Origin of the sequence: Stagnimonas aquatica, from assembly GCF_003730135.1 — a bacterium.
Lineage (GTDB): Bacteria > Pseudomonadota > Gammaproteobacteria > Nevskiales > Nevskiaceae > Stagnimonas > Stagnimonas aquatica.
Window position 1 is genome coordinate 800,070 of the sequence record NZ_RJVO01000001.1, and the last position, 57,671, is coordinate 857,740.

At 69.4% G+C, this 57,671-nt stretch carries 39 protein-coding genes (2 of these 39 cut by a window edge); 11 read left to right on the forward strand and 28 right to left on the reverse strand.

What is annotated here, in order from left to right:
• The 3 genes in view from rbbA to ED208_RS03540 are tightly spaced (at most 8 nt apart) and all read right to left on the reverse strand, a layout consistent with a single transcriptional unit that may run on beyond the window.
• A protein-coding gene (gene rbbA, locus ED208_RS03530) for a ribosome-associated ATPase/putative transporter RbbA (RefSeq protein WP_123210460.1) crosses the window boundary here: on the reverse strand, positions 1-2,254 show its 5' portion. It extends 518 nt beyond the left edge of the window; only the first 2,254 of its 2,772 coding nucleotides appear in the window; it begins with the start codon at positions 2,252-2,254; the stop codon falls past the left edge of the window.
• Positions 2,251-3,324 carry an HlyD family secretion protein gene (locus ED208_RS03535; RefSeq protein ID WP_123210461.1) on the reverse strand — a complete coding sequence of 358 codons (1,074 nt, stop codon included), beginning with the start codon at positions 3,322-3,324 and terminating at the stop codon, positions 2,251-2,253. The genes rbbA and ED208_RS03535 overlap by 4 nt, the downstream gene beginning before the upstream one ends.
• Positions 3,325-3,332: 8 nt before the next feature.
• On the reverse strand, positions 3,333-4,778 hold the full coding sequence (locus ED208_RS03540; protein WP_123210462.1) for an efflux transporter outer membrane subunit: 1,446 nt from the start codon (positions 4,776-4,778) through the stop codon (positions 3,333-3,335).
• Positions 4,779-4,994: 216 nt separating this feature from the next.
• Between ED208_RS03540 and ED208_RS03545 the strand changes: the two genes are divergently transcribed.
• The 4 genes from ED208_RS03545 to ED208_RS03560 all read left to right on the forward strand — a co-directional run bounded on the left by ED208_RS03545 (position 4,995) and on the right by ED208_RS03560 (position 11,515).
• Positions 4,995-7,367 carry a DUF349 domain-containing protein gene (locus tag ED208_RS03545; RefSeq protein WP_123210463.1) on the forward strand — a complete coding sequence of 791 codons (2,373 nt, stop codon included), beginning with the start codon at positions 4,995-4,997 and terminating at the stop codon, positions 7,365-7,367.
• 463 nt (positions 7,368-7,830) lie between these two features.
• The gene (locus tag ED208_RS16975; RefSeq protein ID WP_148044673.1) at positions 7,831-8,970 is read left to right on the forward strand and encodes a hypothetical protein; all 1,140 of its coding nucleotides are present in this window, start codon (positions 7,831-7,833) and stop codon (positions 8,968-8,970) included.
• A 347-nt stretch (positions 8,971-9,317) separates the two neighbouring features.
• Positions 9,318-9,848, forward strand: a complete 531-nt coding sequence (def, locus tag ED208_RS03555) for a peptide deformylase (RefSeq protein WP_123210465.1) — start codon at positions 9,318-9,320, stop codon at positions 9,846-9,848.
• 260 nt (positions 9,849-10,108) lie between these two features.
• Positions 10,109-11,515: a TolC family outer membrane protein gene (locus ED208_RS03560; RefSeq protein WP_158608412.1), complete on the forward strand. Its 1,407-nt coding sequence runs from the start codon at positions 10,109-10,111 to the stop codon at positions 11,513-11,515.
• 23 nt (positions 11,516-11,538) lie between these two features.
• Here ED208_RS03560 and ED208_RS03565 read toward each other — a convergent pair whose 3' ends face one another.
• Positions 11,539-11,976, reverse strand: coding sequence for a nuclear transport factor 2 family protein (locus ED208_RS03565; protein ID WP_123210467.1), 438 nt, complete (start codon positions 11,974-11,976; stop codon positions 11,539-11,541).
• Positions 11,977-12,343: 367 nt separating this feature from the next.
• Here ED208_RS03565 and ED208_RS03570 point away from each other — a divergent pair, with 367 nt between their 5' ends.
• The 3 genes from ED208_RS03570 to ED208_RS03580 all read left to right on the forward strand — a co-directional run bounded on the left by ED208_RS03570 (position 12,344) and on the right by ED208_RS03580 (position 13,385).
• Complete coding sequence (locus ED208_RS03570; protein ID WP_123210468.1) at positions 12,344-12,793, forward strand: hypothetical protein; 450 nt, start codon at positions 12,344-12,346, stop codon at positions 12,791-12,793.
• A gap of 63 nt (positions 12,794-12,856) precedes the next feature.
• Complete coding sequence (locus tag ED208_RS03575; RefSeq protein ID WP_123210469.1) at positions 12,857-13,141, forward strand: BrnT family toxin; 285 nt, start codon at positions 12,857-12,859, stop codon at positions 13,139-13,141.
• A complete protein-coding gene (locus ED208_RS03580; protein ID WP_123210470.1) occupies positions 13,110-13,385 on the forward strand; it encodes a BrnA antitoxin family protein in 276 nt (91 codons plus the stop codon). The genes ED208_RS03575 and ED208_RS03580 overlap by 32 nt, the downstream gene beginning before the upstream one ends.
• 26 nt (positions 13,386-13,411) lie before the next feature.
• Here ED208_RS03580 and ED208_RS03585 read toward each other — a convergent pair whose 3' ends face one another.
• The 13 genes from ED208_RS03585 to ED208_RS03640 form a co-directional block, all read right to left on the reverse strand.
• The gene (locus tag ED208_RS03585) at positions 13,412-14,647 is read right to left on the reverse strand and encodes a hypothetical protein (RefSeq protein WP_123210471.1); all 1,236 of its coding nucleotides are present in this window, start codon (positions 14,645-14,647) and stop codon (positions 13,412-13,414) included.
• A complete protein-coding gene (locus ED208_RS03590) occupies positions 14,628-15,812 on the reverse strand; it encodes an ABC transporter permease (RefSeq protein WP_123210472.1) in 1,185 nt (394 codons plus the stop codon). Before ED208_RS03590 ends, ED208_RS03585 begins: the two co-directional genes overlap by 20 nt.
• A gap of 217 nt (positions 15,813-16,029) precedes the next feature.
• Positions 16,030-17,157 (reverse strand): ABC transporter permease, encoded by a 1,128-nt coding sequence (locus tag ED208_RS03595; RefSeq protein WP_123210697.1) that lies wholly within the window; start codon positions 17,155-17,157, stop codon positions 16,030-16,032.
• A gap of 39 nt (positions 17,158-17,196) precedes the next feature.
• Positions 17,197-17,889, reverse strand: a complete 693-nt coding sequence (locus ED208_RS03600) for an ABC transporter ATP-binding protein (RefSeq protein ID WP_123210473.1) — start codon at positions 17,887-17,889, stop codon at positions 17,197-17,199.
• A complete protein-coding gene (locus ED208_RS03605; RefSeq protein ID WP_158608413.1) occupies positions 17,889-19,112 on the reverse strand; it encodes an efflux RND transporter periplasmic adaptor subunit in 1,224 nt (407 codons plus the stop codon). The genes ED208_RS03600 and ED208_RS03605 overlap by 1 nt, the downstream gene beginning before the upstream one ends.
• A complete protein-coding gene (locus tag ED208_RS17240) occupies positions 19,109-20,332 on the reverse strand; it encodes a hypothetical protein (protein WP_158608414.1) in 1,224 nt (407 codons plus the stop codon). The genes ED208_RS03605 and ED208_RS17240 overlap by 4 nt, the downstream gene beginning before the upstream one ends.
• Positions 20,329-21,162: an alpha/beta fold hydrolase gene (locus ED208_RS03610; protein WP_123210475.1), complete on the reverse strand. Its 834-nt coding sequence runs from the start codon at positions 21,160-21,162 to the stop codon at positions 20,329-20,331. The genes ED208_RS17240 and ED208_RS03610 overlap by 4 nt, the downstream gene beginning before the upstream one ends.
• Before the next feature lie 8 nt (positions 21,163-21,170).
• Positions 21,171-22,358 (reverse strand): nucleotide disphospho-sugar-binding domain-containing protein, encoded by a 1,188-nt coding sequence (locus ED208_RS03615; RefSeq protein ID WP_123210476.1) that lies wholly within the window; start codon positions 22,356-22,358, stop codon positions 21,171-21,173.
• Between the two features lie 14 nt (positions 22,359-22,372).
• Entirely contained in the window at positions 22,373-22,666 is a 294-nt protein-coding gene (locus tag ED208_RS03620; RefSeq protein ID WP_123210477.1) for an acyl carrier protein, read from the reverse strand.
• A 24-nt stretch (positions 22,667-22,690) separates the two neighbouring features.
• Positions 22,691-27,133 carry a type I polyketide synthase gene (locus tag ED208_RS03625; RefSeq protein WP_123210478.1) on the reverse strand — a complete coding sequence of 1,481 codons (4,443 nt, stop codon included), beginning with the start codon at positions 27,131-27,133 and terminating at the stop codon, positions 22,691-22,693.
• The gene (locus ED208_RS03630) at positions 27,130-34,695 is read right to left on the reverse strand and encodes a type I polyketide synthase (protein ID WP_123210479.1); all 7,566 of its coding nucleotides are present in this window, start codon (positions 34,693-34,695) and stop codon (positions 27,130-27,132) included. The genes ED208_RS03625 and ED208_RS03630 overlap by 4 nt, the downstream gene beginning before the upstream one ends.
• A gap of 54 nt (positions 34,696-34,749) precedes the next feature.
• A complete protein-coding gene (locus ED208_RS03635; protein WP_199720491.1) occupies positions 34,750-35,760 on the reverse strand; it encodes an ABC transporter permease in 1,011 nt (336 codons plus the stop codon).
• Positions 35,757-36,635, reverse strand: coding sequence for an ABC transporter ATP-binding protein (locus tag ED208_RS03640; protein ID WP_123210481.1), 879 nt, complete (start codon positions 36,633-36,635; stop codon positions 35,757-35,759). The genes ED208_RS03635 and ED208_RS03640 overlap by 4 nt, the downstream gene beginning before the upstream one ends.
• A gap of 177 nt (positions 36,636-36,812) precedes the next feature.
• On the opposite strand from ED208_RS03640, the gene ED208_RS16980 reads away from it, so the two are divergent.
• A complete protein-coding gene (locus ED208_RS16980; protein ID WP_148044674.1) occupies positions 36,813-37,031 on the forward strand; it encodes a hypothetical protein in 219 nt (72 codons plus the stop codon).
• A 432-nt stretch (positions 37,032-37,463) separates the two neighbouring features.
• Here the strand turns inward: ED208_RS16980 and ED208_RS03645 are convergent, their stop codons facing one another.
• Genes ED208_RS03645 through ED208_RS03665 form a run of 5 tightly spaced genes read right to left on the reverse strand, consistent with a single transcriptional unit; the run spans position 37,464 to position 42,693 of the window.
• The gene (locus ED208_RS03645; RefSeq protein ID WP_199720508.1) at positions 37,464-37,844 is read right to left on the reverse strand and encodes an aminotransferase class V-fold PLP-dependent enzyme; all 381 of its coding nucleotides are present in this window, start codon (positions 37,842-37,844) and stop codon (positions 37,464-37,466) included.
• A gap of 7 nt (positions 37,845-37,851) precedes the next feature.
• On the reverse strand, positions 37,852-38,424 hold the full coding sequence (locus ED208_RS03650; protein ID WP_123210482.1) for a hypothetical protein: 573 nt from the start codon (positions 38,422-38,424) through the stop codon (positions 37,852-37,854).
• Positions 38,425-38,437: 13 nt separating this feature from the next.
• Positions 38,438-39,301 carry a phytanoyl-CoA dioxygenase family protein gene (locus tag ED208_RS03655; protein ID WP_123210483.1) on the reverse strand — a complete coding sequence of 288 codons (864 nt, stop codon included), beginning with the start codon at positions 39,299-39,301 and terminating at the stop codon, positions 38,438-38,440.
• Between the two features lie 3 nt (positions 39,302-39,304).
• On the reverse strand, positions 39,305-41,773 hold the full coding sequence (locus ED208_RS03660) for a TonB-dependent receptor (protein ID WP_123210484.1): 2,469 nt from the start codon (positions 41,771-41,773) through the stop codon (positions 39,305-39,307).
• On the reverse strand, positions 41,770-42,693 hold the full coding sequence (locus ED208_RS03665; RefSeq protein ID WP_123210485.1) for a bile acid:sodium symporter: 924 nt from the start codon (positions 42,691-42,693) through the stop codon (positions 41,770-41,772). The genes ED208_RS03660 and ED208_RS03665 overlap by 4 nt, the downstream gene beginning before the upstream one ends.
• Positions 42,694-43,077: 384 nt before the next feature.
• Between ED208_RS03665 and cysB the strand changes: the two genes are divergently transcribed.
• Both cysB and ED208_RS03675 read left to right on the forward strand, forming a co-directional pair.
• Positions 43,078-44,058 (forward strand): HTH-type transcriptional regulator CysB, encoded by a 981-nt coding sequence (gene cysB / locus ED208_RS03670; RefSeq protein ID WP_123210486.1) that lies wholly within the window; start codon positions 43,078-43,080, stop codon positions 44,056-44,058.
• 113 nt (positions 44,059-44,171) lie between these two features.
• A complete protein-coding gene (locus ED208_RS03675) occupies positions 44,172-45,365 on the forward strand; it encodes an EAL domain-containing response regulator (RefSeq protein ID WP_123210487.1) in 1,194 nt (397 codons plus the stop codon).
• Between the two features lie 71 nt (positions 45,366-45,436).
• Here the strand turns inward: ED208_RS03675 and ED208_RS03680 are convergent, their stop codons facing one another.
• Genes ED208_RS03680 through ED208_RS03690 form a run of 3 tightly spaced genes read right to left on the reverse strand, consistent with a single transcriptional unit; the run spans position 45,437 to position 50,108 of the window.
• On the reverse strand, positions 45,437-48,409 hold the full coding sequence (locus tag ED208_RS03680) for a hybrid sensor histidine kinase/response regulator (RefSeq protein WP_123210488.1): 2,973 nt from the start codon (positions 48,407-48,409) through the stop codon (positions 45,437-45,439).
• 6 nt (positions 48,410-48,415) lie between these two features.
• Positions 48,416-49,627: a porin family protein gene (locus tag ED208_RS03685; RefSeq protein ID WP_123210489.1), complete on the reverse strand. Its 1,212-nt coding sequence runs from the start codon at positions 49,625-49,627 to the stop codon at positions 48,416-48,418.
• Positions 49,614-50,108: a substrate-binding domain-containing protein gene (locus ED208_RS03690; protein ID WP_199720492.1), complete on the reverse strand. Its 495-nt coding sequence runs from the start codon at positions 50,106-50,108 to the stop codon at positions 49,614-49,616. The genes ED208_RS03685 and ED208_RS03690 overlap by 14 nt, the downstream gene beginning before the upstream one ends.
• A 210-nt stretch (positions 50,109-50,318) precedes the next feature.
• On the opposite strand from ED208_RS03690, the gene ED208_RS03695 reads away from it, so the two are divergent.
• Positions 50,319-51,521: an alpha/beta hydrolase family protein gene (locus ED208_RS03695; protein WP_199720493.1), complete on the forward strand. Its 1,203-nt coding sequence runs from the start codon at positions 50,319-50,321 to the stop codon at positions 51,519-51,521.
• Positions 51,522-51,949: 428 nt separating this feature from the next.
• Here the strand turns inward: ED208_RS03695 and ED208_RS03700 are convergent, their stop codons facing one another.
• The 3 genes from ED208_RS03700 to ED208_RS03710 form a co-directional block, all read right to left on the reverse strand.
• Positions 51,950-53,422 (reverse strand): DUF5666 domain-containing protein, encoded by a 1,473-nt coding sequence (locus ED208_RS03700; protein ID WP_123210492.1) that lies wholly within the window; start codon positions 53,420-53,422, stop codon positions 51,950-51,952.
• A 99-nt stretch (positions 53,423-53,521) separates the two neighbouring features.
• Entirely contained in the window at positions 53,522-56,605 is a 3,084-nt protein-coding gene (locus ED208_RS03705) for an efflux RND transporter permease subunit (protein ID WP_123210493.1), read from the reverse strand.
• A gap of 2 nt (positions 56,606-56,607) precedes the next feature.
• A protein-coding gene (locus ED208_RS03710; RefSeq protein WP_199720494.1) for an efflux RND transporter periplasmic adaptor subunit crosses the window boundary here: on the reverse strand, positions 56,608-57,671 show its 3' portion. It continues 34 nt past the right edge of the window; 1,064 of the gene's 1,098 nt are visible here — the last part of the coding sequence; its start codon lies off the right edge, out of view; it ends in the stop codon at positions 56,608-56,610.

A 57,671-nucleotide genomic window follows, 5' to 3' on the forward strand; every position in this document is an offset into this window, starting at 1 on the left:
GCACCACCGACAGCGCCGCCAGCATCGCCGGGATCATCATCAGCAGCATCGGGATCACCGCCGGCACCATCGCTGGCAGGCTCTTCACATCCGGGTTGTAGCGGAAGCGGGTTTCGATGTCGGCGGCGGCCACCGCGCTCTGGCCCAGGCGCAGGCGCGACTGCTCGGCCAGCCAGGACTGGTGCATGCCCTGCACGTAGCCAGCGGCGGTCTCGCCGCGCATCGGCATTGCGCCGTCGATCCAGGCACCGACCTCCATCGCGCGGCCACGACCGGCCTCGCGGGCGAAGCCGGCAGGGATCTCCAAGGCCAGTGACAGCTCGCCGCTGCGCATGCGGCGGTCGAGGTCGGCGTAGTCGGTGATCGCCGGCTTCTCGATGAAATAGCGCGAGCCGGACAGGCTCAGCGCGTAGTCCTGGCTGAGCGTGGTCTGGTCGCGGTCGAGCACCGCGTAGTTGAGGTTCTCGACATCCATGCTGATGCCGAAGCCCATGATGAACATCAGCAGCAGGCTGCCGATCAGCGCCAGCGTGGCGCGCACCGGATCGCGTTGCAGCTCCAGTTGCTCGCGCAGGCTGTAGCTCCAGGCGCGCGCCAGGCTGAAGCCGCTCCGGCGGGTCCTGGCCGCGGCCGGTGTTGCCGGCGTCAGCGGCGCTGGGGCGCTGGCGGTTTCCAGTGCCGGCTCCAGTTGCTCGCCGCGCGCACCGGCTTCTTCCAGATAGCTGATGAAGGCCTGCTCCAGCGTCTCGGTGCCGCGCGCCTGGCACAGCGCGCGCGGGCGGTCGCTGACCAGCACCCGGCCGGCGTGCATCAGAGAGATGCGGTCGCAGCGCTCGGCCTCGTTCATGAAATGGGTGGAGATGAAGATGGTCACCCGGTCGCGGCGCGACAGCTCGATCAGCAGGCGCCAGAAGTTGTCGCGCGCCACCGGATCGACGCCGGAGGTGGGCTCGTCAAGGATCAAGAGCTCCGGCTCGTGCACCATCGCCACCGCCAGCGACAGCCGCTGGCGCATGCCCAGCGGCAGCGCGTTGGGCAGCGCGCCGAGAAAGTGTTCCAGACCAAAGCGCCGGCTCATCGCCTGCACCCGCCTGGGTATTTCCGCCTCCGGCACCTGGAACAGCCGCGCGTGCAGCACCAGGTTCTGCTCGACGCTCAGCTCGGAGTACAGCGAAAAGCCCTGCGACATGTAGCCGACCCGGCGGCGGGTGGCGAGATCCTTGGGGTCCACCACCTGGCCAAACAGCCAGGCCTGGCCCTCGCTGGCCGGCAACAGGCCGGTGAGCATCTTCATGGTGGTGGTCTTGCCGCAGCCATTGGAGCCGAGAAAGCCGAAGATCTCGCCACGGCGGATGCGGAAGCTGGCGTGGTCCACCGCCACGAAGTCGCCGAAGCGCATGGTCAGCTCGCGCGCCTCGATGGCCACCTGCTCGTCGGCGGTCTCCGCCAGCGGCGGAATCACCACTTTCTCGTGCCCCTGGCGCTTGACCTCGGGCAGCAGGGCGATGAAGGCGGCTTCCAGATCACGGCTGCCGGTGCGCGCCAGCAACTGCGCCGGCGTGCCGCTGGCCAGCACCCGGCCGGCATCCAGCGCCACCAGCCAGTCGAAGCGCTGCGCCTCGTCCATGTAGGCGGTGGCGGCGATCACGCTCATGCCCGGATGCAGCGCGCGGATGCGCCCGATCAGCGCCCAGAACTGGCTGCGCGCGAGCGGATCGACGCCCGTGGTGGGCTCGTCGAGGATCAGCAGCGCGGGGTCGTGGATCAGCGCGCAGCAGAGGCCCAGCTTCTGCTTCATGCCGCCGGAAAGCTTGCCGACCGGGCGGTCGAGAAAGGGATACAGCCCGGTGCTGCGGGTGAGTTCGTCGATGCGGCGACGACGCTCGCTGGCGCCGTGGCCGAACAGGCGCGCGAAGAACTGCAGGTTCTCCTCCACCGACAGCGTCGGGTAGAGGTTCCTGCCCAGGCCCTGCGGCATGTAGGCGATGTCCGGGCAGACCCGCTCGCGGTGACGGCGCTCGGCCATGTCGCCGCCCAGGGTGTGGACCTTGCCCACCTGCACCGCGCGCGCGCCGGCGGCGAGCGCCAGCAAGCTGGACTTGCCGACGCCGTCGGGGCCGATCAGGCCGACCATGCAGCCGGCCGGCAGCTCCAGGCTGACGCCATCCAGCGCCAGGGTCTTTCCGTAGCGCTGGCTGACCTGCTGGAAGCGCACCACCGCCGGTCCGGAAGCCGGCTCCGGCAAGCTATTCATTCGCTGGCCCGCAGCGCCAGTTCCGGCGGCCACTCGGCGGCGGCGTCGAGCTTGAGCCAGGCGACACCCGGCAGGCCGGTCTTGACCTGCTCCAGGTGCTTTTTCAACAGCGCGCGGTCGATGTTGGCCTTGACCCTAAACATCAGCTTCTGCCGCTCGCTGGCGGTCTCCACCGTCTTCGGCGTGAACTGCGCGGTGCTCGCCACATAGCTGACCCGCGCCGGGATCGGAAAATCGGGCGCGGCATCGAGCAGGATGCGCACCTCGCTGCCCAGCGCCACCCGGCCGGCGACGGTCTCGGGCAGGAAGAAGCTCATGTAGACGTCGGAGAGATCAACCAGGTTGAGCAGCTTGCCGCCGGCGCCCAGCACTTCGCCGGGCTGCGCGATGCGGTATTGCACGCGGGCATCGCGCGGCGCCTTCAGCGCGCTGTCGGCGATGTCGGCCTCGATGCGGGCGATGGTGGCGGCGCTGGCCGGCACCGCCGACCGGGCGCCCACCACCTGCGCCCGCGCGGCGGCGATGCCGGCCTTCGCCGCCGCCGCCTGCGCCTGCGCGGCGGTCAGCGCCGCCTCGGCGCCGCGCACCCGGGCACGGTCGTCGTCGAGTTCCTGGATCGAGGCGGCGCCTTCGGCGGATAGCGATTCCGAGCGCGCCAGCCGACGGCGCGCGGCGTCGAGTTCGGCGGCGCGCAGCGCCACCACCGCCTGCGCGGCCAGCGCGTCGCTCTCGCGCACCGCCACCTGCGCCTCGGCGCTCGCCACCGCGTCCAGCGCCTGCTGGCGATGCGCGAGCGCCTCGTCGCGCTGCGCTTCCAGCACATCCACCTGCATGCGCGCCAGCACCTGGCCGGCCTGCACGAAGTCGCCCTCGTTGACCAGCACCGCCTCCACCCGGCCACCGAGCTTGGTGGCGAGATCGACCTCGGTGGCCTCGATGCGGCCATTGCCGCTGATGAAGCCTTCGCCGGGACCTTGCTGACGCAGGCGGCTCCAGCCGTAGTAGGCGATGGCGGCGAGCACCACCAGGGCCACCAGGGCGAGCAGCTTCTTGTTGGAATAGGGCTTCATCGGCGGACTCAGGGCGTGGCGTTGGGGAGGGCATCACCGCCCAGCGCCGCGTACAACTGCACGCGGGCACTGAGCAGGGCGCGTCGGACCTGCACGCGCTGCTGCTCGGCGTTGAGCAGCTCGCGCTGGGCGTCGAGCACTTCCAGGAAGGTGGCGGCGCCAAAGTCGTAGCGCCGCTGCGCCAGCCGCGCCCGCTCGCTCTGCGCCGCCAGATTGCTCTCCTGGATGCGCAGTTGCTCGGCCTGCCAGCGCCCGGCGGCGAGGGCGTCGGCGACATCACGGAAGGCGCTCTGCACCGCGCCCTCGTACTGCGCCACCGCGATCTCGCGACGCACCTCGGCGAGATCGAGCCCGGCGCGGCGCCGGCCGCCGTCGAAGATCGGCAGCGACAGGCTGGGCAGAAAGCTCCAGGCGCCGCTGCCGGCATCGAACAGGCCGGCAAGTTCGGCGCTGGCGCTGCCGTAGCTGCCGGTGAGAGTGATGCGCGGAAAGAACGCCGCGCGGGCGGCGCCGATATTGGCCTGCGCGGCGCGCAGGGCGTGCTCGGCGGCGATCAGATCGGGGCGCCGGTTGAGCAGCTCCGAAGGCAGGCCGGCGCGTGGCGCCGGCACCGGCTCGCTGTCGTCGCCGGATGGCAACGGCGCGCTCAGATCGGTGTCGCTGCCGAGCAGGCGCACCAGGGCATGCGCCTGCTGCGCGCGCGCCTGCGCCAGTTGCGCGCCCAGGCCCTGCGCCTGCGCCAGCAGGCTCTGCACCTGGGTCAGCTCCAGCTTGCTGGTGGCACCGACTTCATTGCGGCGGCGGAAGATGCGCAGCGACTCCTCGCGGCTGGCGATGCTGCGCTGGGCCAGCACCAGCCGCTCGTCCAGCTCGCGCAGGCCCAGGTAGGCATACGCCACCTGGGCGATCAGCGACAGCCGCACCGCCTGCCGGGCCGATTCGCTGGCGAGCAGGTTTTCCCGCGCGGCGGTTTCCAGACTGGCGATGCGGCCCCAGAAGTCCAGCTCCCAGGTGCTGCTGACCAGCCCGACCTGGTACTGGCTGGCGGTCACCGGCCGGCCGCTGACATTGAGATCGCCCGGCACCCGCGCGCGGCTGTCCTGCGCAGCCATTCCGATCACCGGATAGCGCTCGGCGCCTTGCAGGCCCAGGGCGGCGCGCGCCTCCTCCACCCGCAGCGCGGCGACGCGCAGATCGCGGTTGTTGGCGAGCGCCTCGGCGATCAGCGCGCGCAGGCGCGGGTCGGCGAAGTAGGACTGCCAGCGCGGATCGGGCGTCGCGGTCTCGTCCGCGACTGCCGTTGCATCGGCCGGATACTGCGCCGCCACTGGCAGCGCCGGTGCGGTATACGGCGGCGCCAGCGAGGCACAGCCGGCGAGCAGCAGCGCGCCCAAGCCCGACCACCGGCGGACACGGCGTCCGGCAGTGCCGGCATCAAACTCGGTGGTGGTCATCGGAGCGGGCGGTAGCGCTGAAGGAAGGAGCGGGACAGCCTCCGCAGCGGGCGGAGACGCTGGTCACTTTCCTCCCGCCATGCCTGTCTGGCGTTGACCCAGGTCAGCGCCGCGACAGGGCCTCGGGGCGGGTTCACCAGCCTGCGAAGCCCAGGTGCGTCGCCGCCAGGTCGCTCTCCGTGGCTGGAATGAAGCGGGCCATCCAGCGCAGGTAGAATGCCCGCCGGCCCCGATGCGGTGCAGGTCAACATGTCGCTGTTCTCGCGCTGGTTTCGCAAAGCGCCTTCGCTTTCATCCGTTTCGCCCTCCGCGCCTGCCGTGGCGCCCTCAAAAAATGCCGATCCGGCGCTCGCGAAGCCGAACGCTGCCCAGCGCGCGCTGGCGGCGTTTGCCGAGGAGAAGGCCTTGCAGTCGGCCATTGATGCCCGGGACTTCCCGGCAGTGGCCCGGCTGGTAGTGGCCGGGTCATCGACCCGGATTCGCCAGGCGGCGGCCCAGGCCGTCGAAGATCCCGACCTGCTGCGGCAGCTCATCCGCGAGGTTCGCGGCGGCAATGACAAGAACGTCTACAAGATCCTGAGTTCCAAGCGCGAGGCTCTGCTCGAGCAGGCCCGCCAGCAGGAGTTGTCGCGGGCCGAGATCAGCGCGGCCTCGGAGGCGATCGAGCGCCACAGTCGGCAGCCGTACGAAGTCGCGTTTGGCCCGAGGCTGACCCAATTGGAGACGCGCTGGGAAGCCGTGGCGGCTCAGGCGGATGCCGAGTTGCAGGGCCGGGTCCAGCAATGGATCGCGCGCGCTCGGGAAACCATCGCCGAGCAGGCGCGCCAGGTGGCGGCCGAGGCCGCGCGTGCGCAGGCAGCCGCCGAGGCGGTGGCCGAGGCCAGGCGACAGCGGGAACAGGAGGCGCAGGCATCGGCGTCGGCGGCGGCCGAGCAAGCACGGCTGTTCGAGGATCAGACGCGCGCCCTCGCCGAACAGCAGCAGGCCGAGCAGCAGGCGCTACGCGAGATCGCAGAACTGATCCGCAAGGCACGCGCGGCGTTGAGCGACGGCGGCAGTGCCCGCGCTGCCAGTCTGCGACGGACCATCGAGGAGAAGCGGGCGGGAGCTCCGCCGCTGCCGGACAACCTGGCCAGCCAGTTGCAGCAGCTCGACAAGCAACTCGACGAGCTGAAGGACTGGAAGAGCTTCTCCGTGACGCCGAAGCGCGCCGAGCTGATCGAGGCGATGGAAGCGCTCATTGACGCGCCGCTAGAACCGCTGACCCTCGCCGACAGGATCAAGAACCTGCAGGACGAGTGGCGCACCCTGGGCAAGGGCGCCGGCGAGAGCGCCGACGCGGATTGGCAGCGCTTCCACGAAGCCGCTCAAAAAGCCTACCAGCCGTGCCGTGAGTACTTCGCGGCGCAGGCACTGGTCCGCGAGGAGAATCTGCGGCGTCGCGAAACCTTGCTCGCCGAGTTGACCGCGTTCGAGGCGGAAGCCGACTGGGAACGACCGGACTGGCAGGCCGTGATCAAGACCCTGCGTGAGACCAAGCAGGCCTGGCGCAACTGCTCGCCCGTGGACCCGCAGGCCGCCAAGCCGCAGCAGGCGCGATTCACCGCCCTCGTCGCGCGGCTGCAGGATCGGCTGGACGCCGAGTACGCCCGCAACCAGAAGCAGAAGGAGGCGCTGATCGAGCGCGCCCAGGCCCTGCTCGCGAGCGACGACGGGCGCAAGGCCATCGACGGAATCAAGGCGCTGCAACAGCAGTGGCGGACCGTGGGCCTGGTGCCGCGCGAGGTCGATCAACGCCTCTGGAGCGAATTCCGCCAGCACTGCGATGCCGTGTTCCAGAAGCGCGATCAGGAGTTCGCCGCCTACACCGCCGGACTCGAGGACAACAAGGCGCAGGCCATTGCCCTGTGCGAGCAACTGGAGCAGATCGCCGCGCTCGAAGGAGCCGAATTGCTGGCGCAGGCCGGGACGCTGGGCGAGATGCGGAACGCCTTCGAGGCGCTGGGCGAATTTCCGCGTGCCGATACCCGCGAGCTTCGCGGCCGTTTCGAACGAGGGCTGGAGCGCTGCCGGGAATCCGTGGCCCGTCAGCACGCGCGTGAGGCCGAGCGCGCCTGGAACGATCTGTTTGAAGCCGCCAACCAGATCCGTGCCTACCGGCTCGCCGGGGCGCGCGCCGTGGATAGCGAACAGGTCGACGCTTTGAAGAAAGCGGCCGAAACCTTCATGGCCTCCGTGCAACGTTGGCCCAGAGACGGCCTCGACGCGCTCCAGCAGGCACTCGCGGGCGAGCGCTCTGCTGACCCGTCGGCGAACGAGGCGGCCGCGCGGCTGCTCTGCATCCGCGCCGAAATACTGGCCGACCTGCCGACGCCGCCGGAGGACCAGGCCTTGCGTCGCGACTATCAGTTGCAACGACTGGTGCAGGGCATGGGTCAGCGTCTCGAGGCGGACGAGTCGCGACTGGACACGCTGGCAATCGAGTGGCTGCGCCTCGGCCCCGTCGACGAGTCGGTCTACGCGCCGCTACTGCAACGATTCCGGCGCTGTCGCGAACAGAGCCGCTCTCACGGTATTGGTCGCCTCTGACGGATCCGGGGCTTTGGCACGAAATGCCGACGCACACCGGAACCGAAGCACTGACTCCATTCTGGTCGCTTTCGGGGAGTTTCCGTCGGGTGCCTTTCAGCCGAGGCTGTGTGAAAACGTGATAGCGGATCGCTGATCCGCTGAGCTATGAAGACGTGGTTGAATTCTGCATCTCCAGCCAGCAGGCGCCTCTGTAGCTTGCGGCTACGCACGCGTGATCTGTGGATTTCCGATCCAAGTGCGCCAGTCCGACTTGTTTTCACACAGTCTCAGCCCAGAGCGGACGGTCGCTTGGACTCTTTGAGTCAAATGACGAATCGAACGCTGAGTGCAACTGGATCGGATGATCGCAAAGCCTACGCTCCAGGGCGGTTGGAAACCGCCCGCTTGGCCGGTCAACTTCCCGGGTATAGATTTGTCCCAATCCACAGATGGGACTGCGGCATATAACAGGGCCACGGCATTGAATGCCAAGCACGGGGATTTGCGAGACGAACAAGTCTTGACGATGGCTACGCACGAACAACTGTTGAGCACAGGAATGTGGTGGGATCCTCCGTGGTGGGATGACTCAGCGCTTGCGGTAAACGCTGGTTCGAACATTGAGGAGGTGCGCGAACTTATCGAGGTTCTCAAGAGATATTTCGACTCGGACTGGACGCGCAAAGCCGCACAAGACGGTCGTGCAAACGCAATCATTCGATTCCTTTGGAACGGCACCGGAATTTGGCCCTTGCAGGATCTACTGCGTCTGGCTCACGTAATGCGCAGACTCGATAACGCTGAAGGCCTAGGAAAGAAGCTCTCTGATCTCGTTGGCCACAAGTCTCATTCGACTTTTTTTGAGTTCTGCATTGCTAGTCGACTTGCTGAACCCGGTTGCTCCGTTGAGTTCCTACCCGAGTCAAATGACGCCAGGACGCCCGATCTCCGAGTGAGAGAAGGCACCTACAGTTTCGATGTCGAGTGCAAAAACCTGGAACGTGACCAGTGGGAACTTTGGGTCCAGAGGTTACAAGCCGATGTGATTCGCCCGATCGGCGTCGGGTCTGGTTGGAACGGCATCGAAGTCAATGTCGAACTGAGCTCTCGGCTTTCAGATCTCCATTTCATAGACAAGAAAGGAGACGATGGGCTCTCAAGTGCTATTCGTGACGAAATCGCCGCCCGTATCGAAAACCAGATTTCCGAAGTAGACATCAGCAAGCTGCCCCACGAGGTCAGCATGCCTGGGGTCGCTAGGATACGTGTACAAGAAAGAGTTGCCGACGGTGTTGGCGGTAGCGTCGGAGGCATCGAGATTTCGCCTGTCGCCAAGCTCAGGAAGATCATTGTGAATGGCGTACTTCCAGCCCTCGGCCAACTGGCCGCATCCGAATGCGGAATCGTAGCCGTGCGTTCAGAGCATCTACCGGACGCGCTGCTGTTCGAGATAGCTATGGATGCTCTAGCGAAGGCCAAGCCGGACGCCATGAGTCGAATTGCTGGCGTTGCTCTTTTCTCCCCAATCCAGCCTGAAATATTCTGGACCAGCAAGACCAAAGAGGCCGCCGCTGATTTCATGGCGTACTTCGGCAAGAACAACGCGCGTTTATCTAGTTAACACCCGATCCTTCGGGTTGATCACAAATTGAAACGTTCGCTCGGGTGCTCAACTGCATGGCGATGCGAGCGCCGTCGGCGGGTTCATCGAGTGCCCGGTGCCTGCTCAGGACGGATGTGCTTGAACGCATCGCTGCATATGCGCCGCGTAGGCCAGGTCGTCTTTGCTGACACCCGGACGTGCTGGCGTAAGGTTGCGGCTCCTTTCCAGGCAGGAGCCCAGGGCATCGGGCCGTCAATTAAGGCACCGGCACGGCGTCGTATGCTGCCTGCATCGCAAACCCACCTGCGGAGCACTTCCATGCCAGCACGCCCTGCCCCGAGTCAGCGCCCGGCCGGCGCGCAGCGATGATCCGCGAGGTATTGCGCATGGGCGATCCGCGCCTCTTGGGCGTCGCCGAACCGGTAACCGCCTTCGACACGCCGGAGCTGCACGCGCTGCTCGCTGACCTGCTCGAAACCATGGCCGCGCTCAACGGTGCCGGGCTCGCCGCCCCGCAGATCGGCGTGCCGCTGCGCGTGGTGGTTTTCGGCGTCGGCCGCAACCCACGCTATCCCGACGCCGAGGCGGTGCCCTACACGGTGCTCTGCAATCCGGTGCTGACACCACTCTCCGACGAGCAGGAGGAAGGCTGGGAAGCTTGCTTGAGCGTGCCCGGCCTGCGCGGTCTGGTGCCGCGCTATTCACGGCTGCGCTACGAGGGCTACACCGAACGCGGCGAGCCCTTGCGCCGCGAGGTGAGCGGCTTTCACGCGCGGGTGGTGCAGCACGAGTGCGACCACCTCGACGGCATCCTGTATCCGCAGCGGATTCGTGACCTGCGGCAGTTCGGTTTCAGCGAGGTGCTGTTCCCCGGACTCGCCGCTGGCGACGACTGAATGCCAGCCTGCCCGCGCCGACACGAGCGGGCCGTTGGCCGGTGCAAACTTTCAGGCGCGAAAGCTGACTGCCAGTTCATCGTCAGCACGATTCTTGATGCGATTCCCGAGGCCGACCTCGTCCTCGTTGCGCGCCTGCCATGAACCTCGCTACCGAGAAGCAAAACCGCATGCATCACACGCGGAAATCCACACTCGCCATGCAACAATGCATGGGCATCCTTTGTGAACCTTTGAACGCCGCGAGGCGCTGCGCATCCATGTCGCTGAAGACCACCCTGCGAGTCTCTTTCCTGGCCTCGCTGTTTGCCCTGCCGCTCTCCGTCCACGCCAAGGATCTGCTCCGCATCTACGAGCTGGCCAGCAAGAACGACGCGAACCTGCGCGCCGCCGCCTTTGCCCGCGATGCCGCGCTGGAAGCCGCGCCGCAGGCCAAGGCCCTGCTGCTGCCGCAGATCGCCGCCGGCTACGACTACGTGGTCAACGACTCCGAGATCGAGATAACCTACACCGAGCCGACCACCGGCACCGCGATCCCCTACTCGCGCAAGAACGACGGCAGCGACAAGAGCCTGAGCATCACGCTCAAGCAGCCCTTGTTCGACCTCGAAAGCTGGAACCGCCTCAAGCAGGCCAACGAGCAGGTCGCGCTCGCCGAGCTGAGCTACAAGACCGCGCAGCAGGCGCTGCTGCTCAAGGTCGCCGAGGCCTACTTCGGCGTGCTCGGCGCCCGAGATCTGCTGCGCTCGGCGCGCACCGAGAAGCAGGCTTTAAGCCAGCAACTGGAGCTCGCCAAGCAGAATCTGGAAGTGGGCATCTCCAGCGTCACCGACACCGAGGAAGTGCAGGCGCGCTACGACCTGAGTGTCGCCAGCGCGCTGGAGGCCGAGCAGGCGCTCGCCGCCGCCACCGAGGCGCTGGAAGAACTCAGCCGCGAGCCGCTGCTGAATCTCGAAGAGCGCGCGGTGCAGGTGGTGCCGCTCAGCGAGGCCGCCAAGCAGCCGCTGGCGGCGCTGCGCGAAGACCTGCCGCTGCCCAGCCCCAAGCCGGCCAGCGCCCAGGCCTGGGTGACGCAGGGCCTGCTCGGCAATCTCGACGTGCTCGCCGCCAAGCTCAACTTCAATGTCGCCAGCTACGCGGTGAAAGCCGCCCAGTCGCGTCACCTGCCGACGCTTTCCGGCAGCGTCAATTACGCCGACAGCACCAGCGAGTCCGGCACCCTGCCCTACACCCTGTCCGGCCCTTCCTACGGCCTGCGCCTGAGCCTGCCGCTGTTCGCCGGCGGCGCCACCCAGTCCGGCGTACGTCAGGCGGTGGCGACCCGCGAGCAGAAGCTGGCGGAAGTCGACGCCGCCCGCCGGCTGGCCGAGCGGCAGTTGCGCAGCACCTATCAGGGTGTGGTCACCGGCAGCGCCAAGGTGAAGGCCCTGAAGGCCGCCGCCACCTCCAGCGGCAGCGCCCTGGTGGCAGTGGAGACCGGCCTGGAGATCGGCACCCGCACCGCCATCGACGTGCTCAATTCCCGCCAGCAGCGCTACGCCGCCGAGCGCAACTACGCGCAGTCGCGCTACGACTACCTGCTGTCGCTGCTGCGCCTCAAGGCGCTGTCCGGGCAGCTGGTGCTGCGCGATCTGAAGGAAGTGGACGGCCTGCTGGTCGGCGACTGAGCCACCGGCGCGCTAGACCCCGCTCAAGCCGAGACGGCTGGTAGGTTGTGCATCCAACTGCGTTCCTGCACCCGCTCGCATAGGCGCCAGCCCTGGGCGGTCCGTCGCAGGCGGTCCTGATACCAGAGACCGACGAACAGCACCTGGTCCGGCCCGGCTTCCGGGCCGGAGATCATCATCACCTGCGCCGCCGAGCGCGCTCGCGCCTGATCGTCTCCATCGAACTCGATCAGCGTGGTGGAGACCGTGTGCTGGGTGCCACGCAGGCCGGCGGTGGCGGCGGCGAGATAGGCCGCCATCGCCTTCGCGTCCGCGCGCGGGCCGCCGAACGCCGTGTAGTCGAGATTCGCGTCCTCGGAGAAGAGCTGCTCGAACACAGGCCAGTCGCGGCGATCCAGCGCATGGCAGTAGCGCACCAGCAGATCCTGGATTTCGAAACGGTCCATCAGTTGTTGCTTCATTGGCAAGTTCTCCTTCGCTTGGCCTGCTCCACCAGCAGCACCGGCCGTACCGCATCTCTTCCCTCCCCTGCGTAGCGGGGGAGGGCCAGGGTGGGGGCGTTGTGCCCGGAGGGAAGCCCTCGCCACCAGCAACCGCCCCCATCCCAGCCTTCCCCCGCTACGCGGGGGAAGGAGCAAAGCCACCGGCCCTGAGCTGCGTGCTCCACCCTTTGCTCTCCGGGCAGTGCTGACAATGGCGGTGTTCGTCGGTAGCGACCTCCCACGAACGAAGGAGCCCGATCTTGTGCGGGGCTTGGTCGAGGCAGTACAACATCCTCGGGAACTAGCAGTTAAGAAACTCAGGGATTTACCAAAAGGGGAATACAGCATGCGCAAAACCACGGCGCTGCTCATCTGTGGCCTCGCCTGCACCGCCCAGGCCGATGACCGGCTGGCGACCTTGTTCACGGCACGCGTCGACTTTGGCCAGGGGCCTCTGCTGGACGGCATGGCGCTGTCGCTGAACACCGTGCAGTACCAGCGCGACGACAACCGCTTTCAGCCGCTCGCCGGCTACGGCTATCGCCGCAGCACCGGGGTCTATCCCAGCCTGTTGGGCCTGCCGCTGATGGCGGCGGCGGAACCGGCGCAGACCGCGACCGGAGACAAAGGCTCCAATGGCCGCTGGTGGATCGTCGGTGGCGGCCTCGCCGCCGGCGCGGCCTTGGCGCTGTCACTGGGCTCGGGCGGAAAGGACGAGACGCCACAAGGTTGCCAGCAGACCGACATCAGCCTCGTGCCTGTCGTGATTGACCGCGACAACACGCCCTGCAACTGAGTCACTGCCACAGACACCAAAGCGCCGCTTTAATTACCGTATATACGAATATAAGATACCCGCGTGGACTTCAGCTTTGATCCCGCGAAGAGCGCGAGGAACCTAGCCGAGCGCGGCCTCCGGTTCGAAGCGGCGGCGGACTTCGATTGGTCCCGTGCCCTGGTCGTTGAAGACCTGCGCAAGGACTACGGAGAACGGCGGTTTCAGGCGCTGGGATACATCGGCGAGCGCCTGCACATGCTGGTGTTCACACCGCGCGAGGGCCGGCTGCATGTCATCAGCCTTCGCAAAGCCAACCAACGCGAGGTACGCGGGTATGCATCGCAAACCCAAACCCGAGAAGGCTAACGAAGAGAACCCTAGCTGGACCGCCAGCACGTTCGCGCGGGCGCGGCCGGCGCGCGAGGTGCTGCCTGAACTCGTCGGCGCGGTAGCGGCAAAGAAGATGCTCAAGCCACGCGGCCGGCCGAAGTCGGGGAGCGCACGCATCCCCATCTCCATCAGCCTGCCGCCGGAAACGCTGGCACGCTGGAAAGCCACCGGACCCGGCTGGCAGTCGCGGATGGCGGCGGTGCTGGAAAAGACCTCGTAGGCCCGCTTCTAGATCGTCGCGCCGCTCTACTCCGCCAGGCGCTTCTTCATGAACTCGATCAGCGCATCGAAGCGCCCTTCGCTGGCGCGTTCCTTGGTGAGGCCGACGGTCATTTCCACCTGCTCGCCGATGCACACCAGGCCGACGCAGGCGCTGCCGCGGATCGGGATGCCGAGCAGGCTGGTGGGCGTGAAGCCGGGCGCCAGCAGCGGGCGCGGGTCGAACTTGCCGAGGTTGGACAGCGCCACCGTTTCCATCGGCTTGCGCTTGAGATAGTTCTTGGGCGTGCGGCCCATCATCTTGTCCAGCCAGGCGAGCGGAAAGATCTTGAAGATGCCGAGGATGCGCGGGTAGTACGCCTCCATCTTGCGGTCGAGCATCTCCTTCAGCCGCAGGCGGAACTGCTCGGCGCCCTCGCCCTTCCTGATCGGCACCAGCAGCATGTTGGCGAAGTTGGCGGTGCTGAGCAGGCCGGGCGCGTGCCGGCGCATGTCCACCGGAATACCGATCAGCGCCGGCAGCTCGGTCTTCTGCTGCATGAACTCGGCAATGGCCTCGGCGACGCGCGCCATCTGGTTCTTCAGCGGCTTGCCGAGCTGCACGCGGCGCCAGACATCGCCCACCTCCGGCCCGCTGGGCGCGCCGGTCACGGAGTCGGTCTTGATGTGGCGCGAGGTGGACTCGCTGACGCCGGTGCTGAGCATCAGCTCGACATCGGCGAAGCTGCCGTTGGTGCCGAGCAGCGGCTCGCCGCGCAGGGCGCGGAACATCTCCTGGTAGAAATGCACGCTGCCCATGCCGTCCATCACCGCGTGATGGCTGCGCAGCACCAGGGTGGTGCGGTTGTCGGGACGCGGGATCACCACCAGCTCCACCGTCGGGCCGGCGCGCAGATCGAGCTTGGTGGCGTAGAGCACCTCGACGCCACGGTCGGAGTGCGCGTCCCACTCGCAGTTCTCGATCAGGCGCAGGCCGGGCATCGGGCCGTCGCTGTCCCAGCGCGCCCACCAGCAGTCGCCGTGCAGGCGCAGGCGGGCACCGGGGTTGGCGGCGGCGGCGGCGTCCAGCGCGGCGCGCCACTGCTCCATGCTGAGCTGGCCCTCGCCTTCCAGCACAATTCCATTCTCGCGTGGGATCTCGACCGTCTGGCCACTGATGCCGACGCTAGCGTGGTAGTACTCGATCACCGACAGCTTGCGGGTGAAGCGGCTCACCGGCGCGAGCGGCGGCAGCGGCTTGGTTTTAAACAGAGCGAAGGGCATCGACGATCTCCAGTCTTGAGGCCCTGACCGCCGGCAGCACTCCACCGAGCACGCCCATCAGGACCGAGAACAACAGCACTTCCACGACGATGCCCGGCGTCAGGATCAGCCGGAACACCACCTCGGAAAAGGTCTGCACGTTGGTGGTGGAAATCTCGACGCGCTGCATGAAGGCGGCAGCGATCAGGCCGAACACGCCGGCCACCAGGCCGAGCAGCATCGCCTCCTGCAGGAAGGCCATCACGATGTTGCCGCGCCGAAAGCCCAAGGCCCGCAGCGTGCCGATCTCGCGGGTGCGGTTGGCCACGCTCGCGTACATGGTGATCATCGCGCCGATGATCGCGCCCAGCGAGAAGATGATGGTGATGGTCTGGCCGAGGATGCTGATGAAGTTGGCGAGGTTCTCCGACTGGTCGGCGTAGAACTGCACCTCGCGCTTGGTGTCGAGCTTGAGCTGCGGCTGGCGTTGCAGGGCCTCGTCGAACAGCGCATAGCTGCCGGCGTCGCGCAGGCCCACCACCAGCGAGGAATAGGCCTGGCGGCGGAAGGCCTGCATCATCTGCTCGCTGTCGCCCCAGATCTCGGAGTCGAAGCCGCTGCCGCCAGCATCGAAGACGCCGACCACGGTCCATTCACGCAGGCCGAAGCTCAGCCGGTCGCCGATCTTCAGGCCGACCTTGCCGCGCGCCATCGCCGAGCCGACCACCACTTCCGAAGAACCCGGACGGAACAGGCTGCCGGCGGTGATCTTCACCTGCGGGCGCATCTCGATGCCGACCGGCGTGGTGCCGCGCACCACGACGTTGGCGAGGCCCTTGCCGTCCTTGCGCGGCATGTTGACCAGCACCAGCACCTCGCGGGTGATGCGCGCCTGGCCGCCGGCGCCGCTGGCGAGCCCGGGCAGCGACTCCACCATGTTGGCCTGCTCGCGGGTGATGGTGCTCTGCACCTCGGTCTGCGAGCCCTGGCGGATGATGACCAGGTTGTTGTACGAGCCGGTGCCACCCAGGGTCTGGCGCAGGCCCTCGGCCATCATCAGCACGGTGGCGAACACGAACACCACCAGCGCCATGCCGGCAGCGGTGAGCAGGGTGGTGAGCTTGCGGGCGATGAGGTTGCGCGCCACGTAGGCGAGCGACAGCCCGCTGCCGAGCGGCGCGCTCATGGTGCGGCCTCCGATCCGTAGCGACCTGCCACGGGTGCGCGCTGTCGGGCGTTGGTGACACTCGCCTTACCGGCGATCCCGCTGCGCGGGTCCCTCGCCGGGTGGCTCATGTCACCGCCTCCGAACCCGCGCGCATCGGCTGCGGAGGCGCGGTGTCGGCCGTTGGTGACACTCGCCTTGCCGGCGATCCCGCTGCGCGGGTCCCTCGCCGGGTGGCTCATGTCACCGCCCTCAGCCCATCGACGATGCGTATCCGGCGGCTGTTGAGCGCCGGGGCCAGCGCCGCGCAGAGGCCGATCAGCACCGCCGAGCCGAGTTGCAGCAGCACCGTCTCCGGCCGCACCTCGAACACCACGAACAGATCGCGGGTGGCACGGAAGAACGAGGCCGCCGCCGGAAAGGTGAGCAGGATGCCGAGCAGCCCACCGGCCAGCGACAGCGCCAGCGACTCGCCGAAGATCAGCAGCGACACGAAGCCGTCGGAAAAGCCCAGGGCCTTGAGCGTGGCGTACTCGCGCATGCGTTCGCGCGCCGCCATCGCCATGGTGTTGGCCATCACCGCCATGATGATCAGCACCACCACGTAGGCGACGGTCTGGATCGCCAGCAGGATGGTATCGACCATGGCGATGAAGCCGAGCTGGAAGGCCTTCTGGGTCTCGGTGCGGGTTTCCGCCAGCGAGTTCTTGAAGCTGCTGTCGATGGCCGCCGACACCGCCGCCGCCTGCGCCGGGTCGCGGATGTCGACGATGAACACGCCGACCTTGTCGGCCAGCGAGGGCAGCAGCGCCTTGATGGTTTCGTTGACGTAGTGCCAGTGCATCAAAAACTGGTTCTCGTCGGTCTTGTCGTCGGCGCCCTGGTAGATGCCACGGATGGTGAAGCTCCAGTTGCCGGGGTAGATGGTGCCGCGCAGCGGCACCTGGTCGCCGACCTTCCAGCCGTATTTCTTCGCCAGCTTGCGGCCGACGATGGCGCCGCGACGGTCGCGCTTGAAGTCGGCCAGCTCGGCCGGCGCGACGCGGAATTCCGGGTAGAGGTCGAAGTAGCTCTGGGCGTCCACCGCGAACTGCGCGAAGAAGTTCTTCTCGTCGATGTAGATGCCGCCGAACCAGTTGGCGAAGGTGACGCTGCGCACCCCCGGCACCTTGCGGATGCGCTCGGAGTAGGTCGCCGGCAGCGGGAAGCTCAGCGAAGCCTCGCTGCGGGTGATCAGCCGGCCGGAGGAACCCAGCTCGGCGCCCGCGTACCAGGAGTCCACCACCGTGCGCAGCAGTCCGAAGCTGACGATGGCGATGGCGATGCCGGCCAGCGTCAGACCGGTGCGCAGGCGGTGGCGCAGCATGTTCTTGCGCGCCAGCTTGAGCACATAGCCGTAGAGCACCTAGTGGGCTCCCGAGCCGGACAGCAGCACGCCTTTCTCCAGATGCACCTGGCGCTTGGCGCGGTTGGCGCACTTGGGGTCGTGGGTGACCATGACGATGGTCTTGCCCAGCTCGCCGTTGAGGCGGTCGAGCAGGTTGAGCACGTCGTCAGCCGACTGCCGGTCGAGGTCGCCGGTGGGTTCGTCGGCGACGATCAGGGTCGGGTCGGTGATCAGCGCACGGGCAATCGCCACGCGCTGCTGCTGACCGCCGGAAAGCTCGTTGGGGTAGTGGTCCATGCGGTCGGCGAGACCCACCATCGCCAGCGCGGTCTCGACATGCTCGCGGCGCTCGGCGCGGTTGAGTCCGGTGAGCAGCAGCGGCAGCTCGACGTTCTCGAAGGCGTTGAGCACCGGCATCAGGTTGTAGAACTGGAACACGAAGCCGACGTTGGCGGCGCGCCAGGCGGCGAGGTCGTTTTCCGGCAGCGCGGCGATGTCGATGCCGTCGATCAGCAGGCTGCCGCTGGAGGGCTTGTCGATGCCGGCGATGAGGTTGAGCAGGGTGCTCTTGCCGGAGCCGGAAGGCCCCATCAGCGACACGTAGTCGCCGGCGGCGATCTCCAGGTCGATGCCGAGCAGCACCGGCACCGGCTGGTTGCCGCGCCGGTAGGTCTTGCTCAGCTCGCGGATGCTGATCAGCGAGGAAGCCATTACTTGCTCTCGGCGAGCTTGATCCGCGCCCCGTTCTTGAGCGCACCGGGCGCCGCCAGCAGCAGGCTGTCGCCCAGCTTCAGGCCGTCGCCCGCGATCTCGCGGACGCCGCCGAGCAGGCGCCCGGCGCTCACCGTCACCGCCTCGGCGCGGCCGTCGGCGCCAGTCTTGAACACCTGCGCCTTGCCCTCGGCTTCCAGCACCGCTTCCGGGCTCACCGCCAGCACCGGCTGCTGGTTGGCGGAGTCCACCGCCTGCGAGAGAAACGCCACCCGCGCGCTCATGTCGGGCAGGATCTCCGGGTCGGTGTCGAGAAAGCGCACCTTGGTGGTGACCGTGGCGCTGGAGCGGTTCACCGCCGGCACCACCACCGCCACCTCGCCGCGATAGCGGCGGTCGGGGAAGGCGTCGAGCACGATCTCGCAGGGCTGGCCGGCCTTGATCTGCGCCAGCGCCGATTCCGACACCTCGGCATCGACTTCCAGCGTGCTCATGTCGGCGATCACCACCGCCGCGCCCTTGGCGTCGGCCGCCGAGGACAGCGAGGTGACGATGTCGCCGACATTGGCGGCGCGGGCGATCACCACGCCGTCGAAGGGCGCGCGCATCACCGTGTAGTCCACTGCGCTGCGGGCGTGCGCCTCGTTGGCCTTGGCCGCTTCCAGCGAGGCCTGGGCGCTGGCGCGGGCGGCGCTGGCGCGGGCGTGGCGCGACTTGGCGTCCTGCAGATTCATCAGCGACACCAGCCGCTTCTTGAACAGGATGTTGATGCGGTCGAGATTGCGCTGGGCGTCGTCCAGCTCGTTCTGCGCGCTGGCGACGCCGGCCACCGCCACGGCGGTGTTGGCGACCGCCGCCTGGTAGGCGGCCTCCACATCAATGCCTTCCAGCCGCGCCACCACGGTGCCGGCCTTCACGAAGTCGCCCTCGCTGACGCCCAGCCACTCGATGCGGCCGGTGCCCTTGGGCGCCACCGCCGCCTTGCGGCGCGCCACCACATAGCCGGTGGAGTTGAGCATCACGAACTGCTGCGAGGGCCAGGCGCTGACCACCTGGGTGGTCTGCACCGGCACCGGGCCGGGAATCAGCGCCCAGGCGGCGAGCAGCAGGCCGCCGCCGGCCAGCAGCAGGTTGCGGCGGCTGAACAGGGTCTTCTTGGCGGGGGCGCCGCTCAGGCGGCCATCACGGCTGACGCGCAGCTTGCCGAGGTCTAGGTCTTTCAAGGGGAGGTTCCTGCGGGAGTCGCGGGCGGCGAGAAATGGTGTTGGAAGGCGGCCACCAGGGCGTCGAGCTGGCCCTGGTGGTTGTAGGCGGCGGGCGCGGCGAAGCTCACCGTCACATGGTCGGGGTAGTTCACGAAGATCAGGTTGAGCTTGCCCACCGCGCCCGGCACGCCGTAGCAGCGGCCGTTGGCGAAGCCGGGAAAGCTGTAGGTCTCGGTCTTCAGGCTGCCCATCGACACCACGCCGCCGGTGGGCAGCGCCGGCGTCACGGTGTAGAGCACCTTGTCGATGTTGGGCCGGAGCTGCCGCAGCATGAACCAGACCGGCACCCACAGGAGCTTGCGGATGCCCGGAAACTGCCGGCAGTCGGCATAGGCCTTGAGCCGCTGGCCAAGCTGCACCACCAGGCTGCGCGAGGTCGCGCCCTCGGGCACGGTCAGGCGCAGATAGCCGGTGAGATTGCCGATGCCCATTTCCTGGATGCGGAAGCCGCGATAGTCCACCGGCACGGTGAAGCCCACCTCGCCGGCCTCACGCTGGCGCGCCCATTCGGCGAGAAACACCGCCGCCTTGGTCAGCAGTTGCGGCACGTCGCGCGGAATCAGCACGCGGCGCCAGACGTAGCGCAGCGGCCCGCGCTCGCCCTCGGGCGCCACCGCCAGCACCGGGATGCACTGCGAAGGCGGCCGCTCCGGCTCCTCGGGAATCTTGTCGGCGTACTGCTGCTGCACGTCGTAGTCGGTGAGCCGCGAATCCGAACCCAGCGGCGCCTCGCCGCGCATCACCCGGCAGACTTCGGCCATCCAGTGGATGCAGCCGCGACCGTCGATGGCAGCGTGCAGGGTGCGGAAGACGAGGCGGGTGCGGCCGTCGCGGCAGGGCACCAGCAGGATGTCGGCCGCCGCCTTGCGCGGATTCAGCGGCTCGTCGAGAAAGGGCGCGCCGGCCTCGCTGTTGCCGTCCCAGTCCGACAGCGGCTGCGGACGCACCTTCGGCGCCACGCCGCTATCGACCCACTTGCACCAGCCGAGCACGCCACGCAGACGCACGCGGATCGCGGTGTTGGCGGCGGCGGCGATGTCCACCGCCTTCTGCAGCGCCACCGGGTCCACCGTGCCATCGCCCTCGACGATGCCATCGACGTGGTAGCGGTAGGCGCCGTGCAGCACCAGGGAATAGCGCTCCAGGCCGGACAGCGGGCGCTCGTAGCGGGCACTCATGGCAGGACTCCGGTGACCGGCGCCACCGTGAGGGTTTCAGTGGGAAGGCGCATGGAATGCGGATTCGAGTTCGGGTTCAGGAAGTTTTCCAGCAGCACCAGCAGTTCGGCCGGTGCTTCCTCGGGAATGTAATGGCCGCAGCTCAGCAGCTTGAGCTGCGCCTGTGGCAATAGCTTGGCAAGCCGCTCGCCAGCGGCCAGGCAGGGCGAGCGCAGGCCGTAGACCAGGAGCACCGGCAGCTCCAGCGCCGCAAGCGCCGCCTCGGGCTCGGCGTCCATCGCCAGCACGTCCTGGCGCAGCGTGGTGTCGAACAGCAGCGCGCCCAGGCGTTGCAGCAGGCGCTCGCGGCGACGGCCGCTCAGGCCGGCGGCGCTGGCCAGCTCGCCCAGCACCCATTCCGCCAGCGCCTCGCGGCTGGTTGCATTGAAGAGGCTAGGCGCCACGTAGTCGCGCGCCGGCATCGGCGCATCCACTAGCACCAGACGGCGCACCCGCTCCGGCTGGCGCAGCGCGTAATGCAGGGCGATCAGCGCGCCCATGCTGTGGCCGACCAGATCGACCGGGCCCTGGCCACAGCGGTAGTGGTCGAGCACCGTTTGCAGATCGTCGGCCTGCTGGTCGAGGTCGTAGCCGGAGGCCGCCAGGCTGCTGCCGCCGTGGCCGCGCTGGTCGTAGAGCAGCACCTGCCGGCTCGCCGACAGCGGCGAGGCGATGGCCGAAAACCAGCTCGCCATGTTGCCGTTGGCCAGGCCGTGCAGCATCAGCAGTGGCGCACCCTGGCCCAGGGCCAGGGATTGCAGCTCGGCACCGGCGACGGCGATGGTTTCCATGTGGGCGCTCAGGCCACCTTGCGCAGCGACGGCTCGCTGGCCTGCTGCGCCAGCTCCAGCACCGCCTCGGCGGCGCCGGCCGCTCCCGGCGCGGCGCGCAGGTCGGCGCCCAGGCGGCGCGCGTTGGCCACCAGCTCCGGCGTGGACAGCAGCTTTTCGATGGTGGCCTTGGCCACCGCCGGGCTGACCTTGCCGTGGCGGATGAACAGGCCCGCGCCGGCGTCGATCACCTGGCGCGCGATCACCGGCTGGTCGTCGCGGATCGGCGCCACCGCCAGCGGCAGGTCGCGGCTCAGCGCCTCGCAGACGGTGTTGTGGCCGGCGTGGCAGATCACCGCGTCGACGCGGTCCAGCAGTTCCAACTGCGGCACGTAGTCGCGCACCAGCACATTGGCCGGCGCCTGCGCGGCCAGCGACTCCGGCGCCACCATCACTGCCTGCACCTCGGGCAGCTCGGCGAGTGCGGCCATCATCACCTCGAAGAAGCGGGTGTCGCGGTCGCGGCTCACCGTGCCCAGCGAGATCAGCAGTTTCTTCTTGTCGGCCTGGAACCAGTCCCAGGGGAAGTCCACCTTGCGCCGGCCGTCGCCCTTGGCCGGGCCGACGAAGCGGTACGGCGCCTCGACGCGGGCATGGGCATCGCCCATCAGGGTCTCGGTGGAGAACACCAGCACGCGGTGCGGCGAGAAGTCCGGGCGCTCGACGATCAGCTCCGCCGGCAGGTAGCGGCCTTGCAGCGCACGGTACTGGTTGGCCACCCAGGCATCGACCATCGGCGACATCTTCAGGATCGAGGCGGTGGTGGTGACGAAGCTGGCCCAGGGCAGGCCCAGCTTGCGCGCCACCAGGGCGCCGCCGGGCAACTGGTGATCGACCACCATCACGTCGGGCTGGAAGCTGCGGGCGCTGGCTTCCAGCGGCTGCAACATGCGCTCGGCGATTGGCAGGGTGTAGTCCTCGAAGAACAGCCGCACGCTTTCCAGGCCGCGCACCTTGGGGTCGGCAATGCCCGGGCCGTCGGCGTCCTCGGCATCCAGCGGATACACCCAGGCGCGCGGCGGCAGCTTGTCGCGGATCTGCTTGGCGTGCACCGCCCAGGCCACCTGATGGCCCTGCTCGACTAGGCATTCGGCAACCGCCAGCGCCGGGTTGAGGTGGCCGGTGAGCGGCGGCACCGAAAACAGGATGCGTGCCATGACAGGGCTCCTTGCTAGGCCTGCGCCGGCGCCAGCGTGCCGGCGATGTAGTCCACCAGATCGCCGACCGAGAGGCCGATCAGCTCGTGGATGCTCTTGCCCGACAGCCAGGCGATGATCGCCAACTGGTTGCCGTAGTGCGCCTGGATGGCGTCGGCGATCTTCACGAACTCGATGCTTTCCAGCTCCAGGTCGTCGTTGAAGCGGGTTTCGAGGCCGATGTCGAAATCGGCGATCCAGTCCTCATTGACCGTCGCGCGGATCTTGTCGATCACCAGGGCGAGGACTTGTTCTTGATGGCTGCTCATGGGCGTTGAAGGGAGATTGGCAGTTCAGGCGGTTTTGCGGGACGCCACCGTCTGTGCGGCGGTCGTGAGGGGATGACTGGGCAACAGGCTCCAGCCGACGATGCAGTCGCGCAGCGGGTGGGTGACCACCCAGTGGCCGTTGACGCAGAAACAGTCGCCATCGCGGGCGCTAATCACGAAGTCGTGCAGCCGCCCCTGCAGGCCGGTGCCGGCGGCCTTGGCGGCGACCTCTTTGGCGACCCAGCCGCGAGTGTGCTCGGCCGGCACGTCGGGGCCGTTGAGCAGCGCCAGCTCGGCGGGATGGAAGGCCATTTCCAGAAAGCCCGGCTCGCGCGGCTCGATCTGTTCCAGATCAATGCCCACCGGCTGCTCGGCGACGATGGCCACTGCCAGATTGTTCTTGTGCGCCAGCGACAGGTGCAGGCCCTCGGGCAGGGTGTCGGTGACATTGGCCTTGAGTAGCGGCGCGCCGGCCTCGTTGTTGACCACCAGGATTTCCTGCGGCCAAACCGCCTCGACGCCGCGCTCGCGGTGCAGCCAGGCGCGCACCGCATCCTTGGCGGCGACCCGGCCGGCCAGCCACTGGCGGCGACGGCGCGGAGAGAGACCGTCGTAGACCGCCCGCTCGCTGGCGCTCAGGTAACGGCGGCTCAGGTAGTCGCGCAGGATAGCGGTGTCGTAGCGGTCCTCGAACAGCGCGACATTCGGCGGCACGAACTGCGAGGCCTGTAGCTCGGAAAGCTTGCGGCTCGCCACCCAGAAGGCCTTGTCCATCTGGTAGCGGCGGGTGCGCCAGCCCTCAATGCTGATGCGCAGGCGGCCCTGGGCATCGCGCAACTGGTGCTGGGTGACGCAGTTGAGCGCATCCAGCTCGCTCACCCGCACCTCGGCGCGCAGCTCCTCGCCGGGCAGCGGGTCGGGCGCGTGGAAGCGGATGGCATCGACGCCGATGGGCATGGCCAGACAGTCCTGCGGCTGCTCCATCACCCAGTAGCCGGCGAGCTGGCCCATGTTGTCGAGCAGGGCGCCCTTGCCGGCCGGCACCCGCAGGCGGCCGTTGATGCCGTTGTCGCCGATGGCTTCGAAGGCGGCGACGCCCTGGTAGGCGGGGCCGTGGAACATCCAGCCCTCGCGGTAGAGATCCTCGGCGGCGACGGCGGTGGCGCGCGGCGCGCGCAGCGGTTCCGGCGCCGGCAGAGTGGCCGCCGGGTAGTCGGCGGCGACCACCACCTGGGCGCGGAAGTAGCCGACGATCTCCGCCTCGATGCGGTTCTCGCCGCTCCACTTGAGGGTGATGTCGACGTTGAGCTGGCGCGACACCGCCAGCCAGTTGTAGGCCTGGATCTGCGCCACCTCGATGACCTTGAGGCCGGGCAGGGTTTCCTCCACCGCCTCGCGCACCAGCATCACCTCCATGGTCATCGGCACCACCGGATGACGGTCGGCGACGATCGGCCAGCCCGGACGCTGCGGGTACAGCTCGTGGTCCTTGACGTAGGGAATGTTGCGGTTGAGGTCGAGCAGGCGCTGCATGCGGTTGGGCAGCGCCGCCGTGTTCGGCGCGGCGGCGGCAACGACGGCGAGGGGCGCGGCGGGCGGCTGCGCGCGGTGCTGCTGCCACAGGCTCAGCACCTCGCGGCCGGCACGCTCGATGTCGGCCAGGGTGTCGCGCACCAACTGGCCGACCGCGTCATTGGCGGCGACCGGCGGCAGCGCCGCGCTGCTGCCGCTGGGCGCCAGCCGCACCGGCAACAGTTCCGGTTCCAGCGGCTGCGGCAGGCGCACCAGCGGCACGCCCAGGGCCAGGCGCCGGCTGCTGGCGCTGGGCGCGGCCTCGGCGGCTTCTTCCGCGTGTTCCGGGGTGGCGGCGACCAGCAGGCGGGTGTCGAAACTCGCGCCTTCCACCCACAGCGCGGCGCTGAGTTGCTGCAACTGCGCCAGCCCGCCGCGCGCCTCGTGATTGGCGCGCAGCGCCTGGTGCGGCCGGCCGCTCAGGGTGTCGGCGATGAAGCCGGTGAGCGAGCCGGTGCCGACCTCGATGAACACCCGGTAGCCCTGCTCGTACAGGCGCTCGGTCAGCTCGCGGAAGCGCACCGGCTGCAAGAGGTGGTCGAGCGCCAGTTGCCGCTTGCCGGCCATCTCCGGCGGGAACGGCGCGGCGATGGTCGCCGACCACACCGGCACGCGCGGCTCCAGCAACTGCGCGGCGCCGAAGAACTGGCGATACCAGTCCATGTGCTCGGCGAATAGCGGCGAGTGGAAGCCGGAGACGAAGGGCAGCACTTTGGCGAACACGCCGCCCTCGCGCAGCCGCTCGGCGGCGGTGGCGATGGATTCGCGGCTGCCGCAGGCGATCACCTGGTGCGGGCAGTTGTCGTGGGAGATGCCGATGCGCGGCAGGCCGGCCATCGCCGCTTCCAGCTTGCCCTGGTCGCAGGAGGCGGCGAGGAATTGCAGATCGGGGAACTTCACCGCGTCGAAGTCGAGCGCGGCATTGGTGCGGTCGGACAAACCCTGATCCATCATCCCGGCGCAGAGCATCGCGCTCCACTCGCCGACGCTGTGACCGGCGTAGGCGCTGGCGCGGATGCCCAGCTCGCCCAGGCGGTCGTACAGATAGCGGTTGAAGCCCAACAGGCCCACCACCATGCGGCTCAGGGACACACTCGGGTCCTGCGCTTCGCAGTGCGGCGGCAGCGGCACGCCGAAATAGGCGGCGAGGTCTGCCGCCTGCGGCTCGAAGCTGCTGTCCACGCCCGGGAACACGAAGGCGAGCTTGCCGCCCTCGCTGAGCAGGCCGGCCGGCGAGAACCAGATCTGCTGGCGACCCTGCCAGGGCTTGCCGCTGGCGATGGCCTTGCGCGCGGTGGCGAGCTTCTTGGCGTCCGGTGCGATGATCGCCAGCCGGCAGCGCGCCGACTGCGGCGTGGCGTCGCGCTCGCCGGCATCCAGGCGCGCCAGCAGCGCCTGCGGGGTGTCGGCCGCGAGCAACAACACCTCGGGAAGCGCGAGTTCGCCCGAGGGCAGTACGCCCGCCTCCCGACCTCCCCCCGCAAGCGAGGGGAGGGACGTAACCGCCGGCCACTGCGGCAGGCCACGCAGCACCACATGGGCATTGATGCCGCCGAAGCCGAAGGCGTTGAGCGCCGCGACGCGGTGCTCGCGCGCGGTGCTCCAGGGCTCGCTGCGACTAACAGTGCGGAAGCGCGTCGCCGCCAGCTTGGGATGTGGGGTTTCGCAATGCAGGGTCGGCGGCAGCACGCCGTGATAGATCGCAAGCGCGGTCTTGATCAGGCTGGCCATGCCGGAGGCGGGCATGGCGTGGCCGATCATCGACTTCACCGAACCGATCACCGGTTTCGGCGCGTCGCCGGCATGCGGGCCGAAGAACTCGCCCATGGTCTCCAGCTCGACGCCGTCGCCGGTGGGCGTGCCGGTGCCGTGCGCCTCGACCAGACCAATCGACTCGCGCTCGAAGGGCACTTCCGCCCAGGCTTTTTCCAGCGCGATGCGCTGGCCGCTGACCGAGGGCGCGACCAGGCTGGCGGCGCGGCCGTCGCTGGACGAGCCCACGCCCTCGATCACCGCGTAGACCCGATCACCGTCGGCGAGCGCGTCATCGAGGCGCTTCAACACCGCCATGCCGACGCCTTCACCGGCGAGGATGCCGTCGGCCTCGGCCGACAGCGGCTTGACCACGCCGCTGCGCGACAAGGCGCCGAGCTGGCAGAAGGTGGCCCAGAAGGTGAGGTCGTGGGTGAGATGGGCGCCGCCGACCAGCATCAGATCGGTCTCGCGCCGGCGCAGCGACTGGCAGCCCTGCTCCACCGCCAGCAGCGAGCTGGCGCAGGCGGCATCCACCGTGTAGGCGGGGCCGTGCAGGTCGAGGCGGTTGGCGAGCCGCGAGGCGAGCAGGTTGGGGATCATGCCCACCGCCACGTCCGGCCCGTAGTAAGCGAACTGCTGTTCCAGCCGGCGGCGCACGGCGGCCAGCGCCGGCTCGCCGAGGTCCGGGAACAGATCCTTGAGCGTGGTCAGGATCTGCGGCAGCAGACGCACATGCTGCTCCAGCCGCAGCACACCGGCGCCGATGTAGTTGCCGCGCCCGACGATCACGCCGGTGCGCTCGCGCGCGAACGGCTTGTGCTCGTAGCCGGCGTCGCGCAACGCCTGGTAGCCGACCTTCAGCGTCAGCAACTGGTCGGGCTCCACCGAGTCGGTGGCCTTGGGCATGACGCCGAACGGCAGCGGATCGAAGTCGGCGTGGTCGTCGACGAAGCCGCCGCGCTTGCAGTAGAAGCGGTCGATGGCCTTGGAGTTGGGATCGTAGAAGCTCGGGTCCCAGCGGCCGGCCGGCACCTCGCCGATGGCATCCACACCATCAACGATGTTGCGCCAGTAGCGGCCGAGATTGGGCGCGCCCGGAAACAGGCAGCCCAGACCGATGATCGCGATCCGCTCGGTCATCGGGCGCCGGCCTCCTGGTTGCTAGGGGTGCTGCGGCCGTCGAAGCTTTCCGGCTTGCCGCACATCAGCAGCACCTGCGAGTCGCCCTGGCCCTGCGAGAGTTCGCGCAGCAGGGCATCGACGCCTTCCTGCTGCGGGATCAGGCCGATGCCCTTGCGCTGGTACTCGTTCTTGAGCGACTCCGAGACCATGCCGGTGTCGGCCCAGGGGCCCCAGTTGACCGACAGCACGCGGCCGGAGATGCGCTGCTGCCAGCTATAGGCGAGCTTGTCGAGCACGTCGTTGGCGCTGGCGTAATCGACCTGGCCCTTGTTGCCGAAGGCGCTGGCGACGCTGGAGAAGAACACCACGAACTTGACGTCGTCGCGGATGCGCTTGCGCAGCGCCAGCGCGCCGCCGACCTTGGTGTCGAACACCCGGCCGAAGCTCTCGTCGGTCTTGTCGCGCACCAGCTTGTCTTCGACCACGCCGGCGCCGTGGATCACGCCGTCGATGCGGCCACGGCGCTTGTAAACCTCGTCGATGAAGCCGAGGAAGGCCTTGCCGTCGCGCACGTCGAGCTTGGTGTAGGCGAGGCTGCCGCCAGCGGCGATCACCTGTGCGTAAGTCTCGCGCGAGGCACGGTCGGCGAGGATGCGGCGCGCCTGCGCCTCGATCTCCGCCGGCTTCTGCTTGGGGTCGGCGGCGAGCAGCGCCTGGCGCAGCTTGCGCGGATCGTCGATGCCCCGGGTGAGCGCGCTTTCCTCGCCCACCGGCATCGCCGAGCGGCCGACCACTTCCAGGTGGCAGCGGTAGCGGCGCGCCAGCTCGATGGCGATCAGCGCGGTGATGCCACGCGCGCCACCGGTGATCAGCACCGTGCTTTCCGGCGTGAGCGGCAGGCCATCGAGCGAGCCGGCGGTCAGCTCGGTAGGCACGATCTCGCGGGCGTAGCGGCGGCCGCCCTGGTAGGCGACTTCCGGCAGCGGGTTGGCGGCCAACAGCTCCGCCTCGATGTGCCTGGCGATGGCGTCCAGCTTTTCCGAGAGATCGAAGTCGATCCAGTGCGCGCGCAGCTCCGGAAACTCCTTGACCACCGACTTCACCAGCCCGGCGAAGCCACCGCCGCGCCGGAAGTTGTTGGCGGCGCCGGCGGCGCCGAAGTCACCGCCGAGCGCGCTTGCCACCAGCAGATGCCGCGCCCGCTTCTGCAGCGACTCGCGCACCACCGCGAAGAAGCGCTTCACGTCGCGCAGGCGGCTGGCCGGGTTCAGGCTCCAGAGGTGGATCAGGCCGTCGATCTGGTCCAGCTCGCCGGGGATGCTGGTGGCGCTGGGGAAGTCGACGATCTCGGCGGTGGCGCCGCGCGCGTGCAGCAGGCTGGCGACCCGCTCGGCGAGACCGAGGCGGTCGTCGCTGATCAGGAACTTCTTGCCGCGCAGGCTGAAGCTCGCCGGCACCGCCGGCGGCGCGTCCTGCCGGCGCAGCACGTAGCGTTCCAGCGGAATGCCGGCCTCCTTGGGCGCCGCGACCGGCGCGGCCGGCGGCGGCGTTGCCGCCTGCGGGTGGCGCTGCTCCAGCCAGGCGATCATCGCGCGCAGGGTCTTGAGCCGCGACAACTGCTCCTGCATCGCGTCCTTGTCCTGGCCGCTGTCCACGCCCAGACGGGCGCCGAGCTGGCCGACGATCTCCAGGCGCTTGATCGAGTCGATGGAGAGATCGGCTTCCAGATCGAGGTCGAGGTCGAGCGCCTCCGGCGGATAGCCGGTGGACTGGCTGACGATGTCGAGCAGCAACTGCGACACCGAGGGCCTGGCTGCCACCGGCGCCGGGGTGGCGACGGTGACCGTGGTGCTGTCGGCACGGATCGCCACCGTGGTGGTGGTCGGCACGGCTGCCGGTGCCGGCAGCTTCTCGCTCAGCCAGGCCAGCACCGCGCGCAGGCTCTTCTGCGCGGCGAGCTGCTCCAGCAGCGCATCGGCATTGCTGCCGATGGCGCTGCGCAGCGACAGCCGCTGCGACAGCTCGCCGATGATTTCCAGGCGCTTGATCGAGTCGATGGAGAGATCGGCCTCCAGATCGAGGTCGAGGTCGAGTGCCTCCGGCGGATAGCCGGTGGACTGGCTGACGATGGCTAGCAGCACCTCGGCCACCGGCGGCGTCGCCGCCGCAGCCGGCACCGCCACCTGTACGGTGGTGCTGGCTTCGCTGACCGACACCGTGGTCTGGGTGACTGCCGGCGCCGGCAGCTTCTCGGCCAACCAGGCGATCACCGCGCGCAGGGTCTTCTGCGCGGCGAGCTGTTCCAGCAGCGCGTCGGCATTGCTGCCGATGGCATTGCGCAGCGACAGCCGCTGCGACAGCTCGCCGATGATTTCCAGACGCTTGATCGAGTCGATGGAGAGATCGGCTTCGAGATCGAGGTCGAGATCGAGCATCTCCGGCGGATAGCCGGTGCGCTCGCTGACGATGGCCAGCAGCACGGCCTGACTGTCCGGGGCGGCCGGCGCGCGGCTGACGGTTACCGTGGTCGCGGCGGGCGCCACGGCGACGACCGGGGCCGGCGCGCTGACGGCGGTCGCGGCGACAGGCGCGGTCGCTGGCGGATTGAGCAGGCGCTCGGCACGCGGCGCGGCGGGCGCGCCGAAGTAGCCGAGCAGCACGTCGCGCTGGGCGTTGACCAGCTCGCGCATATTGCCGAGGTAGCCGACCAGGGCCTGCTCGCCGGCACTGCTGGCCGCCGGCAGCGCCGGCGCGGCGGCGCCGTACTGCGGAGCCAGCACAGGCGGCGCGGCCAGGGCGGCGGCGACCTCGATCACCGGCGCGGTGACGGTGGCGCCGGCATAGGCCGGGGCGCGGCCCTTGAGCGGCCGGGCATGGCCACCGTTGACCAGCCAGGTGGTGGCGGCCAGCTTGCGCGGCTTGGCGAGGTCGAGCGTCTCGGCGCGGCCGGCGTAGAGCGCGGCGGCGTCGAAGCCGGGCAAGAGCACCGCCAGTTGCGCCAGGGTGTCGAGCAGGCCGGCGAGGCCACGCTCCTCGGCGTCCAGCGCGTACAACTGGTGCGGCTGGTCCTTGAGGATGCGGCCGACCAGACCGGTGAGCACCTTGCGCGGGCCGATCTCGATGAAGACGCGGGCGCCGTCGGCGTGCATGCGCTCGACCTCGGCGACGAAGCGCACCGGGCTGACGATGTGGCGGGCGAGCGCGCTGCGGATCGCCGCCGGCTCGGCGACATGCGGCTCGGCGCTGCTGTTGGAGTACACCGGCCAGGCCAGCGCGCCCACCGTCTGGCCCTTGAGGGCGGCGGCGTAATTGGCCTCGGCGGCGGCCATCAGCGGCGAATGGAAGGCGCAGTCGGTGGCGATGCGCTTGTAGCCGACGTTCGCCTGGCCGAGGAAGGCGCAGGCGGCCTCGACATCGGCGGTGGGGCCGGAGATCACCGTCTGGATCGGCGAGTTCTGGTTGGCCATCACCACGCTGGGGAAACCTTCCAGCAGCGGCGCCAGCGTCGCGGCGTCGAGCCGCACCGCCGCCATCGCACCGTTGTCGTCGCCCTGGATGGCGGAGACGATGGCCTCGGCGCGCGCGCGCGACAGCCGCAGCAGGGTTTCGGCATCGAAGGCGCCGGCGGCGGCCAGCGCCGCCAGCTCGCCATAGCTATGCCCGGCGGCCATGTCCGGACTGATGCCGAGACCGCGCAGCCACTCGAAGGCGGCGAGTTCCACCAGGCCCAGCGCCGGCTGGGCGCGGCGGGTGTCGGTGAGCGCCTGCTGCTGCTGGGCGCGGGTGGCGTCGTCGTAGGCGGTGGTCGGGTAGATGTAGGGCAGCTCGGCGCGGCCGGCGGCGAGCAGCTCGGCACGCGGCGGGAAGTACACCAGGAGATCGCGCAGCATCCCCGGGTACTGGCTGCCCTGGCCGGAGAACAGCAGGGCCAGCTTGCCGGGTGCGATGTCCTTGCGCAGCGCGATGCCGGCGGCGCTGGCACCGGACAGCGCCGCGACGATGCGCTGGCTTAAGTTGGCGACATCGCTGGCGACGAAGGCGATCTGCACCGGGCCCTCGCCCGCTTCCCAGACCGTGCGGGCGAGATCGCGCAGCGCCAGCGGTGCGTCGGAAGCGGCGAGGAAGTCGGCGAGCCGGCGCAGCGTCGCCTCGGCCTCGGCGCGGCTGCCGCCGCGCACGGCGAACAGCTCGGCCGGCAGCGCCGCCGCGCCGACCGCGCTCTGGTGCGCCGGGTAGGCGGAGAGCACGGCGTGGAAGTTGGTGCCGCCGAAGCCGAAGGCGCTCACCGCCGCCCGCGCGAAGCTCGCCCGTGGCAGCCAGGGTGCCGGCTGGCGATTGAGCTGGAACGGGCTGCTGTCGCGCTTCCAGGCGGCATTCGGGCTGGTCACCTGGCCGGTGGGCGGCAGCACGCGGTGGTGCAGGGCCTTGGCGACCTTGATGAAGCCGGCGATGCCGGCCGCGCACTTGGTGTGGCCGATCTGGCTCTTCACCGAGCCGAGATTGGCCTGGCCGGGTACCGCACCGCTGGCGAGGTAGACCTCGGTGAGCGTCTTCAGCTCGGTGCGGTCGCCGACCACGGTGCCGGTGCCGTGGGCCTCGACCAGACCGACTTCGCCGGGCAGCACGCCGGCCTGCCAGTAGGTGCGCTCCAGGGCGCGCTTCTGGCCCTCCTTGCGCGGGGCGGTCAGGCCAAGGCCCTTGCCGTCGCTGGAGCCGGCGACGCCGTCGATCACCGCGTAGATGCGGTCGCCGTCGCGCTCGGCATCGGCCAGGCGCTTCAAGACCACCACGCCGACGCCTTCACCGAGCGCGATGCCGTCGGCCTCGTTGTCGAAGGAGCGGCAGCGGCCCTTGGCCGACAGGGCACCCACCGAGGAGAACATCAGGAAGTCGGCGATGCCGTTGTGGAAGTCGGCACCGCCGGCGAGCACGGTGTCGCTGCTGCCGAAGCGCAGCTCCTTCACCGCCAGCTCGATGGCGGTCAGCGAGCTGCCGCAGGCCGAGGTCACCGCGTAGTTGACGCCGCCCAGGCCAAGCCGGTTGGCGATGCGGCCGGAGATGACGTTGACCAGCATGCCGGGGAAGGAGTCCTCGGTGAGGCTGGGCAGCGCCTCGGCGAGCGCCGACGGCAGCTCGCCGCAGTACTGCGGAAACAGGTTGCGGAAGGTGTACTGGTTGCCGAGATCCATGCCGGCCTCGGCGCCGAAGATCACCGAGGTCTTTTCGCGGTCGAACCACTTGCTGCCAGAAGTGAGGCTATAGCCGGCGTCCTTGAGGGCCTGCTTGGCGACTTCCAGCGACAGCAGTTGCACCGGCTCGATGGCCGCCAGCGAGGCCGGCGGGATGCCGTACTGCAAGGGGTCGAAGGGCGTCTCGGCGATGAAGCCGCCCCACTTGCTGACGCTCTTGTCGTTGGGCGCGTCGGCGCCCCGGTAGTACTGCGCCACGCTCCAGCGCTCGGCCGGCACCTCGGTGACCAGGTCGCGGCCTTCGAGGATGTTGGCCCAGTAGGTTTCCAGGTCCGGCGAGCCGGGGTAGATGCAGGCCATGCCGACCACCGCGATCGGCTCGGCATTGGCGGCGCGCTGCGGCTGCGGCGCCTGCACCTGCGCGAGGTAGGCGCTGGCGCCGCGCGTCACCTGCGCGTGCAGCGCGGCCACCGTGGTCGCCGCCCGCTTCATGGCGATCACCTGGCCGATCATGTACATGCCTTCCGCTTCCTGCACGGCGACATCGACCGGCGCAAGCACGCCATCGACGTAGTCCACACCCTTGGTGGCGATGCGCAGGCGGCCAACGGTGAGGCCTTCCAGCGCCTTCCAGGCTTCCTTGGTGTCGATGCCCTCGCCATGCAGGCGCGCCTTCTCGCGCGCGAACAGGTCCATGAAGCCGGAGGGCAGGCAGCGGATGGCGTGGCCGGGCGCGGTTTCCACCAGCGCGGTCTCGGCGCCGGACAGGGCCTTCTGCTGGAAGCCTTCCAGCACCGCGCCGTCGCGCACCGCCTCGACGGTGGCGATGTAGGCGGTGCCCATCAGCACGCCGATCTTGGCGCCGCGCGCCGCCAGCGGCGCCGCCAGGGTGGCGACCATCGCCGCCGAGCGCTCGTCGTGGATGCCGCCGGCGAACAGGATGTGCAGCGTCTCCGGCTGCTCGTGCTGGGCGAGCAGGGCGATGGCCTGCTCCCAGAGCACGAAGCTGTAGCGCGGGCCGACATGGCCGCCGCATTCGCGGCCTTCGAAGACGAAGTGCGTCGCGCCGTCCTTGAGGAACAGATCCAGCAGACCCGGCGAGGGCACGTGCAGATAGGTGGGGATGCCCATCTCGATGAACGGCCGCGCCTGCGAGGGCCGGCCGCCGGCGAGCAGCAGCACGCTGGGCTTGAACTCCTTCACCAGCGCCAGTTGCGGTTCGAGGATGGCGGCCTCGGCGAAGCCGAGCACGCCCACGCCCCAGGGCTTGTCGCCGACCTGCGCGACGGTCGCGCTCAGCAGCTCGCGGCAGGCCGCCTCGCGCATCAGCGACAGCGCCAGGAACGGCAGGCCGCCGTCCCTGGCGACGGCGGCGGTGAAGGCGGCGGTGTCGCTGACCCGGGTCATCGGACCCTGCGCCACCGGGTAACGGGTGCCGTGCGCGCGCGCCCAGGCATTGCCCTCGTCGAGCACGCGCAGGCTCTGCGCCTGCTGGATCTGGCCGGCGATGCGCAGGCGCAGGGTCTGCGCCAGGGCTTCGAGATTGGGGCATTCGCCCAGCAGCAGGCGCGCCAGCGCGGCGTCCTGGCCGATGGGCAGCAGCTCACCGGCGAAAAGCCGGGCGCGCACGGCGACGGCGTCCAGGCCTTCCAGCGCCGCGACTTCACGCTGACCACGCGCGTAGACGTGGTAGCCGGCGGCCTCGCGGGCCTCGCTGCCGTCCATGTTCAGCACCTGGGCCTTGAGCTCCTCCGGCAGGCTGCATTCCGGGAATACCGCCAGCACCGCGTCCAGCACCACGCCGGCGGCACCGCCGGTGAAGGCGGCGGCGGCGGTGTTGAGGCCGATGCCGCCCTGGCTGAAGACCGGCAGCGGCTCGCCCTCGCCCGCCTGCTCGTCGGCCAGCGCGACCAGGCGCTGCAACAGCACGAAGCTGCTCTCGGCGCCGATGCGGCCGCCGCTTTCCTGACCCTTGGCGATCAGGCCGGCGACGCCGGCCTTGAGCGCGACTTGCGCCTCTTCCACCGAGCAGACCTGCGCCAGCACCGGCAGCGCACGCCAGGCGGCGGGCAGGCTGGCCGGATCGCCGTCCAGCACCAGGAAGGAGATGCAGGCCGGTGGCGTTAGCGCGCCAACATCGACACCGTCGGCGAGGCGTAGACCGAAGTCGGCGCCGCGCTCGCGCGCGAGCTGCGCGAACAGTGCCGGCCAGGCGGCGGGATCGCGGCCCAGATCGAGCGCGGCAGCCACGCCCTGGCGCGCCAGGGCGCGCGCCAGCGGCAGGTCGGCGCGCTCGAAGGGCGTGATCGCCAGCAGGCGGTAGCGCTCGGCACCGCCGGCCAGCCGCGGCAGGGCGCTGGTCTCGGTCTTCTGCTCAGTTCGCTTGCGCATGGTGCAACTCCTTCAACAAAGTGCGGCGGGTCCCAAGGGGAGGGCCGGCCGGGTTCAGTCCTGGGTCCAGCGGAACAGCCACGCGCCCAGCGCCAGGAACAGCGCGGTCATCGCGCAGAGCGCCAGCAGGTCGGGAGCGATATCGAGCAGGCCGGCGCCATCGAGCATCACCGCGCGTCCGGCATCGAGCATGTGGGTGAGCGGCAGCAGCGCGGCCAGCGCCTGCACTACCGAAGGCGCGCCATCGAGCGAGAAGAACACGCCGGAGAGCACCAGCATCGGCCAGGCGATGAGGTTGAGAAGGCCGCCGGAAAGCTCCTCGCTGGCGACCCGCGCGGCGACCAGGAGGCTCATCGCGATCATGCTCATCGAGCCCAGCGTCGCCACCAGCAGCAGGTTCAGATAGTTGCCCTCCATGCGCAGGCCGAGCATTGCGTTGCAGGCGGTGAACATGGCGGCGGTGATGACCACCACCAGGATCAGGCAGGCGATCATCTGCGCGCCGACGAACTCCACCGCGCGCAGCGGCGTGCCCTTGAGGCGCTTGAGGTAGCCGGACTTGCGGTAGCGGACGATCACATGACCGACCGCGAACAGGCTGGACAGCATGATGTTGAGCGCCAACAGGCCCGGCACCAGCCAGTCGGCGTAGCGCAGCTTCTCGCCGCTCACCGGCTGCGCCTGGGCGCGGCTATCGCCGGCGACCAGCAGTTGCTGCAGCAGGCGGCCCTTGGCGGAATCGTCGTTGAGCCAGTAGCGCGCCGGCTGGCTGCGCAGGTCGAGCAGCAGGTCGATGCTCTGTCGCTCCACCTTGAGGATGCCCTCTTCCGGCGTGGTCTCGCGGTAGAACTGCACCGCCGGCGTGCCCAGGAAGGGATAGGTCTCGGCGCTGAGCGGCGCCTCGCCGAGCACGCCGACCTTGGCGACGGTCTGCGGGCTGGCGGAGAACACCAGCGCCATGCCCACCATCAGGAGCGGCGCGAACAGCAGGTTCCAGATCAGCACCAGACGGTCGCGCGCCACTTCCAGCATGCGCGCCTTGACCATTGCGAAGAGTCTTTTCACGCGCGCAACTCCTTGCCAGTGAGCTGGATGAACAGGTCTTCCAGCGTGCGGGGGCGGATCTTCAGTTGCGCCAGCGAGAGGCCGGCGTCGAGCAGCTTGCGCAGGGCGCCGTTGACGTCGGCGCTCAGGATCTCCACGCGGTCGTCCTTGCGCACCAGCGGCAGGTCGATCTGACGGCCTTCGATCTCGACGGCAGGCAGCTCCAGCACGCTGTCGTTGAAGTGCTCGGCGAGCAGGCTCTGCGGTGTGCCACGGGCGATGACCTGGCCGTGATCCATGATCGCGATGTCGTCGCTGAGCAGGTAGGCCTCTTCCATGTAATGCGTGGTCAGCACCACCGTGGTGCCGCGCGCCTTCACCGCCTGCACCAGCTCCCAGAAGTTGCGCCGCGCCTGCGGGTCGAGACCGGTGGTGGGCTCGTCGAGGAACACCAGATCGGGATCGTTGACCAGGGCGATGGCCAGCAGCAGACGCTGGCGCTGGCCGCCGGAGAGCTTGCGGTGGTCGCGGTCGAGGAAGTCCTCGAGGTGGCAGGCGCTGATCAGTTGCTCCAGCGGCAGCGTGCGCTCGTAGAGCGCGTGGAACAGCTCCAGGTTCTCGCGCACGGTGAGAAAGTCCTGCAAGGCGGTGGCCTGGAACTGCATGCCGACCCGCTGGCGGTAGCGCGCGTCCAGCGGCCGGCCGCGATACAGGATCTCGCCGGAGCTGGGCTCCACCAGGCCTTCGAGCATCTCGATGGTGGTGCTCTTGCCGGCGCCGTTGGGGCCGAGCAGGCCCAGGCAGCGGCCTTCTTCCAGCTCGAAGCTCACGCCGTCGACGGCCTTGACCTTCGGGTAGTGCTTGCGCAGGTCGCGCACGGAGAGAACGGTAGCCATCAGGGCGATCCGGATACGGAAACGGAGGTGGGCGCGGCGCCGATGCCGCGCACGCGAAGTTGGCCCACGGCGGCGGCGACCAGGCACGGCTCGCCATGGCCCGGGGGTCGTCGGCCGACTCGTCTGTCCGGCCACGCGGAAACCAAAGAAGGAGAAAGACGCGCGGAGGTAACGCGTTTGAAAGTTGGCGCCAGCGTCAGGTTTTTGCTTGAGTCCTTGGGTCTTGCCGGAAAGCCCTTGCTCAGGGCTCCGGTCGGTGCGTTAACGCCGTTTGCGCCGAACCCTTTCATCAAGGAAAACCGGGAAACCCGCAGCCCACAGACCGTCGCGGCGCGCTGCGTGGCGCCGTTGAGCCTGGATGTGTTCTGGCTGGAGCATGGGACAACAACCTACTAGGAGAAGCTGGCAATCCGGTGACACGCACTCTTCGCGCCAACTTTCCGTCACGGCGCGATTTGGCGCGCACAACTTCCAGCTTGGGACGAGGAGATCCGGGGTGGTTGCGAATCCGGCCGGCGAAAAACCGCAAGCGGGAAATTCAGCCTATAGGGGAGTCGCGGCGCGCAGGATGCCGGATCGGGCGCGTCTTGTGCAGGGTGTTTGTTTAGTTTTTTGCAAAGCGACAACAGAGTCAGAAAACAGCTTCGTCTCGGCGGCAATCCATGAACAAATCGTCAGGCGCCACCGTTGCGCGCCGAGGCCGCGCGGGACTGTCAAAGCCTGTCAGCTGCTGACATTCGCGGCGCCTGGCCTCGCGGCACTGGACCCTGCGCGCGGCCGCAAAAAAAGCGCCCTGAGGCCTGCCTCAGGGCGCCGGTCAGCGCGGCTTCAGACCGCGCGTCGTCGCGCCGCCAGGCGATGCAGGGCCGCCACCAGCAGGTCGATTTCCTCGCAGGTGTTGTAGAAGGCCAGCGAGGGCCGCACGGTGGCCTCGACGCCGAAGCGGCGCAGGATCGGCTGCGCGCAATGGTGGCCGGAGCGCACCGCGATGCCGTCCTGGTTGAGCGCCTTGCCGACCTCCTCGGTCTTGTAGCCGGCCAGCACGAAGGACATCACGCTGGTGCGCTCGGCGGCGGCGGCGGCGCCGAGTCGCAGTCCGGGTACGGTCTCGCGACCATTCAGGGCCTGGGTTGGCAGCGCGCGCTGCCGCGCGCGAGGCTGGGGAACCCGGCAACGACCCTTTAAATGGGAGTCGGAACGGACCCCAATCCAGCCGCTATTCCCGCACCAGCAGGAACCAGGCGTCGAGCGGCTTGCCGTGCCGGTAGCCGCGACCGATGCTGACGCCCTCGCTGACGCCGCGCATCACGTCGGTGAGCTGATGGAACACCAGCAGGCTGAGGCCGACGGCGTTGGAGCGCGGCGGCGGCCAGCTCGCCAGCGGCCGCGCTGCCGGCACCCGGCGGTAGTCCACCAGCACCTCGCCCTGGGCGGCACTGGCGGTGAAATAGCCGGGGCCGACGTAGCGACGGGCACTGCCCTCGTTGTAGCCGAGCAGCTCGGTGCCCGCCGCCGGGCGCAGGAAGCGCTTCTCGAAGCGGCTGTAGGCGGGCAGCGAGTTGCGGCCCTGGTGGATCACCTCCCGACCGTCGGCGACCGTGGCCGGCACCAGATCGTCCAGGCCCAGCGGCCGGAATCCGGCCGCCGCCTCGAACAACCGGGCCTGCTGGCGGCGGCCGAGGCTGAGCAACTCGTCGCGCCGCTGCGCTGGCGCCAGGCCATCCAGCCAGGCCGAGAGCGCCGGCAGGTCGAGCGGACCGGCGGTGAAATAGCGAAGGATCTGGCTCATGGGCGTGTCGCGCTCAGCGTGCTTGGGTGGCGGACAGAAGCTTGCCGGGTTTCGGGTTCCAGCCCAGGGCGTTGGCCAGCCGGTGGTAGAACGGCGTCGGGCTGGCGGCGGACTTCGGTTCGTAGGCGCCCGCCACCACCGGCACGTAGAACACCCGGCGGCGGCTGGCCTCGCCGCTGACGCTGGACTGCTGCACCCGGTGCCAGAGCCGGCCGTCGTGGACGGTGAGATCGCCGGCTTCGGGGATCACCGCCACTTCCCGGTGGTCCGGCGCGTGGTCGAGGAAGTAGCGCTTGCCGAACACCATCTTCAGCACCCCCTGCTTGTGGGTGCCCGGGATCAGCCGCAGGCCGCCGTGCTCGGGGCCGAGGTTGTTGAGATGGACGCCGACGTTGAGCATCGGATGCAGTTGCCGCTTGCCGAGGAACAGATCCCGCAGACCGTCGGTGTGCCAGCCCAGGCGGCTGTGGCCAGAGCCGGCGCTGTGTACGTAGTGGTTGAGCACCAGGCCGTCCTTCTCGTCGGCGCCCATGCGCGCGTCCGGCAGGCCGATCAGCGGGAACAGCACCGCGAAGCGCGGATCTTGGAGGAAGGCGGCCAGCCGCGGGTGGTATTGGTTGGCGAAGGCGAAGCGCTGGACGATGGGCCGGCCATCGACGTCACGGCCGTACTTGATCGGAATGCCGTTGACCTGCTCCACGCCGCGCGCCAGCCAGTCGCGCTCGACTTCCTGCGAGGCGGCGACCAGCTCGGCCACCGTCGCGGCGTCGATGAAGCGCTTGAAGTGCAGGAAGCCGTGCTCGTCGAAGAAGGCCTGCTGCTCGGCGGTCAGCTCGGGGCCGAGTTCGAAACGGGGATAGGGATGGCTCAGGCTCATGGGCTACTCGAAGTTGGCGCGCAGGCTGACGCCGACGGTGCGCGGATCGCCGGGGATGGCGCCGTACTCGCCGACGCCGTAGATGGGATTGATGGCGGCGAGGTAGTCCTCGTCGAACAGGTTGCGCACCCACACCGAGACATCCAGGCCGCGCGCATGGCGCAGCCCCAGACGCAGGTTGGTGAGACTGTAGGCCTCGGTCTTGGAGCCACGGCCGTGCTCGACCGTGCCGTAGTAGTCGCTGCGGTAGCTGTAGTCCAGGCCCGAATACAGCGCCAGCGCCGCGCTCAGCGGCAGCGCCTGCTCGATGCCGGCGGTGGCGGTGAGGATGGGCGCGTTGTACAGCCGCTGCCCGGAAAGATCCTTGGTGTTGGCGCGGTCGTCCTCATTCGGCGCATTGGTGAAGTCCAGGGTCACCGCGCGGCTGTAGGCGATGCCGGCGCGCAGACCCAGGCTGGACCATAGCCGCGCGCGGCCTTCCAGCTCGGCGCCCTGCAGGCGCACCTTGCCGACGTTGAGCACGTTCACCTGGCGCGGGTTGGGGATCAGCGTCTGCTCGTTGTCGAAGGTCAGCGCCTGATAGTCGCGCACGGCGGTGTGGTAGACGGCGGCGTTCAGGCCGAGGCGGCGACGCAGGAAGCTGCTCTTCACGCCCAGCTCGACGCTGGTGGCGGTTTCCGGCTCGAAGGTCTCGCCCACCGAGGGGCCGATCACCCCGAGGTTGATGCCGCCGCCCTTGTAGCCGCGCGCCAGGGTGAAGTAGCCGCGTACGTTCGGCCGCCACTGGTAGCCCAGCGCCAACTGGCCGGACAGCTCGCCTTCCGAGCGCTGGCTGGCACGCGCGTAGTCGCCGCCGGCGATCTGGTCGAGCACCACGTCGAGCAGGAGGTTGCGCGGGTCCTGCAGGCCGAGCACCCCGAGCAGCGCGCCCGGCAGCTCCAGCGGCTGACTGGGATCGCCGCCGGTGTTGAGCGCCGAGCGGCTGCGGCTCACCGTCGCTTCCTTGTTTTCGTGGGTGTAGCGCAGGCCCAGGCTGGCATCGAACTGCGGCGTCAGATGCCAGTCCACCGAGCCGAACAGTGCCGCGCTGTCGGTGGTCTGCTCGGCGGTGGAGCGGATGGTGGTGCCTTCGACATTGGCACCCGGCGCGATCAGGTCGATGAGAAAGCCGCTGTTGGAGCGGGTAGCGCCCGGCAGCAGGTTCTGGCGGATGATGCCGCCGAACACCCAGGGGATGAGGTCGCGGCCGAGCACGTTGCGCTCGCGGCTGTCCAGCTCCTGGCGCAGGTAGTAGAGCCCACCGAGAAAGTCGAAGTCGCCGGCCTTGAAGGTGGCGCGCAGTTCCTGCGAGAGCTGCTGGTGCTCGTTGATGACGCCGGTGAGCGGGATCAGCCGCATGGTGGTGGCGTCGTCGTTGTAGGGCGTGAAGCGCCAGTCGCGCCAGGCGCTGATGCTGGTCAGGGTCAGGCCGTTGTCCAGCGTCCAGTTGATCTCGTTGCTGACCGCCTTCTGGCGCACCACGCTGGCGATCTGGCTGTCGTCCTGCACCACCCGGGCGTAGGGGGCTATGGCCTCGCGCTGGTACTCCATGTAGGCATCGCGCTGGCGGGTGGCTTCGCGCAGCGAGGTGAGCGCAAAGGCGCAGCAGTCTTCATGCGCGTCGGCGTACTCGTAGATCAGCCGCGAGCTGAAGTTCTCGACCGGCGCCCACAGCAACTGGCCGCGCACACCGCCCTTGCGCTGGTCGTTGAAGTCGCGGCCGTCGTAGCGGTTCTCGATCAGACCGTCGCGGCGGGTCAAGTAGCCGGTGAGCCGGCCCGAGAGCGTCTCGCCGATCAGCCCGCCGTTGAGGCTGCCACGGTACTGGCGCGCGCCGTAGTTGCCTCGGGTCGCCTCGGCGCGGGCCTCGAACTCCGGCGTCGGCGCCTTGGTGACGATGTTGAAGGCGCCGGCGGTGGTGTTCTTGCCGAACAGCGTGCCCTGCGGGCCGCGCAGCACCTCGACACGGTCGAGATCGACCAGATCGAATACCGACAAGCCCTGGCGGCCCAGATAGACACCGTCGAGAAACAGGCCGACGCTGCTCTCCAGACCGTCGTTGGCCGACGACGAGCCGAGGCCACGGATGGTGTAGCTGGTCAGGCGCGGATTCGGCACCGAGACCACCAGGCCCGGCACCCGCTCCTGGATGTCCTGCGGCCGGAACAAGCCGGCCTCGGCGAGCTTGCCGCCGTCGAGCACGGTCATCGAGATCGGCACCACCTCGACCTTTTCCTTCTTGCGGCGGGCGGTGACCACCACGGTGTCGAGCGCGGCCGGGTTCTGCGCCGCCTCGGCGGCGGCGGCGGGGCGCTCGGGCTCCGGCAGCGCCTGGACCTCCAGGGTGGGCAGGGCTTCGCTAGTCGCGGCCTCCTGGGCAGACACTTCGAGGCTGGCGAACAGCAGACCAAGACAGAGTAATTGGCGGGTCATGGCAGGGCCTCGGTCAACGGCCGAGGCGCGGTGGGTCGGAACAAACGCCAGCCTAGAGACAAAAGGCCGGCGGCGAGTAGGCGCCACAGGCCCCAGAGGGCGACCGTGGCAAACGCCAGAGCATCGTCGGGCGCCAGCAGCAGCACCAGCGGCAGGGCCAGCGCCGAGTTCTGGACGCCCGCAGCCAACACCAGGGCCCGCCGTTGCGGCAGGCGCAGATCCAGGCTGCGGGCGACGATCTCGGCGACCAGCAGCACCAGGACATGGTGCAGGCCGACCAGCAGCAGCAGGCGACTCCAGCCGCCTGGCGGGTCGAGCCCCGACAGGCCCTGGGCCGCCTGGATCAGGGCCAGGGCCAGGGCGAGCGCGATCAGGGTCTGCACCAGCCGGTGCAGGAGCCGGCGCCAAGCGGGCCAGCGGCGCTGGATCCACAGCCCCAGACCCAGCGGCAGCAGGGTGGCGACCAGCAGCAGCAAACCGGTTTCCAGCAGGGCCGGCCAGGGCGGAGCCAGGGTCGCGGCGATGCCCAGGCTCAGCCAGGCCGGGGTCAGCAGCGCGCCTAGCAGCAGTGCGACCAAGGCGCCGGCCAGCACCAGCCCCAGGTCGGCGCGCGCGAACAGGGCGAAGGCCAGCGCGCCCTTGCCGCCCGGCGTCACCGCCACCAGCAGCAAACCCAAGGCCAGGCCCTGGCTGCGGGCCTCCGGCGGCAGCGCCAGAACCAGCGCCAGCAGGGTCAGCCCCGGCACCAGCAACCATTGCACCGACAGCAGCCCCAGCAAGGCCCGGCCGGGCAGCCAGCCGTGCAGGCCGGGGCGCGCCGACGGCGGCAGCGTCAGCCCCGCCGCCAGCAGCACCAGGGCGAGGAAGCCAGCAGCGACCAGCGGGTTGGGGAGCAGCGGAAGTTCGGGACTCGTGGACATCGTGACGCCGGCAACTTGGGGAGGGAAAAACCAGCTCCGGCTTTCCCCGGCGGCGGACGGCGACAGACCGGCCCGCCCCGGCCACGGTCGGTGGCCGGGGTGACGGCCCGGACGTCCTTGTCCAGCGGGGCGACACCAGAAGCGCGCAAGGCTAGGGACAGCCGCCCCCGCTGTAAAAGAATAAAAGGGGATGAAGTTATTCCCGCCAACCCAGGGCCGTGCTGGAGCAGGCCGCTGCAATCGGGGCAACTGCACAAATGCATATAGCCCAGAAGATTTCGTTCTATATGCCTATTTCGGACTTTCTGAAAACTACTATGCCGACTCTTGTTAATCCTCGATAGGGAATATGGAGCGGCTCCCGCCGGCTCTGCGGACCAGGCCATGAAGATCCGGCAACTGCGATACATCGACGAAGTGGTGCGCCGGGGTCTGAACGTGACCGCCGCCGCCGAGGCGCTCTACACCTCGCAGCCCGGGGTCAGCAAGCAGATCCGCCTGCTGGAGGAGGAGCTGGGGCTGGACATCTTCCAGCGCCACGGCAAGCACCTGGCGCAGGTGACGCCGGCCGGTCAGCGCATCCTCGACTACACCGCGCGCCTGCTGGCCGAGGCCGACAACATCACCAAGGTCGCTGGCGAGTTCCGCGACGCCAATCGCGGCGACCTCGCCATCGCCACCACCCACACCCAGGCGCGCTACGCGCTGCCGAAGGTGATCCAGGCCTTCAAGCAGCGCTACCCGCTGGTGTCGCTGTACATGCACCAGGGCGCGCCGCCGCAGGTGGCGCACATGGCCGCCGAGGGCCAGGCCGATTTCGCCATCGCCACCGAGGCGATCGAGCACCAGCACCGGCTGGTGATGCTGCCCTGCTACCGCTGGAACCGCTGCGCCCTGGTCAAGCGCGATCATCCGCTGGCCGCCAGTTCGCGGCTCGACCTGCGGGCGCTGGCGCAGCACCCGCTGATCACCTACACGCAGGGCTTCACCGGCCGCGCCAAGCTCGACCAGGCCTTCGCCAGCCAGGGGCTGCACCCCAATGTGCTGCTCACTGCCGTCGACGCCGACGTGATCAAGACCTATGTGCGGCTGGACCTCGGAGTCGGCATCGTCGCCAGCATCGCCTACGACGCCAGCGACGACGCCGACCTGGTGGCGCTACCGGTGGACCATCTGTTCGAGCCCAGCACCACCCACATCGGCTTCCGGCGCGGCATGTTCCTGCGCGGCTACATGACCGAGTTCATCGGCCTGTTCGCGCCGCACCTCGACCGCTCGCTGATCGAGGAGATCGACGCCATCGCCGACCCGGAGCTGCGCCGACTGCGTACCGCCACCCTGATCCCGAGCGTCCCGACCATCTGAGGGGGCGTGTAGTCTTTGCAGCCAGGCCTGCCCCGACCGGTCCGCTCCCGGACGGCGGGGGTCCCGGGTGCTCGCCCAGCCGGCACACCCGCAGGCCCAAGGGGGGATGAAAGATGGCTGCGCTGGATGCGGTGCTGGTGGTCGACGACGACGAGTTCGTGCTCTCGGTGGTATCGCGGATGCTGGCCAAGCAGGCGGCGCGGGTGCTCACCGCCAGCGACGGCCAGGCGGCGCGGCGGATGCTCGGCGAAACCCGCTTCGAGCTGGTGGTCTGCGACCTGAAAATGCCCGGCCTGGACGGCATCGAACTACTGCGCGACTTCGCCGAGTTGCAGGCCGGCGCCGCGCTGATCCTGATGAGCAGCGCCGACGCCAAGACCCTGCGCGCCGCCGAGCAACTGGCGCAGGCGCGGCAGCTGCGCATCCTCGGCAGCCTGCAAAAGCCGGTGACCAGCACCGCCCTCGAACAGCTGATTGCGCACATGGCCGAGCCGGCTCGGGCGCCGGCGGCAGCGGCGGCCGTCAGCGGCGAGGTTTCGCTGGCGGAACTGCGGGCCGGGCTGGCCGCCGACGAGATCGAGGTCTACATGCAGCCGAAGCTCGGCCTGCGCAGCGGCCGTCTGGCCGGCGCCGAGGCGCTGGCGCGCTGGCGCCGGCCCGATGGCCGCCTGCTGCTGCCGGGCGCCTTCGTACCACTCGCGGAGCGCTCCGGCCTGGCCGATGTGCTGACCCAGCAGGTGGTGCGGCGGGCGCTGGCGGCGCAACAGGCCTGGCGCGCGGAAGGCCTGGACATCCCGGTCTCGGTCAATCTGCCGATCGACAGCCTCGACCACCTCGATCTGCCCGAGCAGCTCAGCGCCGAGCTGGCGCGCCACGGCACCGCGCCCGACCGCCTGATCCTGGAGATCACCGAGTCGGGCGTGCTGCGCGACCTGGCGCGCTCACTGGACGTGGTCACCCGTCTGCGCTTGCGCGGCTACCGGCTGTCGATCGACGACTTCGGGACCGGCTATTCCTCGCTGGAGCAGTTGCAGCGTTTCCCGTTCAGCGAGCTGAAGATCGACCGCGCCTTCGTCCACGGTGCCGCGCAGGACCCGCGCCGTCGCAGCATCGCCGAATCCAGCATCCGGCTGGCGCGCGACCTGCAGCTCAAGACCTGCGCCGAGGGTGTCGAGACCGAGGCCGACTACGAGCTGATGCGCGAGCTGGGCTGTGAGCTGGTGCAGGGCTACTACGTGGCGCGGGCGATGCCGCCGCAGGAGCTGCCACGCTGGGCGCTGGCCCGCGAGGCGGTGCTGCGCGGCTAGGCCGCCAGCGGGCCGGATCGCCCCCGGCCGGGCACATCGGCCTCGCCAACGGGCAGGGGGCTCGAAGCAGATCAGGGCCGGGGCTGGGACCGCCGCTGCTGCAACCAGTCGGACAGCTCCGCATAGGCGCTGAGGACCTGCGCCAGCGCCGCGCGCAGCTGCTCCGGCGCCAGCGGCCCCCGAAGACCTTCTTCCAGTTGCGCCAGCGCCGAGGCCAGCGCCGGCGCGCCGACGAAACGGACCGAGCCCTTGAGCTTGTGGGCCAGACCCAGCAGGCGCGGCTGCGCGCCCTGCTCACCGGCCTGCGCCAGCTCGGCGAACAGCGGCGCGTTGATGCGCTGGAAATCCTGCAACACCAGCTCCAGCAGCTCCGGGTCGTCGCCATGGATCGCCCGCAGGGCCTCGAAGTCCACGGGCGGCGTCGAGTGCGGCGCGCGCGCCGGAACCCAGCGCCGCAGCCGCGCCGCCAGATGCTCGAGCGTGGCCGGCTTGAGCAGGAAATCGTCCATGCCCACCGCGCGGCACTGCTCGATCTCGCCGGACAGGGCGTCGGCGGTGAGCGCGATGATCGGCAGGCGGCCGGGTCGCTGGCCGACCGCTTCCAGCGCGCGGATTTCACGCGCCAGCCGAAACCCGTCCATCTCCGGCATGTGCAGGTCGGTGAGCAGGGCGGCGTAGTCGCGCCCGGCCAATCGCGCGAGCGCCTGCACGCCGTCTTCCGCCAGCTCGGCGGCATAGCCCAGCCGCTGCAGCTGGGCGCCGATCACCAGGCGGTTGGTGGGGTGATCCTCGGCGACCAGGATCAGGCGCCCCTGCCGTTCCGCCTCGCTGGCGCTGACGACGGGCGCCGGCAGCGCGCCCGGCGTGTCGGCATCGACCTCGGCGCTGACCCGCGCGCGGCGACCGCTCAGCAGTGCCAGCGCGTCGAGCAGCAAGGCCGCCCGCAGCGGCCGTTCCAGGTTGCGGTAGCGGTCTGGCGGATCGCCGTGACGGCGCAGGTGGATCGCTTCACGGCTGGAGTCCTCCTCCAGCCAGTAGTCGCGGTGCTCCGGGGAATCGGCCGCGACCAGCGTTGCGCCGGCACTCCGCAGGTAGCTGGTCAGTACCTCGCACTCGGCCTCGTCGCGCAGGCTCACCGCCACCGCGACGCCGCGCAGTAACTCCGCCGACCACAGCGGCGGCGCCGTTTCGCCGAGCGGCAGATCCAGCTCGACGCGAAACTCGCTGCCCTCGCCGGGGCTGCTGTCGACCTCAATGCGGCCGCCCATGGCTTCCACCAGAGCCTTGCAGATCGACAGGCCCAGGCCGGTGCCGCCATAACGGCGGGTGGTCGACAACTCGCCCTGCTGAAAAGGCCGGAACAGGCGCTGGCGCACCTCCGGCCCCATGCCGATCCCGGTGTCGGCGACCCGCAGGCGGATCCGCGCGCGGTCGTCGGTCACCGCCAGCGGCTCGATGCGCACCAGCACCCGGCCGCGAGCGGTGAACTTGATGGCATTGCTGCACAGGTTGAACAGAATCTGCCGCAGCCGCACCGGGTCCGCCCGCACCACCGTGGGCAGGACAGGATCGACGTACATCACCAGCCGCAGCCGCTTCTCGTAGGCCGCCGAAGCGAAGGTCAGCAGGCAACCCTCCACCAGTTCGCGCAGCGCGACCGGCCGCCATTCGATGCGGATCTGGCCGGCCTCGATCTTGGAGAAATCGAGCACGTCGTCGAGCACCGCCAGCAGGGTGGTGGCGGAATGCCGGATCACCCGCACCCGCTCCTGCTGCTCGGGACTCAGCGGTGACAGTTGCAGGAGCTCCAGCAGGCCGAGTATCCCGTTCATCGGCGTGCGGATCTCGTGACTCATCACCGCCAGGAAGCGCGACTTGGCCTCGCTGGCCGCCTCGGCACCCATCAGCCGCTCGAGCTTGTCGCTGAGCGCCAGGGCGATGCGGTTGAGCCCGTCGATCTCGTCACGCCAGCCCAGGTGCCGTTGCGAGGCCAGCATCAGCGCCCGGGCTTCGGCGAAGCGCTGCTCGGCCAGCAGCGGCAACGCCAGGCTGACGGCGCGCAGCCGCCGCAGGGACGGCATCAGCAGCAGAAACACCACCGCCGCCGAAACCAGCAGGCCGAGCACCGCCACCGATTCGAAACGGAGCACGTCCTGGCGGATGCGCGCCGCAGCGGCGCTGTCGTCCTTGACGAACAGGGCCTCGGCCTGGCCGCCGACCACCGAGACCGACAGCGGCTTGATCGACAGCACCAGCTGTCGCGTCGGGTCCGGCAGCTGGCCCAGGCGGCCCACCAGGGGCGCAGCGGCGGCCTGGCCGTAGGCGCGCAGCAGCGGCAGCAGACGCGCGGCATCGGTCACCGCCATCAGCTGACGGCCCCAGAGCGGCGGCGTCGGCTCGATGGGCGGCGCGTCGAGGCGGACCAGCAGGGCGACATCGGCCCCGGCGAGCTGTTTGAACGCCAGCAGGCTGCTGGCCAGGCTGCGCCCGACCCGGATGATCACCTCGACACCATCGCGGTCGAAGGCGGGCACGAACACCTGCTGCACGCATTGCTTCTGGCAGTACAGGAAGTGCTGCGGACGGTGTTCGCGCGCCACCGCCCGCAACGCCGCCTGGCGCGCCGCCTGCCGGGCGGACGGCAGCGCCGCGCCGGTCACCGGCGATTCGCTCCAGTCCCAGACCGCCAGCGGCGTGCCATGGCGGTCGAAGAATTCGATGGCGGTGAGATCGGCCACCAGGTCGACCGCCAGCGACTCGCTGGCCCGTCCCGTGCGCAGATCGGCGGCGTTGACCGCCGCGCCGATCTGCGCAGCCAGACGCTCCTGCTCGCGCAGGGACTGCTCCAGCAAGGCGCCCAGCAGCGCCTGGTAGCTGTCGAAATCGCCGCGCGCCTGCCGCTCGTTGTGCTCGACCAGATTGCGATAGCCGAGATAGCCCAGGAAGCTGTGCACCGCGCCCAACAGCAGGCCCAGCACCAGCAGCAGCTTCCAGCGCAGCGACAGGCGACCGAGGCGGGGCGCGGCGACGGTCCGGGCATGCATGGCTGGCTAGAAGCGGTACGAGGCCATCAGCAGCAGCATCGACCAGTGCGGGTCGAGGGCGCGGTTGGCGTTGTCCTGCTGGGAGACGCTGTAGGTGCCGTCGATCCAGTGGTACTCCGCCCAGAAGCCCCAGTGCGGGTCCGGTCGCCAGTGCAGGCCGGCGCTGAGGTCGCGCGAGAAGCAGGCGTGGCGGTCCTGCGGCTGACCGGTGGACGTGGCGCAGCGGCTGCCGTCGCGATCACTGCGATCAAGCGTGCCGACGTCGTAGCGGCCACTCAGGGTCCAGCGCGGCTCGAGGAAGTAGTCCGCCTGCAGGTAGTAGCCCTCGCTGAGAAAGTCGACCTGGGACGGCGGTCCGAAGGTCTGTAGCGTTCCGTCGAAATCGGTGATGCCGTACTCGGCGGTGAGGCTGTAGCGCTCGGCGTTGTAGCGCGCCGACAGCAGGTAGAGGTTGAAGCGGAAATCGAAGTCGGTGGGCACGCCAGGATGGGCGTCGAAGACCATGTGGCCGTGGATGTAGGACAGCGCCGCCGTCCAGCGGCCATCGCCCCAGTCGTCCTGCACCCGCGCCAGCCGGAAGTCGCGCAACTGGACATCGCCGAGGTCGGCCAGCGGTCCGGCCAGGCGTGCCTCCTCGGACTGGCCGAGACGATGGTCGGGCGCGTAGGTGGCCACCAGCGAGAGATAGTGATCGCCCAGGTTGAGACCACCGTAGGCCTGCGCGCCGTCGGAGGCGAACAGCAGGGTGCGCGCGCCCTGGCTCTCGAAGTACACCGACAGTGGCAGCAGGATGCCGGGGCGGGCGAACAGCACGTCGCGGGTATCGTTGAACAGCCCGTAGGCATTCTTCACCCGGCCGGCACGCAGGCCGAGATTGCTGGCGCCGCGCGACAGCAGGCGGTAGTCGGCAAAGGCGTAGTCGAGCCGGGGGCCGCCGTCGTCGGTGGCGCCGGCGTCACGCAGCAACAGCTGCGCCGAGACCAGCAGCTCCGGCAGCGGCTTGAGCGTGCCGTTGAGCCCGGCTTCGTAGAACTCCCAGCTGCCGCGCGTGCTGTCGCCGTAGAAGTCATTGCCCTCGCTGAGGATGTAGCCCTGCGACAGGAAGCCATGCACCTGGTAGTCCACGGCCTGCGCCGGGGCCGACGACAGCAGACCGGCCAGGCATGGCCAGAGCAGTCCGGCCAGGCGCCGGCCAAGTCGCGGTTCAGGGGCCGACATGCGTGCGCTCCTCGTGATCAATGCGGGCCACCGCCAGCACTCCGAGCCAGGACTGCGGCCCCGCCGACAGATAGCCGATCGCGCCCTTGGTGCTCATCACTTTCTGGCGCATCTCGTCCTCGCTGTGCACCTGTTCCGGCGCCAGCCCGGTGCCGGTGAACACCAGGCGGTCCCAGGTGCGCTGCAGGATGTAGGGGTAGGTGCCGAGCTTCTCACGGGCGAAGTGATCGTGCACCTGGCTGCCCTCGGGCAGCACGAACACCCGGATCGGCGTGCCGTCAGGCCACTGGCGCAGGCGCATCAGGTAGATCGCCTGCAGGGTGGCGCGGCTGAGATCCTGCGCGGGGAGCCCGGGGCTGGTGATGACGGTGACCGAGCTGCTGGCCGCCTCCTGGGCCTGGACCGGCGCGGCCAGCAATAGCCAGGACAGTAGCAGGCCAGGAGCGCAGGGTAACCAGGACATGGCGAGGCGACTCGGCACCAGATTCCTCCTCCTGAAAACCCGTCGCGTCGTGGCACCGCCGCCTCCGCTGCGGGGCGGCGGCGCCGTCGCTGACTGGGATCAACTTTCCCTGGTTGGACTGACTATAGGCGCATTCCCAGCGCGGCCAAGAACCTCTCGTCGCCCGACGGCGATAGCATGGCCCTCCAGGCGGCAAAGAACCGCCGAGATTCCCGCCGGAGACCCTCTTTGAATCGCCTGCTGGCGGCCACCGCCGCCCTCCTTCTGTCCCTGTCTCTCGCGGCCTGCGACCAGGCCGCTTCCGACACCGCATCCGGCCAGGAATCACTCAAAGCCTGGCCGGCATCCCAGCCCGGCGAAGATCCACCGCCCGCACCGGCGCCGGTGGAGGCGGTGATCGGCAACCTCGACGCCCTCGCCGCACTGCTGCCCACGGCGACGCTGGCGGCGCTGTTCGACCCCGTCGCCTTCGGCACCACGGTGCGCGACCTCAGCGACCCGGCGGTGCTGGCCTTCCACGTGCGCGCGACGCTGGCGCAGCTGTCGGGGCAATGCCAGCTCGCCAGCCCCTACCACTGCTATGGCTATCCCGGCTACAACGCCGGTGTGGCGCTGGTGCCGGTGCGCTTCAAGAACCGCTACGGCACCGAGCTGTACGGCGAGATCGTGCTGCCCGGCCGTGGCGCGCTGCCGCCGCGCGCCGGCGCCTATCCGGTGATCCTGGCGCTGGAAGGCCTGGCCACCAACACCGCCGTCTACCGCTGGTGGCATCAGCTGTTCGCCGATGCCGGCTACCTGGTTTTCGCCTTCGACTTCGTCGGCCAGGGCAAGTCGCAGGACGCGGTCACCGGCGACCCCGGCAACACCATCGAGGACGCCCAGGACGCGCTCAGCTATCTACTGGAGCAATCCCCGGTGCGCGCGGCGCTCGACGCCAGCCGCATCGGCGTGATCGGCCACAGCCAGGGCGCGATCACCACGCTCGGCTTGCAGGCGGTGGAGCCGCGCCTGAAGGCGGCGGTGGCGGCAGCACCGATCAGCGAGCGCTCGGCGCCGTTCGCGGCCAATCCCATCCCGGTGATGATTCAGACCGGCGATCACGACGGCCCGGTGGCGCCGATCCCCTTCCTCAACCCGGCGGTGGTGCGGCCGATCTACGAGAAGCTCGCCGGCGACCGCGCGCTGATCGTCGCCGAGGCGTCCACCCACGCGCAGCACACCAGCTATCCGGTATTGCCCTCGGCGCAATGGGGCCTGGAGATCGCCGGCCGCTACTCGCTGGCCTGGATGGACTACCAGCTGCGCGGCGACCGCGCGGCGCTGGAGGTGCTGCGCGGCGGCCATCCGCACCTGTCCTATCTCTGGGACAGCGAGTTGCGCATCGCTGGCGAGACCAGCAGCTACCGAGGTGCTGGCCCGCTGCCGCAATAAGCCCGGCCCTAACAAAAGGCGGCGACCAGGCTGACCTCGCCGAGCTCGGCGCTGGTCAGATAAGGCAAGTTCATCGGCGGGCTGCACGGCGAACTGCATCGCCTGCTCCGCTTCCTGCATGGCCACCAGCGCGCCGATCGCGATTCAGAGCATCAACCCCAGCTCCAGGCTGGGGAACACCCGCTGTCTGGCTTCCACCGGAAGCGCGCTGAACTAATGGTTCTGTTACGGCAGGTGAGTCTCGTCCATGCGCCCTTTCCCGTTGAGCGACGGCAGGCTCAATCCCCGCCAAATTCAGAGGGGCGGCGCTGGCTTGAAAACACCCCGGGCGTACTCGCCTGGACTCGCATGCACGTCGCCGCAGACAGTACCCGCACCGCCGAGGAAGCGGCCCGATGGCGACCGGGCCGCCGTCGTCACAAGGACTCTTACTCGCGCTCCAGCTCGATCTTGCTGGCGAGCAGCACCGCGCCGTTCAAGCTGCCCTTCACCTCGCAGCGTTGTCCGTTGCGATCGGCACCAAAGAACGCCGCCTCGCTACTGGCCTGGTCGCCATCCTCGTAACGGGTGCTGGCGTTTACCTGCACCGTAGTGCCATTAATTACGAAGCTCTTGGCACCGGTGTCGAAGCCGCTGATCTCGCCCTTGAGCTCCTGCCCGCCACTGCCGCCCGAGCCGCCCCCGGCGCTGCCGGACTTGAGCCCGACCTTCACCGCATAGCTGCGACCGGAGACCTGGCGCGTGCTGTCGGACTTCACCTCCACGAAGCCTCCGTTTTGCAGTTGGTCGAAGCCCACGGCGTGATCATCGCGCTCGATCACCGTGGAATCATCAGCGTAGTAGCCGGCACCGCCGACCTCGAAGGTCCGCGCCACCGCATCGACCGCCGCGAGCGCGCCCTTGACCTCGCCGTCGGCTGTTCCGGAGCCGGCATTGCGGTGCTTGACCTCGACCTTGCTGGCGCGCAGCAGGTTGGCGTCGCTGGCGTCAAAACGGCCCTCGACCTCTACCCGCGCGCCTTCCGCCAGCGTGCCGCTGAGGCTGGCCTGGCTGTAGTCGACCACATAGCCAAGGAGGTTGAAGCGCCGCGCGGTTGCATCCAGGCCACTGAGCTGTGCTTCCAGTTCGCCTTCACCACTGCGCTCGCCGCTCGCGCGGGATTCCACCTCGACCTTGCGGGCGATCAGGCGGCTGCCGCTGAGGCTGCCTTCGACCTCCGCCCGGACGCCGTTGGCCAGGCTGCCGCTCGACGTCGCGCTACCGTAGTCGACGCCCTGGCCGTCGATCACAAAGCTCTTGGCCACCGTATCCAGGCCGCTCACCGGGCCGCGCAGCTCCACCTCGGAGTAACCGGCATCGCCGGCCTGCAACAACTTGCGCTCGACGCGGGTGGCGACCACCTGGCCGTCAGCCTGGCGCTGGCCGGAGACCTCGACATAGTCCCCCACGCTCAGATCGGCGAGCGTCAGCGAGGTGTAGCTGTCGTCGGGGTTGTCTTCGTAGAGGCGGGTCAGGGCGTCGACCAGCACGGTCTGCGAGTACAGCTCCAGCCGGCCGGCGGCGACATCGACCCGCGACAGCACGCCTTTCACCTCGAAGCGCACCGCGACCTCCGACAACTGCACGGCACCGTCGGCCTTGGCGCTGCTGGCGACGACACGGGCCTGGATAACATCGCCCGGCTGCACGTCGTTGGCGCTGGCCGGCTTGCCGTTCTGGGTGACGCTGCCGCTGATGCTGGCCGGCAGGCCGCCAAAAGTCAGCGCCGTGGGCGTACCGCCAACCACACCGGCTGCGGTCTTCGCCGACGGCGTCACCAGGCTGGCTCCGATGGGGTCGTTGCCGCCGCCGCAAGCGCCAAGCCCAAGGGCCGCGATCGCGACGAGAGATAGTTTTTTCATGTCTGCTCCAGTGATAACCGCGTACCAGCGGCAGGTTGATACTGCGCGGCCCCGACTGTCCGATTCATTGCCGGAGCATGAACACTTGTTCATCGGCCCTCAGCCGCCGACCGAAGGCCTCGGCTCGGCGAAGCGCCGATAGAGGATGGGCAGCAGCACCAGGGTCAGCAGGGTGCTGCTGACCAGGCCGCCGATCACCACTACGGCCAGCGGCCGCTGGATCTCCGAGCCCGGCCCGCTGGCAAACAGCATCGGCACCAGGCCGATGGCGGTCATGCTGGCGGTGAGCAGCACCGGTCGCAGCCGGCGCAGCGCGCCCTGCACCACCACTTCCGTCAGCGGCAGGCCTTCCGCCCGTAACTGGTTGAAGTAACTGACCAGCACCACGGCGTTGAGCACGGCGATGCCGAGGAGGGCGATGAAACCCACCGAGGCCGGCACCGACAGGTACTCGCCGGATACCGCCAGCGCCAGCACGCCGCCGATCAGCGCGAAGGGGATGTTGCTGAGCACCAGCACCGCCTGCCGCAACGAGCCGAACACCCCGAACAGGATCAGGAAGATCAGCGCCAGCGCCACCGGCACCACCAGCGCCAGACGCTGGGCAGCGCGCTGCTGATTCTCGAACTGCCCACCCCAACTCAGTCGGTAACCAGCCGGCAGTGGCACTGCCTGCTGCACGCGGGCGCGTGCTTCCTCGACGAAGCTGACCAGGTCGCGGTCGCGGACATTGGCGATCACCACGGTGTTGCGCTCGCCCAGCTCGCGGCCGATCTGCACCGGCCCACTGACCCGCTCGATACGCACCAACTGGCCAAGGCTGAGCCGCTCGCCATCCGGCAGTTGCAGCGGCAGCACCGCCAGTTGCTCGGGGGACTGCGCGGCGCCAGAGGCGCGCAGCAACAGCGGATAGCGGCGGCCGTCCTTCTGGATCAGTCCCACCGGCTCGCCCTCGATCTGCAGGCGCAGCAGTTCCGACAGCGCATCGACGCTCAGGCCGTGGCGCGCCAGCGCCTCGCCGTCGGGCAGAGCGCGCAGGTACTGCACACCTTCGTTGGCGAGGTAGTAGACATCCTCAGCGCCGGCGACGGTCCTAAGGCTGTCGGCGATCTCCGCCGCCTTGGCGTTGAGCACCGCCAGGTCGGGACCGTAGAGCCGCACGGCCAGATCGCCGCGCACCCCGAGGATCAGCTCGGAGACGCGCATCTCGATAGGCTGATTGAAGGCATAGGCGACGCCGGGGAAATCCTTCAGCACCTCACGCAGGGCGTCGAGGATTTCCTGCTTGGTCTGGAAACGCCATTCACTGCGGGGCTTGAGCGCGAAGAAGGAATCGGTCTGGTTGAGGCCCATGGGATCAAGGCCGATCTCATCGCTACCGGCGCGCGCCACCACCAGCTCCAGCTCCGGCACCCGCGCCAGCGCTGCCTTCTGAAAGGCGGTGTCGATCGCCAGCGAGGCGTCGAGGTTGATCGAGGGCAGCTTCTCCAACTGCACGATCAGACTGCCTTCGTCCATGGTCGGCATGAAGGTCTTGCCGATGCGGCCATAGATCACACCCGTGGCCAGCAGTAGCGCCAGTGCCGCCGTCACCACCGTGCGCGGTCGCGCCAGGGCCGCGACCAGTAGCGGCCGATAGAGCCGCGCCAGGGTGCGCGGCAGCCAAGGATCATCGTGACCGTGTTCGCTGAGCAGCCAGCGCGCCGCCAGCGGAATCACAGTCAGCGACAGCAGCAAGGATCCCGCCAGCGCGTACACGATGGTCAGCGCCACCGGCGAAAACAGCTTGCCCTCGAGGCCTTGCAGGCTCAGCAGCGGCAGGAACACCAGGGCGATGATCGCCATGCCGGCCACCACCGGTACCGCCACCTCGCGTACCGCCTCCAGCACCAGCCGGGTCTTGTTGTGGTCCTGCACGGTGCCGCCGTGATCGCCCTCGTGCAGATGGGCGACGATGTTCTCCACCACCACCACCGCCGCATCCACCAGCATGCCGATGGCGATGGCCAGACCGCCCAGGCTCATCAGGTTGGCGGTGAGTCCGCTGGCGCGCATCAGCACGAAGGTCCATAGCGCCGACAGTGGCAGCACCAGCGCCACCACCAAGGCCGCGCGTAGGTTGCCCAGGAACAACACCAGCAGGATCAGCACCAGCACCACCGCTTCGCCCAGCGCCTTGGCGACGGTGTTCACCGCTTTGCCGACCAGCTCACCGCGGTTGTAGAAAGTGACGATACGCATACCCTCCGGCAGCCGCGGCCGCAGCTCGTCCAGACGCGTCTGGACGCCGGCCACCAGCTCGCCGGCATTGGCGCCACGCAGACCCAGCACCAGACCCTGCACGGTTTCGCCCTCGCCGTTGCGGGTGACGCCGCCCAGGCGGGTGAGCGCGCCCAGGCGCAGCTCGGCGACATCGCGCACACGCACCAGGGCGCTGCCATCGGCGCGCAGCACCAGATTGCCGATGTCGTCCAGCGACTCCAGCCGGCCCTGCACCCGCACCAGCAGCGCCTCCTCGCCCTCGTTGACGCGGCCGGCGCCGTCGTTACGGTTGAAGCGCTCCAGCGTGGTGCGCAGCTCGTCGAGGCTGATTCCGGCAGCGGCCAGGCGCGCCGGGTCGGGCACCACCTCGTAGGCGGTGGCGCGCCCGCCCAGCACGTTGACGTCGGCGACACCGGCGACGGTGCGCAGTGCCGGGCGGATCAGCCAATCCAAAACCTGCCGGCGCTCGGCCAGCGACTGCGGGCCTTCCACCGTGAACATCAGCATCTCGCCCAGCGGCGTGGTGATCGGCGCCAGACCGCCGCTGGCGTTCTCCGGGAGCGCGCTCCAGACCGCGTTGAGCCGCTCGGCGACCTGGCTGCGCGCCCAATAGATGTCGGTGCCGTCGGCGAAGTCGAGGGTGATGTCGGCGAGGCCGTACTTGGTGGTGGAACGCAGCATGGTCTGGCTGGGCAGGCCCAGCAGCTCCAGCTCGATGGGCGCGGTGACCCGGGTCTCCATCTCCTCCGGAGTCATGCCGGCGACCTTGACGATAATCTTCACCTGCGGCGCCGAGACATCGGGGAAGGCGTCGATCGGCAGGCGATGAAAGCTGTAGCCACCGGCGACGACCAGAGCCAGGGCCGTGAGCAGCGCCAGCAGCGGGCGTGTGAGCGCCGCACGGGGGAGGGCGAGCAGCATGGCTATTCGCCTCCGCCGTGGCCCTGCCAGGCGCCCTTGAGCGCCACCGTACCGCTGACCGCCACCTGACTGTCGGCGCGCAGCGCAGCACGCAGGCTCAGTCGCTCACCGTCCTGCGCGAGCACCGTCACCGGCAGCACCCTAAAGCCCTGCGCCTCGCGCAGGAACACCACCGCGCCACCGGCATGGCGGCTGACCGCGCTGGCCGGCAGGCTCCAGACCAGGCCCTCCGCGTCAAGCAGACGCTGCACCTTCAGCCACTGCCCAGGCCGCAGGTCCCCGGCCGCCGCTGGCAGCGTCGCGCGCACCGGCAGCGTCTGGGTGCGGCTGCTCGCCGCCCAGCCAACCTGCAGCACCCTGGCCTCGCGGCCATCGGGCAGGCGCAGGCGTTCACCCGGCACCGGTGCCGGCTCGGCGACCGGCCATTGCAGCTCCAGCATCAGCCGGCGCGGGTCGATCAACCGCAGCAGCGGATCGGCCTCGGCCAGGCGCTGCCCGGGCCGGGCCAGACGCTCGACCACCGTGGCCGCGCCCGGCGCGCGCGCCAGGACCCGGCCCTGGCTGGCCTCGGCGACGCTCAGGCCCTGCAGACGCAGGCGCATGCGGACGGCTGCCAACTGGCTCTCGGCCTGTACGGCGGCCTGCTCGCTGGCCTGGGCGCGACGGGCGGCGATGATGCCCTCGCGATGCAGTTGCTGGTCGCGGTCGCGGTCGGCACCCGCCAGCCGCGCCGCCGACTCCGCCTGCACCAACTCGGCGGCGAGTTGCGGGGCCTCGGGGCTGCGCAACTCGGCGAGCACCGCCCCGGCGGCGACCGCCTCGCCCTCGGCCACCGGCAGACGCACCAGCACGCCGGCGGCGGGCGCGGTCACCACCCACTCGGCCTCGGGTGCCGGCACCACCTGCGCCGGCAGCTGCGCGCCAGCAGCTTGGTCGAGCCGCTGCGGGCGCTCCACGCGGATGCCCAGGCTCTGGACCTGCGCGGCGCTGATCGCCAGCGTCTCGGGCGCCGCCCGCGCAGGAGCCGGCAGAGCGAGGCAGAAGCCCAGCAGCAGGCCGCCGGCGT

Excerpts from the sequence above, each read along its gene's own strand:
- ED208_RS03625 (WP_123210478.1), bottom strand. The coding sequence starts at position 27,133 with ATGACCGAGCGGATCGCGATCATCGGTCTGGGCTGCCTGTTTCCGGGC.
- ED208_RS03560 (WP_158608412.1), top strand. The coding sequence starts at position 10,109 with ATGTCGCTGAAGACCACCCTGCGAGTCTCTTTCCTGGCCTCGCTGTTT.
- ED208_RS03620 (WP_123210477.1), bottom strand. The coding sequence starts at position 22,666 with ATGAGCAGCCATCAAGAACAAGTCCTCGCCCTGGTGATCGACAAGATC.
- cysB (WP_123210486.1), top strand. The coding sequence starts at position 43,078 with ATGAAGATCCGGCAACTGCGATACATCGACGAAGTGGTGCGCCGGGGT.
- ED208_RS03630 (WP_123210479.1), bottom strand. The coding sequence starts at position 34,695 with ATGCGCAAGCGAACTGAGCAGAAGACCGAGACCAGCGCCCTGCCGCGG.
- ED208_RS03650 (WP_123210482.1), bottom strand. The coding sequence starts at position 38,424 with ATGAGCCAGATCCTTCGCTATTTCACCGCCGGTCCGCTCGACCTGCCG.
- ED208_RS03685 (WP_123210489.1), bottom strand. The coding sequence starts at position 49,627 with ATGTCGGCCCCTGAACCGCGACTTGGCCGGCGCCTGGCCGGACTGCTC.
- ED208_RS03610 (WP_123210475.1), bottom strand. The coding sequence starts at position 21,162 with ATGGAAACCATCGCCGTCGCCGGTGCCGAGCTGCAATCCCTGGCCCTG.
- def (WP_123210465.1), top strand. The coding sequence starts at position 9,318 with ATGATCCGCGAGGTATTGCGCATGGGCGATCCGCGCCTCTTGGGCGTC.
- ED208_RS17240 (WP_158608414.1), bottom strand. The coding sequence starts at position 20,332 with ATGAGTGCCCGCTACGAGCGCCCGCTGTCCGGCCTGGAGCGCTATTCC.
- ED208_RS03580 (WP_123210470.1), top strand. The coding sequence starts at position 13,110 with ATGCATCGCAAACCCAAACCCGAGAAGGCTAACGAAGAGAACCCTAGC.
- ED208_RS03570 (WP_123210468.1), top strand. The coding sequence starts at position 12,344 with ATGCGCAAAACCACGGCGCTGCTCATCTGTGGCCTCGCCTGCACCGCC.
- ED208_RS03595 (WP_123210697.1), bottom strand. The coding sequence starts at position 17,157 with ATGCTGCGCCACCGCCTGCGCACCGGTCTGACGCTGGCCGGCATCGCC.
- ED208_RS03615 (WP_123210476.1), bottom strand. The coding sequence starts at position 22,358 with ATGGCACGCATCCTGTTTTCGGTGCCGCCGCTCACCGGCCACCTCAAC.
- ED208_RS03600 (WP_123210473.1), bottom strand. The coding sequence starts at position 17,889 with ATGGCTTCCTCGCTGATCAGCATCCGCGAGCTGAGCAAGACCTACCGG.
- ED208_RS03675 (WP_123210487.1), top strand. The coding sequence starts at position 44,172 with ATGGCTGCGCTGGATGCGGTGCTGGTGGTCGACGACGACGAGTTCGTG.
- ED208_RS03535 (WP_123210461.1), bottom strand. The coding sequence starts at position 3,324 with ATGAAGCCCTATTCCAACAAGAAGCTGCTCGCCCTGGTGGCCCTGGTG.
- ED208_RS03545 (WP_123210463.1), top strand. The coding sequence starts at position 4,995 with ATGCCCGCCGGCCCCGATGCGGTGCAGGTCAACATGTCGCTGTTCTCG.
- ED208_RS03700 (WP_123210492.1), bottom strand. The coding sequence starts at position 53,422 with ATGAAAAAACTATCTCTCGTCGCGATCGCGGCCCTTGGGCTTGGCGCT.
- ED208_RS03665 (WP_123210485.1), bottom strand. The coding sequence starts at position 42,693 with ATGTCCACGAGTCCCGAACTTCCGCTGCTCCCCAACCCGCTGGTCGCT.
- ED208_RS03655 (WP_123210483.1), bottom strand. The coding sequence starts at position 39,301 with ATGAGCCTGAGCCATCCCTATCCCCGTTTCGAACTCGGCCCCGAGCTG.
- ED208_RS03705 (WP_123210493.1), bottom strand. The coding sequence starts at position 56,605 with ATGCTGCTCGCCCTCCCCCGTGCGGCGCTCACACGCCCGCTGCTGGCG.
- ED208_RS03585 (WP_123210471.1), bottom strand. The coding sequence starts at position 14,647 with ATGCCCTTCGCTCTGTTTAAAACCAAGCCGCTGCCGCCGCTCGCGCCG.
- ED208_RS03565 (WP_123210467.1), bottom strand. The coding sequence starts at position 11,976 with ATGAAGCAACAACTGATGGACCGTTTCGAAATCCAGGATCTGCTGGTG.
- ED208_RS03680 (WP_123210488.1), bottom strand. The coding sequence starts at position 48,409 with ATGCATGCCCGGACCGTCGCCGCGCCCCGCCTCGGTCGCCTGTCGCTG.
- ED208_RS03640 (WP_123210481.1), bottom strand. The coding sequence starts at position 36,635 with ATGGCTACCGTTCTCTCCGTGCGCGACCTGCGCAAGCACTACCCGAAG.
- ED208_RS03590 (WP_123210472.1), bottom strand. The coding sequence starts at position 15,812 with ATGAGCGCGCCGCTCGGCAGCGGGCTGTCGCTCGCCTACGTGGCGCGC.
- ED208_RS03660 (WP_123210484.1), bottom strand. The coding sequence starts at position 41,773 with ATGACCCGCCAATTACTCTGTCTTGGTCTGCTGTTCGCCAGCCTCGAA.
- ED208_RS03540 (WP_123210462.1), bottom strand. The coding sequence starts at position 4,778 with ATGACCACCACCGAGTTTGATGCCGGCACTGCCGGACGCCGTGTCCGC.